Source organism: Granulicella arctica, assembly GCF_025685605.1.
Lineage (GTDB): Bacteria > Acidobacteriota > Terriglobia > Terriglobales > Acidobacteriaceae > Edaphobacter > Edaphobacter arcticus.
Map to the genome: position 1 here is coordinate 1,152,585 of NZ_JAGTUT010000001.1, position 57,671 is coordinate 1,210,255.

Annotated in this window: 42 protein-coding genes and 2 riboswitches (2 of these 44 cut by a window edge); of the genes, 26 read left to right on the forward strand and 16 right to left on the reverse strand. The window is 56.8% G+C overall.

Annotation, left to right across the window (positions count from 1 at the left end):
• The 4 genes from OHL20_RS04790 to OHL20_RS04805 all read right to left on the reverse strand — a co-directional run.
• Window positions 1-459 carry the 5' portion of a zinc-binding dehydrogenase gene (locus tag OHL20_RS04790; RefSeq protein WP_263382067.1) on the reverse strand. 615 nt of this gene lie to the left of the window's left edge, so 459 of the gene's 1,074 nt are visible here — the first part of the coding sequence; it begins with the start codon at window positions 457-459; the stop codon falls past the left edge of the window.
• Window positions 459-836 (reverse strand): VOC family protein, encoded by a 378-nt coding sequence (locus OHL20_RS04795; RefSeq protein ID WP_263382068.1) that lies wholly within the window; start codon window positions 834-836, stop codon window positions 459-461. Before OHL20_RS04795 ends, OHL20_RS04790 begins: the two co-directional genes overlap by 1 nt.
• A 103-nt stretch (window positions 837-939) precedes the next feature.
• Window positions 940-1,689 (reverse strand): SDR family oxidoreductase, encoded by a 750-nt coding sequence (locus tag OHL20_RS04800; RefSeq protein ID WP_263382069.1) that lies wholly within the window; start codon window positions 1,687-1,689, stop codon window positions 940-942.
• A gap of 101 nt (window positions 1,690-1,790) precedes the next feature.
• Complete coding sequence (locus tag OHL20_RS04805; protein ID WP_263382070.1) at window positions 1,791-2,480, reverse strand: helix-turn-helix domain-containing protein; 690 nt, start codon at window positions 2,478-2,480, stop codon at window positions 1,791-1,793.
• Window positions 2,481-3,078: 598 nt separating this feature from the next.
• Between OHL20_RS04805 and OHL20_RS04810 the strand changes: the two genes are divergently transcribed.
• Entirely contained in the window at window positions 3,079-3,417 is a 339-nt protein-coding gene (locus OHL20_RS04810; RefSeq protein WP_114205813.1) for a nuclear transport factor 2 family protein, read from the forward strand.
• A 485-nt stretch (window positions 3,418-3,902) separates the two neighbouring features.
• Window positions 3,903-4,634: an SDR family NAD(P)-dependent oxidoreductase gene (locus OHL20_RS04815; protein ID WP_114205814.1), complete on the forward strand. Its 732-nt coding sequence runs from the start codon at window positions 3,903-3,905 to the stop codon at window positions 4,632-4,634.
• A 144-nt stretch (window positions 4,635-4,778) separates the two neighbouring features.
• Here the strand turns inward: OHL20_RS04815 and OHL20_RS04820 are convergent, their stop codons facing one another.
• The 4 genes from OHL20_RS04820 to OHL20_RS04835 all read right to left on the reverse strand — a co-directional run bounded on the left by OHL20_RS04820 (window position 4,779) and on the right by OHL20_RS04835 (window position 16,096).
• On the reverse strand, window positions 4,779-5,972 hold the full coding sequence (locus OHL20_RS04820; RefSeq protein WP_201759074.1) for an ATP-binding protein: 1,194 nt from the start codon (window positions 5,970-5,972) through the stop codon (window positions 4,779-4,781).
• 875 nt (window positions 5,973-6,847) lie between these two features.
• Window positions 6,848-10,864: an NHL domain-containing protein gene (locus OHL20_RS04825; protein WP_263382071.1), complete on the reverse strand. Its 4,017-nt coding sequence runs from the start codon at window positions 10,862-10,864 to the stop codon at window positions 6,848-6,850.
• Between the two features lie 45 nt (window positions 10,865-10,909).
• Window positions 10,910-14,362 carry a TonB-dependent receptor gene (locus OHL20_RS04830; RefSeq protein ID WP_263382072.1) on the reverse strand — a complete coding sequence of 1,151 codons (3,453 nt, stop codon included), beginning with the start codon at window positions 14,360-14,362 and terminating at the stop codon, window positions 10,910-10,912.
• 399 nt (window positions 14,363-14,761) lie between these two features.
• The gene (locus tag OHL20_RS04835; protein ID WP_263382073.1) at window positions 14,762-16,096 is read right to left on the reverse strand and encodes a hypothetical protein; all 1,335 of its coding nucleotides are present in this window, start codon (window positions 16,094-16,096) and stop codon (window positions 14,762-14,764) included.
• Window positions 16,097-16,550: 454 nt separating this feature from the next.
• Here OHL20_RS04835 and OHL20_RS04840 point away from each other — a divergent pair, with 454 nt between their 5' ends.
• Both OHL20_RS04840 and OHL20_RS04845 read left to right on the forward strand, forming a co-directional pair.
• Window positions 16,551-17,363: an SGNH/GDSL hydrolase family protein gene (locus OHL20_RS04840; RefSeq protein ID WP_263382074.1), complete on the forward strand. Its 813-nt coding sequence runs from the start codon at window positions 16,551-16,553 to the stop codon at window positions 17,361-17,363.
• An 80-nt stretch (window positions 17,364-17,443) separates the two neighbouring features.
• Entirely contained in the window at window positions 17,444-18,241 is a 798-nt protein-coding gene (locus tag OHL20_RS04845; protein ID WP_263382075.1) for a S1/P1 nuclease, read from the forward strand.
• Window positions 18,242-18,318: 77 nt separating this feature from the next.
• Here OHL20_RS04845 and OHL20_RS04850 read toward each other — a convergent pair whose 3' ends face one another.
• From OHL20_RS04850 to OHL20_RS04865, 4 genes are all read right to left on the reverse strand, one after another.
• Entirely contained in the window at window positions 18,319-19,416 is a 1,098-nt protein-coding gene (locus OHL20_RS04850) for a YeiH family protein (RefSeq protein ID WP_317890934.1), read from the reverse strand.
• A 125-nt stretch (window positions 19,417-19,541) separates the two neighbouring features.
• Window positions 19,542-19,910: a sulfite exporter TauE/SafE family protein gene (locus OHL20_RS04855; RefSeq protein WP_263382076.1), complete on the reverse strand. Its 369-nt coding sequence runs from the start codon at window positions 19,908-19,910 to the stop codon at window positions 19,542-19,544.
• A 202-nt stretch (window positions 19,911-20,112) separates the two neighbouring features.
• Window positions 20,113-21,066, reverse strand: a complete 954-nt coding sequence (locus tag OHL20_RS04860) for a LysR family transcriptional regulator (RefSeq protein ID WP_263382077.1) — start codon at window positions 21,064-21,066, stop codon at window positions 20,113-20,115.
• A gap of 65 nt (window positions 21,067-21,131) precedes the next feature.
• Window positions 21,132-21,719 carry a histidine phosphatase family protein gene (locus OHL20_RS04865; RefSeq protein ID WP_263382078.1) on the reverse strand — a complete coding sequence of 196 codons (588 nt, stop codon included), beginning with the start codon at window positions 21,717-21,719 and terminating at the stop codon, window positions 21,132-21,134.
• Between the two features lie 166 nt (window positions 21,720-21,885).
• On the opposite strand from OHL20_RS04865, the gene OHL20_RS04870 reads away from it, so the two are divergent.
• From OHL20_RS04870 to OHL20_RS04940, 15 genes are all read left to right on the forward strand, one after another.
• Window positions 21,886-22,104: a CbtB-domain containing protein gene (locus OHL20_RS04870; RefSeq protein ID WP_263382079.1), complete on the forward strand. Its 219-nt coding sequence runs from the start codon at window positions 21,886-21,888 to the stop codon at window positions 22,102-22,104.
• 28 nt (window positions 22,105-22,132) lie between these two features.
• A complete protein-coding gene (locus tag OHL20_RS04875; RefSeq protein ID WP_263382080.1) occupies window positions 22,133-22,843 on the forward strand; it encodes a CbtA family protein in 711 nt (236 codons plus the stop codon).
• Window positions 22,844-22,891: 48 nt separating this feature from the next.
• A riboswitch (cobalamin riboswitch) is annotated at window positions 22,892-23,081 on the forward strand.
• A 135-nt stretch (window positions 23,082-23,216) separates the two neighbouring features.
• Entirely contained in the window at window positions 23,217-27,581 is a 4,365-nt protein-coding gene (gene cobN / locus OHL20_RS04880) for a cobaltochelatase subunit CobN (RefSeq protein WP_263382081.1), read from the forward strand.
• Window positions 27,578-29,317: an ATP-binding protein gene (locus OHL20_RS04885; RefSeq protein ID WP_263382082.1), complete on the forward strand. Its 1,740-nt coding sequence runs from the start codon at window positions 27,578-27,580 to the stop codon at window positions 29,315-29,317. Before cobN ends, OHL20_RS04885 begins: the two co-directional genes overlap by 4 nt.
• Before the next feature lie 64 nt (window positions 29,318-29,381).
• Window positions 29,382-29,554: riboswitch (cobalamin riboswitch) on the forward strand.
• Between the two features lie 127 nt (window positions 29,555-29,681).
• Window positions 29,682-30,245 carry a bifunctional adenosylcobinamide kinase/adenosylcobinamide-phosphate guanylyltransferase gene (gene cobU / locus OHL20_RS04890; protein WP_263382083.1) on the forward strand — a complete coding sequence of 188 codons (564 nt, stop codon included), beginning with the start codon at window positions 29,682-29,684 and terminating at the stop codon, window positions 30,243-30,245.
• Complete coding sequence (locus OHL20_RS04895) at window positions 30,242-31,669, forward strand: cobyrinate a,c-diamide synthase (protein WP_263382084.1); 1,428 nt, start codon at window positions 30,242-30,244, stop codon at window positions 31,667-31,669. The genes cobU and OHL20_RS04895 overlap by 4 nt, the downstream gene beginning before the upstream one ends.
• Window positions 31,666-32,757 carry a nicotinate-nucleotide--dimethylbenzimidazole phosphoribosyltransferase gene (cobT, locus tag OHL20_RS04900; protein WP_263382085.1) on the forward strand — a complete coding sequence of 364 codons (1,092 nt, stop codon included), beginning with the start codon at window positions 31,666-31,668 and terminating at the stop codon, window positions 32,755-32,757. The genes OHL20_RS04895 and cobT overlap by 4 nt, the downstream gene beginning before the upstream one ends.
• On the forward strand, window positions 32,754-33,557 hold the full coding sequence (cobS, locus tag OHL20_RS04905; protein WP_263382086.1) for an adenosylcobinamide-GDP ribazoletransferase: 804 nt from the start codon (window positions 32,754-32,756) through the stop codon (window positions 33,555-33,557). Before cobT ends, cobS begins: the two co-directional genes overlap by 4 nt.
• Complete coding sequence (locus tag OHL20_RS04910) at window positions 33,554-34,144, forward strand: histidine phosphatase family protein (protein ID WP_263382087.1); 591 nt, start codon at window positions 33,554-33,556, stop codon at window positions 34,142-34,144. Before cobS ends, OHL20_RS04910 begins: the two co-directional genes overlap by 4 nt.
• Window positions 34,141-34,944 (forward strand): hypothetical protein, encoded by an 804-nt coding sequence (locus tag OHL20_RS04915; protein WP_263382088.1) that lies wholly within the window; start codon window positions 34,141-34,143, stop codon window positions 34,942-34,944. Before OHL20_RS04910 ends, OHL20_RS04915 begins: the two co-directional genes overlap by 4 nt.
• A gap of 10 nt (window positions 34,945-34,954) precedes the next feature.
• On the forward strand, window positions 34,955-35,530 hold the full coding sequence (locus OHL20_RS04920) for a cob(I)yrinic acid a,c-diamide adenosyltransferase (RefSeq protein WP_263382089.1): 576 nt from the start codon (window positions 34,955-34,957) through the stop codon (window positions 35,528-35,530).
• Between the two features lie 7 nt (window positions 35,531-35,537).
• The gene (gene bluB / locus OHL20_RS04925; RefSeq protein WP_263382090.1) at window positions 35,538-36,206 is read left to right on the forward strand and encodes a 5,6-dimethylbenzimidazole synthase; all 669 of its coding nucleotides are present in this window, start codon (window positions 35,538-35,540) and stop codon (window positions 36,204-36,206) included.
• Window positions 36,203-37,801, forward strand: coding sequence for a cobyric acid synthase (locus OHL20_RS04930; RefSeq protein WP_263382091.1), 1,599 nt, complete (start codon window positions 36,203-36,205; stop codon window positions 37,799-37,801). The genes bluB and OHL20_RS04930 overlap by 4 nt, the downstream gene beginning before the upstream one ends.
• Window positions 37,798-38,775: an adenosylcobinamide-phosphate synthase CbiB gene (cbiB, locus tag OHL20_RS04935; protein ID WP_263382092.1), complete on the forward strand. Its 978-nt coding sequence runs from the start codon at window positions 37,798-37,800 to the stop codon at window positions 38,773-38,775. The genes OHL20_RS04930 and cbiB overlap by 4 nt, the downstream gene beginning before the upstream one ends.
• A complete protein-coding gene (locus OHL20_RS04940; protein WP_263382093.1) occupies window positions 38,772-39,857 on the forward strand; it encodes a pyridoxal phosphate-dependent aminotransferase in 1,086 nt (361 codons plus the stop codon). The genes cbiB and OHL20_RS04940 overlap by 4 nt, the downstream gene beginning before the upstream one ends.
• A 54-nt stretch (window positions 39,858-39,911) precedes the next feature.
• On the opposite strand, the gene OHL20_RS04945 is transcribed toward OHL20_RS04940, so the two are convergent.
• Together OHL20_RS04945 and OHL20_RS04950 are read right to left on the reverse strand one after the other, a co-directional pair.
• Window positions 39,912-43,256, reverse strand: a complete 3,345-nt coding sequence (locus OHL20_RS04945; RefSeq protein WP_263382094.1) for a TonB-dependent receptor — start codon at window positions 43,254-43,256, stop codon at window positions 39,912-39,914.
• Window positions 43,257-43,435: 179 nt separating this feature from the next.
• Window positions 43,436-43,864, reverse strand: coding sequence for a helix-turn-helix transcriptional regulator (locus OHL20_RS04950; RefSeq protein ID WP_263382095.1), 429 nt, complete (start codon window positions 43,862-43,864; stop codon window positions 43,436-43,438).
• Between the two features lie 148 nt (window positions 43,865-44,012).
• Between OHL20_RS04950 and OHL20_RS04955 the strand changes: the two genes are divergently transcribed.
• Window positions 44,013-45,110, forward strand: a complete 1,098-nt coding sequence (locus tag OHL20_RS04955) for a LacI family DNA-binding transcriptional regulator (protein ID WP_263382096.1) — start codon at window positions 44,013-44,015, stop codon at window positions 45,108-45,110.
• Window positions 45,111-45,122: 12 nt separating this feature from the next.
• On the opposite strand, the gene araA is transcribed toward OHL20_RS04955, so the two are convergent.
• Window positions 45,123-46,607, reverse strand: a complete 1,485-nt coding sequence (araA, locus tag OHL20_RS04960) for an L-arabinose isomerase (RefSeq protein ID WP_263382097.1) — start codon at window positions 46,605-46,607, stop codon at window positions 45,123-45,125.
• A 138-nt stretch (window positions 46,608-46,745) separates the two neighbouring features.
• On the opposite strand from araA, the gene OHL20_RS04965 reads away from it, so the two are divergent.
• From OHL20_RS04965 to eutC, 3 genes are all read left to right on the forward strand, one after another.
• Entirely contained in the window at window positions 46,746-47,201 is a 456-nt protein-coding gene (locus OHL20_RS04965) for a nucleoside deaminase (RefSeq protein WP_263382098.1), read from the forward strand.
• A 6-nt stretch (window positions 47,202-47,207) separates the two neighbouring features.
• Window positions 47,208-48,578 carry an ethanolamine ammonia-lyase subunit EutB gene (locus tag OHL20_RS04970; protein ID WP_263382099.1) on the forward strand — a complete coding sequence of 457 codons (1,371 nt, stop codon included), beginning with the start codon at window positions 47,208-47,210 and terminating at the stop codon, window positions 48,576-48,578.
• A 141-nt stretch (window positions 48,579-48,719) separates the two neighbouring features.
• Complete coding sequence (gene eutC / locus OHL20_RS04975) at window positions 48,720-49,496, forward strand: ethanolamine ammonia-lyase subunit EutC (RefSeq protein ID WP_263382100.1); 777 nt, start codon at window positions 48,720-48,722, stop codon at window positions 49,494-49,496.
• 541 nt (window positions 49,497-50,037) lie between these two features.
• Here eutC and OHL20_RS04980 read toward each other — a convergent pair.
• Entirely contained in the window at window positions 50,038-51,507 is a 1,470-nt protein-coding gene (locus OHL20_RS04980; protein ID WP_263382101.1) for an APC family permease, read from the reverse strand.
• A gap of 258 nt (window positions 51,508-51,765) precedes the next feature.
• On the opposite strand from OHL20_RS04980, the gene OHL20_RS04985 reads away from it, so the two are divergent.
• The 3 genes in view from OHL20_RS04985 to OHL20_RS04995 are tightly spaced (at most 54 nt apart) and all read left to right on the forward strand, a layout consistent with a single transcriptional unit that may run on beyond the window.
• The gene (locus OHL20_RS04985; protein ID WP_263382102.1) at window positions 51,766-55,719 is read left to right on the forward strand and encodes a carboxypeptidase regulatory-like domain-containing protein; all 3,954 of its coding nucleotides are present in this window, start codon (window positions 51,766-51,768) and stop codon (window positions 55,717-55,719) included.
• A gap of 31 nt (window positions 55,720-55,750) precedes the next feature.
• Window positions 55,751-57,265 carry a GH39 family glycosyl hydrolase gene (locus tag OHL20_RS04990; RefSeq protein WP_263382103.1) on the forward strand — a complete coding sequence of 505 codons (1,515 nt, stop codon included), beginning with the start codon at window positions 55,751-55,753 and terminating at the stop codon, window positions 57,263-57,265.
• Window positions 57,266-57,319: 54 nt separating this feature from the next.
• Window positions 57,320-57,671, forward strand: the 5' end (the start) of a protein-coding gene (locus OHL20_RS04995; protein ID WP_263382104.1) for a LacI family DNA-binding transcriptional regulator. 710 nt of this gene lie beyond the right edge of the window; the window shows 352 of its 1,062 coding nt (coding positions 1-352); the start codon lies at window positions 57,320-57,322; its stop codon lies beyond the right edge, outside the window.

A 57,671-nucleotide genomic window follows, 5' to 3' on the forward strand; every position in this document is an offset into this window, starting at 1 on the left:
GATGGCAGTCAGTTGCGGGAAGTCATAGTGATCGAGCCCGTCGATTGGCGTGACGACCTGCGCGGGCAGGAGAACGTACTCCGCAAGAGTCCCGTCCTTCCAAGAGCCTTGGAGGGCATCTCCGATACCTCCCGGAGATGTTACTCCGATCAAAATTTGTCCTGGCTCGGGTACATTCTCCCGTGCGACAAGGTGACTCGACGTCACTACTTTCTGGCCCTTCTTGAGGTGCCAGACATCCGCACCGACACACTCGACCGTTCCGATCGCGTTACCACCCGGGGTGAAATCTTCAGGCGCGCGGTAGGCCGGCAGCTTGCCCTCCACGTATGGCTTCAGATAGGACATGAGAGCTTGCGACTGAACACGAACCAGCACACTTCCAGGACGAACTTCCGGAATAGGAACGTCAACGAAACTGAGTTTGCCGCCCAAGCGGTCAATCTTCCACGACTTCATCAGGCGTTCTCCTTCTTCCTGGCTGGTTCGAAATATTCGACAACCAGCCCGTCGGAATGACGGGCCGTGAAATTTCTTCCGCCCGTTACGGTCTCCGGTTCGTGAAGAATCTCCGCCCCGTTCGTTTTGAGCCAACTAAAGCTTTCATCGAGCGAATCGACGTAGTAGACAGCGTTCACAAGGCGGAGCTCGTCGAGCATCTTTTGATCGGCAGCAAGGATAAGAACGCCCCCGACCTTTGCCGCCTCTACGTTCGTCTCGGCGATGTGCACTCGTCGTTCGCATTGAACTCCTAGAAGGACTTCATAAAACTGAATCGCTGTCTCCCACTGGTTTCGCTCGGTGTAGATACGTATCGCTTGCTGCAGAACCCGCATTACATGCTCCTATGCTGATGACCGGTCTAGAGTGGCTGCGTCTCATTGAGACCACTTCGTTGATAATGGTGCCCAGCAACGAGGCACCGTTCAGAACGCTTCACTAGACCAGCGAGAAACCGCCGTCGACAGTGAGGTTCTCTGCGTTCACAAAACTGCTATCGTCGGATGCCAAGAACAGCACGGCTTTGGCGATCTCCTCGGGCTGTCCTGTACGTCCTGCCGGCGTCTTCGCGGAGGATTGCGCGGCATACTCTTTGAGCTGATCGTCGTTCATGCCCAGTCCGTTGTAACCAGGGGTGATCACGACACCCGGGCTGATCGCGTTGACCCGTATCTTTCGGGGCTTGAGATCGTTAGCCCATCCTCGAGCAAAATTCCGCACAGCGGCCTTCGATGCGGAATACATGCTGAAGGCTTCCATGCCTTTGCTCTCGGTAATGGATGAGTTCAGGATGATCGAACCGCCGTCGTTCATGACTGGCAACAGCTTTTGAACTGTGAAGACGACTCCCTTCACGTTTGTGTCGAAGATCTGGTAGTAGTGTTCTTCTGTCACATCCGTAATGGGAAGAACGGTTCCTGCACCCGCATTCGCAAAGAGAATGTCCAGCTTGACCTTCTGCGCCGTCAGTTCAGCAGCGAGGCGGGTGAGGTCGGCAATCTTAGATACGTCCCCTTGAATGCCAACACCAAGTGGGCCGATCTCATTGAGAGCACTGGTGAGAGCTTCCTGCCGACGTCCCGTAATGAAGACCTTCGCACCCTCTTGCGCCATCAGCTTGGCCGTTGCGAGTCCGATTCCGCTATTGCCGCCTGTAATCAAAGCCGTTTTACCACTGAGTCGTCCCATGTTCATTCCTTTCGATCGTCCGAAGTCCTAACCGTGCCTCTCTATGGATGAACGGGGCTCCCCGGTAGCGTGTCCAAACTTCCGCTTTTCAGCGGCCCGCTTCAAACAGGCGTTCGGTAGACCTGGGAAAGGATGTGACGGCGATCAAGAAGGGTAGGAGCCACCGAAGCGTAGTCGGACCGCTGGCGCTGACGCCGGTATTCGGTAGGGGTAGTGCGCGTGAGCCGCCTGAAGATCCTAGCGAAGTGTTGCTGCGTTTGAAATCCGCATTCGGCAGCGATATCGATAATGGGAGACTCTGATTCTTCGAGGAGAGTCTTCGCCTTGCAGATTCGGAGCCGCAACAAGTACTGGTGAGGTGACGTACCGGTCGAACATTTGAATCTCTGCGAGAAGTACGCGGCACTCAAGCCTGCCTCGCGGGCTAATTCGGACAGTGTGAGGTTGCGGCTCAGGCGATCGCCTATGAAGGCGAGTACACGGCGAAATTGCGATGGAGAGAGGCCGTCTTCTGCTAGCTGAGCGGGAGGAACGCAAGCTGGAGCGACCGTTGCTTCTTCACTGGTCTCGTCGGTAATGAATGATTCGGCGCCGGGGTCGAGAAGGCGAATGCGTACACGTTTTCCATCCTGCTCGACCCAAGCCGGTCCTGGAAGCAAAGCGTTCGCGCCGGCGCGATGCACCATCGCAAGCCGCGACGGTCTGCGCGAGGCGTCGTGTATCAGGAAGAGCTTTCTCTTCTGGGCCGGCACAATGGAATTGGCGACCTGGTGATGTCTGCATTCGGCCATGCCTACCTCACTTCTGAGCTCACCGTTCCCCGTGGGAATCAATGGCTCTTATGTGAAGGTAGGCTTCACGCGGTTTGTCTAAAACCACACAAACTTGAGGTTTTGCCTATAGATTTCTATAGGTTTGACCAGGTCAGTCTCACTCTGCGCGGATGAGTCGAGCGAAACGGACCCAGATCGAAGGTCGTGCATTCTCCAAGAGACTCGAACGGGGCACGCGAAGCAGCACTTCAGTGCCATTTCCAGGTGAAGCCGTGAATGCCAGATCAGCATTCAGGAAACGCGTTCGTTCTCGCATTCCAGCTAAACCATAGTGTCCGAGACGCCCCTCTCTGACGAACTCTGAGTTCATGCCGGTGCCATCACCCTTCACTTGGACACTTGGAGTCCAAATGCTTCCCCATATGTCAGAACGACGTCGAGGCGTGTCCCCTCGGAATGTAAGCAAGCGTTGGTAATGGCCTCGTCCCTACATCTTCGGACACGCGAGGTGCGTAGACTGCGCCATCTTATAGGGCACTCATGGGTTCTTGTCTCGCAAAGGACTTTGTCGAGCATCTTCAGTAAGCCAAGCACAGCGAGGAGTTGATCATGCCGGATAGACTATAGTGCCGCAGGCGGAACGAAGGGTTCCTACCATGACCTCGCCAAGTGGATACGCGGAGACGGGACAATACCTAGCAGCATGAGCGGATTTTCGAATTGGCAACATATGTTGAGACTGCCAATCGTGACTCTCACAGGGGATCCCGCGAGGGCGCGGACCGACTTTTTTGCGACGCACCGCGGCAAGAAGGAGAACGATTTTAACGTTCACTACAACGCCTCCGGCGCCTTCCACGACCAACTCATTCGCACTTCAGAAGGCTGGCGCATCCAGGTCCGCCGCCTTCAAATCTACTTCGGCGATCCTTTGCAGATTGCAAAGATTGGCTAGTGTCACAATTTGGTGCTCCGGCTCCTCAACAAGAGGGGCCGAAGTACTCCCTGATGGCTGCGAGTGCCTTGAATACTCGGAAGGTTCGTCCTATGAGGGCGGAGAGCGGCATCCTGCCGACCGCACAGAGCGAATGCTGAATCCCGGGGATTCTTGCAGACCTATGGACACGGGACAGCCGCATTGAGCACGCGGTCTGCTTCGTGCGGCGTTCAAATGAACGGTAGCAGCAGATGATCTGAAGGCAGACAGATTTGTGTTGGCTGGCTTACAGGACCATAGGATCTGCGAATGTGTGAGATCGTCGTCATCGCCGTGGCAGTGGCTAATATGCTGCCAGGTGAAGCACAAGATCGCTGGCTCGGTATAGGGCCTGCCCGAAAGAAGTATGGGAACTCGCGGAAGCCGATGCCTGCCCTCGCAGAACATCTTATCGATACGGTTTTGACGGGGTCATTTACAGAAGGAACGGTGCGTAACAAGGTATGGGAAAACTTGAAGGAAAAGTGGCAGTCATCACTGCAGCGACTTCCGGTATGGCACTCGCTACGGCGAAGCTCTTCGTCGAGGAGGGAGCTTACGTCTTCGTGACAGGTCGGCGGCAGGCGAAGCTAGATGAGGCCGTACAGGAAATTGGAAAGAACGTCACGGGCGTACAAGGTGATGCCGCCAATCTGAGCGACCTTGATCGGCTCTACACGACTGTAGCGCGAGAGAAGGGGAAGATCGATATTCTCTTCGCCAGCGCCGGTGTAGGCGAGTTAGCGAAACTGGAGGATGTGACCGAGGAACATTTTGATAAAACGTTCAATCTGAATGTGCGAGGAACTCTTTTCACGGTTCAAAAGGCCCTACCGCTATTCAACGACAAGGGATCAGTCATTATGAATGGATCGATCGCCAGCATCAAGAGTTCGCCCGCCCTCGGTACGTACGGTGCCAGCAAGGCGGCCATTCGCGCGTTTGCCCGTACTTGGCTAGTCGAGCTAAAAGACCGGGGTATTCGAGTAAATGTTCTCAGCCCCGGCACCATCGACACTCCTGTGCTCGATCCTTTCGGGCCGGACGTCAAAGAGCGTTTCAGATCAAGGGTGCCGCGCGGTGAACTGGGGCGCCCGGAAGAGATTGCGTCCGTCGCACTCTTTCTGGCGTCTGCCGACTCGAGCTTTGTCAACGGCGTCGAACTATTTGTGGATGGTGGAGCCGCGCAGATTTAAGCCCCTCCATGCAAGTGGAGTTGCTTGGTGACTAGCAGGCTCTGACTAGACGCAGGAAATAAAGGCGTCAGTGCCGGTTTTGCCAGTTTCTAACTGCTTTCCCGTCAATAACTTAGGATTTGGCAGTTCCATTGCATGGAGGCGTCAAACCCACAGGCAAGATATAGGAGCGGCGAATAGGCGATCCCCGAAAGGGACCACCTTCGTTCCGTCGTACATTACGATTCCAAGTTTCAGGTCATCACCACAAATGTCCAACAGCTTTTTGATCCCTTTGAAGTCGCTCGCGTGGACGGTTGCGCTTGCTTTGACCTCAACACCGACTAGTGCGCCGTGTTCATCCTCTACGACGATGTCAATCTCATCCTGATCCTTATCCCGATAGTGATGGAGCGTATAGCCTTCGTCGGACCATGTGATCTGCTTCATGACTTCGGCAAATACAAATGTTTCCAGCAACGCACCAAACGTTGAGCGGTCCTTTGCTATCTGCTCAGTAGTCAATGCCAGCAAGGTGGCAAGCAACCCAGAGTCGACAAAATGCAATTTTGGGGTCTTGATCAGTCTCTTCAGTTCATTGCGGAACCACGGGGAGACCCGCTGCACGAGAAAGAGCTGTTCAAGGATGCCGGTGTATTTTCTCGTCGTCTTGTCGTCCATCCCGATCTGTCCGCCGATTTGAGTGAAGTTGGTAAGCTGCCCGGACTGGTGGGCAAGTACCTGGAGCAGGCGCGGCAACTGATCCAGCTTCTCTACTTCCGCAATATCCCGCACATCCCTCTGTACGATCGCCTTCACATAGTCGCGAGCCCAAGCCTGACGTCGCCGAAAGTCTTCTCTTCGCAGCATCTCCGGGTAGCCGCCTACTAGCACCGCATGGACAAGCTGATCGCCTTCGATATCCGGCCCTGGCTTCACCAACTTGCCATTGAATGCCATCTTCAGGAAGCTGGGCTCTTTGCCGAGTGTTTCGGCTCTGGAAATCGGCATCAGGTTTACGATTTCCATGCGGCCTGCAAGGCTCTCGGACACTTGAGGAAGAGTGAGAATGTTGGCAGATCCCGTCAGCAGGAAACGGCCTGCTCTGCGGTCGTTATCAACGGATCTCTTGATGGCTCTCAGAAGTTCCGGGGCTCTTTGCACTTCGTCGATGGTGACCAGATCGAATCCACGGACAAAGCCAGCGGGATCGTTGCGAGCGGCTTCAAGCACCGTGTCGTCATCCAAGGTCACATACTCGCGGTCCTTATCGGCGAACTGTTGGACAAGCGTCGTCTTGCCGCACTGTCGTGGTCCTATCAGCATAACCACGGGAGTGTCAGTGAGGGCAGTGGCCACACGGCGTGCTGCGAATCTCTGAACGAATTGGAAATTGGCGTCGACCATCTCGGATTATTGTAGCGTCTAATCCGGATTAGCAGTCCGTCCGATTCGGATTAGGAGCCCGGCCAAATCGGAGAGGTTGAAAGCCTATCGCCCCAGTCCCGGCAACCAATCACCACCGAAATCCAAGGGGGATTCGCCTTGGCCCAGAACTACGGAACGCCTCCTAAACACTGGGTCGACGTACAAATAGCGTACACAGAGGAAGCGAAATGAGCCCAAATGGTCCCATCCAGGCCCAAAACAATTTCCTGTAACACCCATCCCATCAACAACTTCCATTGATCCTAAACCGCTTAGCATACTTGGAAGGCAGCCCTGAAAAGGCCGGCGTCGGCGGTTCGATCCCGTCTCTGGCCACCACATTAGAATGAACGACTTAGATACCTTTTGAGAACTTGCAAGTGGATTGCAACTGCCAAGTATGCTGTGATGAATGCTGGACACTCGGGTCTTCTCGTTACGCAAGCAAACAGTCAGCGTCTACACACGGCACATTTCGACTTGTCCGCGCAGTGGACAGCCTTCATTACAGAGGCTGTAGGTGCAACAGGTATCTCTATCTACTCCGAGATGGCAAGAGCAAAACGATATCCGCGAAGACACAATCCTAAAGACACCCCAAGCCAGGCTGTTGACGTCGCTTTTTACCTAAATAAACAAAGCTGCGGTGCGATCTTGAATCTGGCGACATCAGCGCTCTCCTAAGTGCTCACGCGGCAGCTGCTCGTCAATCGGCCTCCAAGCCGTTGCGCCGGAACCGCATCGTTCTGTGGCCCTCCGAAGCAAAGGATCCGTCGGTTTATTGAGGATGATGCCAAGCTTATTGCTTACTGGATCGTGAGGCCAAGCGCAGCGCTACGTGCGACTCTTGACGTCAGATCTGTTGCGGTAATTGTGATGCTTCCGGTTGACGAGGATGCCTTCTGCGAAGGCGGAGCACAGCCGGTAATTGAAGCGAACAACGCGGCGAACAGCATCAGGGAGGTGATCCCGCTCAGCACTCCCCGCCGCTTTGCCGCCCAGGGCAGCGCGAAGAGGGAAAGCACGCCCAAGACGATTTCAACCGGACCACCATGGGGCATCGCTCCAATCGATGCGACCTCGGAACGATTGTTTGTGGAGATTGTGAGCTGAGTGGTCTGGGCGCCACTGGGATCTACTGCGATTGTCGATGCATTGAATGTGCAGATCACGTCGGAGGGTAGAGTGCCGCAGCTCAGGGTGACGGTTCCTGTGTAGCCGGGCGAGGGAGTCAGCGTAATTGTGGTGGAGCCCACCTGGCCGGAGGCGATGCTGAGTGACGCAGGAGAGGCGCTGAGCGAGAACATAGGAGGAAGCAATGTGAGCACGCCGCTGACGGTGCTGAAGCTGTAGTTGGTGGCTGCGAGCGTTCCCTGAGTGACTGTGATTGGATACGACCCTGCCAACGATGCGGTCGTCTCGGTGGTCGAAAGTATCGGAGTACCGGTGACGGTCGTGGCTACCGTATCATTGCTCACGAAGCCCGTAATTGCGTAGGTCAGTGCCGGGAGCGCTTGCGTTGGGTAGATGGATTGGTTGGCTGCGGTGACGGTGAGCACAGCCGGCGCGACCATGAAACTTACCGAACCCGTGCTGCTGGCGTTCTTCATATCGCCGAGGTAGTTCGCTGTGATCGTCGCTGCGCCCGTACTGGGAGCGATCTGCAGACTTGCCTGTCCGTTGGCATTGAGCGTCACAGCAGTCGCCGATCTGCCGTTCACTACAAAACTCACCGTGCCGGTTGGCGTGGTTGGTCCCGTCACGGTTGCGGTCAACGTGATGGTCTGCCCGTAGACCGGGGCGATAGGGCTGTAGGTTACAACGGTGGTCGTCGTGTTGAGATGAGCGACACCCGTGCCGCTGAGCGCGACTGTCTGCGTGGAGCCTGGGTCGTTGAGTGCGTTGTCGGTGAGCGTAATCTGTCCCGTGGAGTTCGCAAGCGACGATGGGGTGAAGGTGACAGTCAGCACGCACGAGGCACCTGCCGCAAGCATTGTCGTTGTGCTGCAAGCCGCTGCACCACTACCCGAGAGCGCATAGCCGGTGGATGCACTCATGCTCGAGAGCGCCAATGTCTGGTTGCCTGGGTTATACAGGGTCACGCTCTGCGGACTACTCGCGGTGTTTATCACCTGGTAGCCGAAGGGGATGGCCGCGGCGGCGGAGCCCGCGATGGAGAGGATGCGATTCCCGGCAGTGTCGGACAGGTATACATTTCCAATCGGGTCCACCGCCAACGACTGCGCCGGTCCAGGGATTAGAGCTGCCACCGCACTCGCTCCCTCGCCGCTATAGCTGCCGGGCCCATTTCTACCTGCGATCGTGGTGATCGTGCCACTCGGCGCGACCATCCGCACCTGGTTACCGGCAGCGATATAAAGATCGCCGGCTGCATCGGTCGCGACACCCGTAGGCGTCAGCAGGTCCGCTGAGATGGCTGGTCCGCCGTCTCCACTGTTGGAGGAGCCGCCGGTCACGCCCGCGTAGGTCGAGATGGAGCCCTGGAAGTTGATAATGCCTGCAAGGATCGGTGTGACTTTGCGGATCACTGCATTGCCTGTGTCCGCAACGAATATGTTGCCGTTTAGATCGATGGCGACTGCACTCGGCGCATTGAGCAAGGCAAGCTGCGGGACGCTGCCGTCGCCTGCGTAGCCCTGTCTTCCGGTGCCTGCCAACGTCACCACTATGCCGTTATGGGTGCTGAAGGCCCGCAAGGCATGGTTGCCTGTGTCGGCCACATAGAGGACGCCGGTGTTGTCCAGTGCGATGCCGGTTGGATTGTTCAACGTAGCGGAGGCCGCATAGCCGTTATCGCCTGCGTAACCCGAGGCGCCTGTACCTGCGATGGTGGAGAGCAGAGTCGTCGCGGCGGAGACTTCGCGAATGCGATTGTTCTTCGAGTCAGAGATGAAGAGATTACCGGCGGCGTCAACCGCTACGCCGGTGGGTCCATTCAGTTGGCCGGCGGTCGCGGCAGAGCCGTCGCCACCGTAGCCTGCGCTGCCGTTGCCAGCGACAACCGAAATGTTTCCTGTAGACGTGGTTATCTCGCGCACCACGTTGTTGCCGGTGTCCGCGAAGAAGTAGTTGCCCTGTCCATCGAACGTGCCTCCCTGCGGTGCATTGACCGTCGCTGACGCAGGTGCGGAACCATTGCCGCTGTTGCCTGGGTTCCCGTTTCCGGCAATCGTCGTGATGGGAGCGCCGTAAAAAGCTGCCGCCGGTGCGCGGCCGATGCCCTGCACCGGATCGAGATACACGCTGTTGTTGGAGTCAATTACCGCGAGTTGCGCGGTACGCAGGCCGGGTCCCTTGGGCGTGAAGGTGAGCGGAATCGTGCAGTAGGCGTTAGCCGAAAGCGCCGCACCCAGGCTGCAGCCTGAAAGTGTACCGAGGGTGAACTCTTTACCGGTGACTCTCACGGTCGAGGGCGTAAACGCTGCAACCGCCTGCAACTCGGCATTTTGCGAAGCCGAAGTCCCAACCATAACGGGTTCAAAGAATGGCGTCGGATAGATATTGCGGACGCGATTGTTTGACGTGTCGAAGACGGTCAGGCGTCCGCCGATGTTGGCCTTGATCCCTGTGGGAGTGAAGAAGGTTGCAGTTGCCGCCGGTCCACCGTCGCCCGTTTCACTCGCGGCACCGGTGCCTGCGAAGGCATTGACCACGCCGGTCAGGATGTTGAAGTTACGGATGTAGTCGTTTCCGCTGCTGTACTGCTCGATGTAGAGCGTACCCGCGTTATCGAAGCCTAGTCCTTGCGGTGAGGCAGTCTCGGCGCTGGTTCCAATGCCACCGTCGCCGGTTGTGCCCACTGTGCCTGTGCCCACCAGATTCGTGATCAGGCCCGCATTGATGTTTGCTAGCGTGAACTGCCCGTTGGCACCGGGTGAGGTCACCTGCCGCACCTGCTCGTCGCCGTAGTCGCCGATGTAGACGTTTTCAGCAGAGTCGAGGGCCAGACCACGCGGCGTGAGGAGCTTGGACGAGGTGGCAAGTCCACCGTTGCCGTCTGCTGCAGGGCTTGCCGCGGCTGCTCCCGTACCTGCTACGCCGTACACCTCGCTGTTATTCGGGTCAATCACACCGTTGATTGCTGCCGCCATCAGCACGGTGTCGCCAGTGGAGTTCGAGACGAACATGTTACCTGCCGGATCGAACATGAAGATGTACGGGTTATCGAGAGAGGTAGTCAGCGGAGTGGTGGGTTTAGCGTTGTTTGGAACGATCCGTTTGGCCGTGCCTGGCTGACCCATCAGCACTGTGATGATGCCAGTCGTGTGGTCGACACGTCGGATGACCTGGTTGACCACGTCTGCGATGACCATGTCTCCGTCACGATCGAAGCGTACACATCGTGGCGCATTGAAGACCGCCTGCGTCGCCAGGCAGCCATCGCCCAGCGAGTCGGTCGCGGTGGCGCATACAGAGGGCGCGGTAGCTCCCGTTGCATAGAGTTGGCCGGCGACGACTGTCATCACGCCCGTGTTGATGTCCATGCGGTGGATGACGTTATCGCCGAAGTCCGCAAAGTACAGGTTGCCAGCCGCGTCAGCTTCACCGGTCGTGGGGCCGTTGAGAATGGTCTGAGTCGATACGCACCCATCTCCATACGTATCGGTCGCACCGCTACAAAGTGGCACAACTGCGCCGCCTGCATAAGTCGTCACCATCGGCACATACTGTGCCGCAGGTGTTGACTGCGCCGAGACAGTTGGCGCCAGCAAAGCGAGCAGCATGACAGACAAAGTTGCCTGCACAGGAACGAGGATAGAGCCGCTGTATTGCGCAAGACGGCGAAGAATCGTGAGTCTCATCGGAGTATGACCTTTGGCAGAAAAAGTAGAGAGTGATGCGAAGCTTTAGAAGTCGAGACGAACCGCGAGCTGGATCTGCCGAGAGGGATAAACACTGCTATAACCCGGAACAAAGTCACCATACGTGCTGCTGGACAGATCGCTGTTCGGCGTCTTGAAGTTGGTGTGATTTGTAACGTTGAAAGCCTCGCACCGGAACTGCAGCCGCAGCGACTCTTGCAGGGGGAAGCTCTTCTGCAAGCCCAGATCCGCATTGAGGTAGCGGGGTCCGCGGATTACATTGCGTGCAATGTTCCCATAGGGAGTGGTGCCGCCGGCGGAAGCTGCTGTTGGTACCGTGACCGAGGTTCCGTCAGGATTACCTGAAGTTCCGGCGAGCACATTCCCATAGCCCGATGCCGGGTTGTAGGTCCACTGGCGACGAGGATTTATAACATTCTTTACGGAGCCGTTCAGGTTGGGCCGATAGGTCACCAGGTCGCTGGTGAGATCGTTGTCGGCCGGGGTGTAGTAGATGTTGATCGGAAGGCCCGCGTTGAGGCGCGTAATCGTGGTAAGCGTCCAGTTCGAGAGCGTCTGGCGCACCATACGATTGTGCAGCCTGCTCTTGTAGGGGATCTTCCAGACTGCACCCAACGAGTCGTTCCAGCGCTGGTCGTAACCGGAGGTTCCATCGTTGTAGTGTGGATTGCGCAAAGAGATAAATTCGTTGTCGCCGTTCGCTTCTTCAAGCGATGCTGATGCGTTATCGAACGCATGCGACCAGGTAAAGGAGTTTGTGAAAAAAAGGCCGCCATTAGAGCGATGCGTTAGGTTGGCCTGCAGCGAGTTGTATCGCAGGAAGCCTGCCGAGTCACTCTCATGAATGTCTGTGAAGTTCTGCAGTGGACGGCGCGTTATAGGACTGGCCGCCGTGTAATTGAGCGGAACCGAACTTCCTGCAAGCTGCGGTGTCCCCTCGTTATAGTCGGCAAGTACGCGGAGATGGACACCATGCGTTCCGACGTAGGAGACGTTGAGGAGCGTGTCTTTATCCAACTCTACCTGCGCTCCCAGCGAATAGCTCTGCACGTAACCCGGTGCACTATGGCGTGGGATGTAGTAGACCGCGCTGGTGGCCGTTGAGAAATTCTGCGAGGAGAGAGCGCTACTTGGATAACCCTGCATCGTCGTCCGAAAGCAGGCGAGCGACTCGCTGCCGTTTGGGCACGCCGCCTCTGGAGACGTGGCTGCGAAGGGCGCCGACTGGGTGACGGTTGTCTCGATCGTCGTGGGAGGATTGCTCAACAGATCCGACTCGGACCCATAGCGGTTGAACTGGATGAAGCTTAGTCCGTAGCCTCCGCGCAGCACGATCTTCGGGCGCAGTGAATACGCAAAGCCGAACCGAGGCGCGAAGTCATCCAACTTTGGATTGACCAACGCCTCGTTGTAGATCGAGCCGCCGCTGCTGAGTTCGAGGGCGTTTGTGGTGGGATCGAAGTTCACCAGCGGCTGGCCCTTCGCGCGTTCCGGGGTAGAAAACTCGTACCGCAGTCCGTAGTTCAGTACCAGACGCGGAAAGATCTTCCACGTGTCTTCAGCGTAGGCGTAATCGTAGTCGAAATACTCCTTGTCGACGCTGTAGTTACTCAACTCATAAGTATCTCGGGCTCCGAAGATAAAGTCGGCCATTGCGTACGACTGCCGCCTTCCGATTGAACTGGCGGGCTTGCCACAGCAGTTCAGATAACTGAACTCTCCACTGTAGGTATCCACCCCCAGCAACGGCGAGCCGGGATCGACAACCTCGCTTACATGTTCCCACTCGTACCCGAAGCTGAAGCTGTGCTTGCCCTTGGCTACCGTATAGCTGCCCTTCAGGTCATCGGTGGTGGGGCTTGAGAATTGGTTCTCAGTGGCCTCGACGCCAAATCCGCTGAAGTCAAGGAGGTCCTGGGTGTTCAATCCGGAGGGGCGCAGGAGTGGAGAGACCGGATAGGGGATGCCATAGGGAGAATAGAAGTTGGCCATGCCCTGGTTGTATGGAACCTTGCCACTACTGGTTGTCGTCACGCCGAAGCGGAGATCCAGTACTGAGTTAGCCGTTAGAACGTACGTCGCGCCGGCCACGCCACTGGAGGTCAATACGCTTACGTGGCCGAAACCGTTGCCGCCCGCAGATCCCGTAATACTTTCGGGCGCGAGGATGTGTTGCGACTGTTTCGAGACGCGTACGAAGGTCTGCAGCTTGTTGCCGAAGTACTTGTCCAGCCGGATGTCACCAATGTCGCTGAAGTTATGTCCTGGCTGCAGCGAGACGAAGTTAGCACCCAGCCCGGGATTCTGCGTGACGCTCGGGTCCGGTAGCGCTGCCAGTACAGCCGCGGCAAACGGCGTGAAGTCCGCCTTTGGAATGATGCCGGTTGTGTACTCTTTGCTGGTCATCGGATTCTGGACGGGTACCGGCGTGCCGGTCTCGTTATAGAGAATGCCGTTGCGTTGATCCATCGTGGGCAGAGTCGCTGATTCGATGGTGCGCGTCGACTGACGCAGTCCTTGATAGTCAATGAAAAAGAACATGTCCCGCACCTTCGGGATCCTCCAACCGAAGGTCCCTCCGAACTGGTTTTGCACCAGCGTGGGCTTCTTGCCAGTGCCATAGAACGGACCATAAGCATTCAGCGCAGTATTGCGCAGATAGTCGAAGGCACCGCCATGCGGCCGATCGCTGCCGCTCTTGGTCTTCACGTTCACGATCGCTCCGCCGGCGCGGCCGTACTCAGCCGGAAAGTTGCTCGTGATGATCGTGTATTCCTGCACCGCGTCGGCCTGCTCAGCAACGGCCTGGTTATTGAAGCCCTGGTTGGCCTCCTGATATGAGTTATTGTCCAGACCATCCAACTGAAAATTGTTCACTGACGAGCGATTACCGTTGACCACGATCGACCCGCGCCGTTGCTGAACCGAGGTATTTTGCAATGATCCCACCTGAACCCCGGGGGCCAGCAGCGCGAGATCCGTGTACTCGCGACCGTTCAGCGGCAGGCTCACGATATGCTTGCCCTCGATTGTCGTGCTCTGCTCTCCGGATTCGGTCTGCAATCCAAGATTGTCGACCATCACCGTAACGGTCGAGTTCGTCTTGCCGATTGAAAGCGGTACGTCGATCTGCTTTTTCGCCGAGACCACCACATCGAACTGCCTGGTAACCGATGGCGCAAAGCCGGCTGCGTCGACGGTCATCGTATAACTTCCCGCCTGCACATCCGGGAATACATACTGCCCCTGGGAGTTGGTTGTGCGCGTAAGATCGGTCTTCAACTCCACATTGTGCAATATGACGGTGGCTCCCGCGACGGTGGCTCCGCCGGGATCGCTTATCGTTCCGTTCACTGTGCCGCTGTCGAACTGAGCGCAAGCCGAGGGAACAGCAAGCGCTACTGTTATAGCTATGACCAATAAGCCAAGTATGCGAAACCATGCAGGCTGTGAAGGGGAGGTAGAGATGAGTTGCATAACGAGCGTTCTCCATGCATTCAAAGCCTAGGTGCAATTAAGCTTGGATTTGGGCTGACAGTTCGACACTAGACAGCCTTCACGCAGCGGACAACGGTGGCCAAGGTGAATCACGGTGCGTACACTCCTGATTCAGCCTTCTCCGCAACACTTATTAATTCCCTAACAAAGCCGCAATATAGTAGTGCTATATTTTGTTGTTTGATTTTCTCGGCGATCGAGACTGGTTCTTGGGATACGCCCTCAGACCTTGGATCTCTACCAGATTTTCTAGATATAAGCGGTGCGCAACCGCCACGCTTTGACGAGTGTTCCTGCAGACCGATCTGTCTGGATAACGGGCTTGCATGTTGAAGGCTTGCCCGAGATATCAACGTGGCACGGCTGTAGAGACAGGCGCTAGCGGATATGCGCGGCCAGCACGTGGAGGTTGCTGACACCTTCTCGAATCAGATCGCTTTGCAGGAGCACGTCGAAGTTGCGGAGTGAGCCGTCCTTCTGACGCGCTCGGTCGAGGACCGGTTGAAGGAGCTTATCGTTCTGCAGAAAGTCTGCCCCCGCAAAGACTGCAACCATCGTGGTGCCCTGAATCAGCAACACTCGGCCGCTCCCCTGCGTGTTCTCAGTAAGCGAGAGAAGTGTGAGACCACCCTGCACGCCATTCTTCACCGTCCATTGATAGCGTGCCTTTTCGCCCGGCTGAGGGGTGAGGTTGTCGACGGTGAACAGATCCTGGTCGACATCCCAGTGCATCTTCAGGGTGGGACCCGTCTGGAAGAGTTGCGCCCAGGGATTGTAGCTTTGGGTGCCAATCAAAATGAGATTACTATCGCGCAGATCTCCAGGGGAGACATCGCGGGCGAAGCGGACTTCTACATGCGTGTTGCTCGCCTGGGGGAGGCGCTCGATGCGTGAGACGAAGTGCAAATCGGACATGGGAGTGTAGAAGCGCGTTCCCAGCGAGCTGACCATCGTGTCCCGCGAGGACGCATCATCCTGATAGTTCTGCTGAGTGTAGGCGTTGAGGTCCACGATCCGTTTGCTGAGCACCTCGTACATGTTCAGACCCGCGTCGCCAGTGACGATCAGAGTAGGGCGATCTGCGGTGAAGAGTGTATTCCAAAGTGGTGCGCCAAGGTTGTGGGTTGTCAGCCAGTGCTGGTGAACGACAGGCCATGCAACCTCTGCTGCAAGCACCAGCCCTGCAACGATGGCAAGAACAAGTGCCCAGTGTGACTGTTTTGAGCGGAGCGCTTGCGTCGAGATAAATGCGGCCAAGGCAGATGACCTCACGGAGGGTGCGATGCCAAGTAAGGCGGGTAACTCTTCGACGTTGGCCGATGGAATCTCTATGGGTAGCAAGTTCAGCTGAGGTTGGGCGATGAACTGCGCGATGTAGGCCCCCTTCGGGATCTCGATGCGCATCGTGTCAGCGGAACCTTCGGTGAGGTAATAGGTCAGGAGCCGTTGACGCAGCGAGCGAGCAGTGCCGCGCACGATGTTATCGTCGCTCGAGTTGTAGCCGGGGGAGCGGTTGAAGACATGTATGCCGATCTGTTGTTCAGTCAGGCTCTCATAGTCGCCTTCGATCGACCGCCCCACAGTATAAGACAAGAAAGAACACAGCCGCGGCGACTTGGCAAAGCTCTCGCTGGATATGATCCGGGCAAGGCCTTCCAACCATGGGCTGCTCTCGTCCGATGTGATTTCCTGCTCCTGCAAGGTGCTCGGCACGCGTGTGTTCCTTCGTCCTGGTGGGAGACCGTCTCTGTAGCTTTCAGTAGAAGGGTCGATCCGCTGTAGTCGCGCTTCGATCAGTCTAGCCCGGCATTCAGCGGCTCATTGTGACAGCCCCGTCAATATAGCGATAGAGCCGTCTCCTTACACCGTGATTCACGCTGGCAGAAGTTGTCAGACTATATAGAATTCGAGGGCCTGCTGGACTTAGAGGTCCAAGTGCAAGCCTTTGTACGGCCGAGGTGTTGGGTCCGATTCTCAGATGTCAACGAATAAATGATCGCTACAGTCGAGCTGCTCTTGTGGCATTGCCGCGATCAGCGTAAGTGCTCCATGAGAATCACCGTGTTTCACCTGCCGCTCACGTAGTAGCACGAGTCGAGAGCAGACTAGCCTGGCAGAAGTGACGATCGCCGCTCCCCAAGGAATTGGAGTTGCAAACAGGAGAGCTATGACAGTGTTTCTTCGTGGGACGCTTGCCTTTGCGGGCACCGTTGCTTTATCTCTCTGCCTGCACACGCATGCACAGTCCGCCCCCGCACCTGAAGCGGTCGCCTCGCAGCCCGACTCTGTGGCTGATCAAACCGTGACACTGACCGCCAAGCAGGCCCATTCCTATCGGCGGATGATGAAAGACTGGGCCGATCTCGAACGGTATCGTGCGGAGGATGCCGTCTATCCTCCGCCTGTCCTGGATGAGCACCGCGTGGTCTTTTTGGGCGATTCCATTACAGATCGGTGGGGACGCAAGGATGGTGCCTTTTTTCCTGGCAAGCCATACCTCAATCGCGGCATCAGTGGCCAGACGACACCGCAGATGCTGGTGCGCTTTCAGCAGGACGTCGTGTCCCTGCATCCAGAGGCTGTTCTTATTCTGGCAGGAATCAACGACATCGCAGGAAACACGGGCGACGAATCGATGGCCGATATACAAAACAATTTCCGTTCCATGGTCGAGATCGCAAAGGCGAGTCACATCCGCGTGATCCTCGCATCCACGCTGCCTGCCTCGACGCTGCCGTGGCGGCCCACGGTCCAGCCAGCGGAAGCGGTACGCACGCTCAACGCATGGCTCCAGCAACTTGCAGAGCGGGAGCATCTCGTCTACTGCAACTACTATCCCGCACTGGCCAATGCGCAAGGCGGCATGCGGGAGGAACTGGCTTTCGACAGGGCAGTGCATCCGAACTCAGAAGGCTACCAACTGATGACGCCGATCGCTGAAGATGCGATACGTAGATCGTTGGCCATGCCCAAGCCCTGACAGAGCCGGAAGATCGTCGGCTAGTCGCAGAGAAAACACTATCTTGTTCTCATCGTCTTTGGCGAAAGGAATCTCCTTATATGCGCACCTCCCGTCACCATGGATTCAGACTCACCACCGCCGCTGTCTTACTTGTGTTTACCGCCACACCCCACGGAGCGTGGGGATGGGGCAAGACCGGTCATGCGGTCGTCGCCGATATTGCCGAGGCGCATCTGACACCCAAGGCTGAGGTAGAGATCCGTCGTTTGCTAGCCGTAGAGGGTGCTCATCACATGGCTGATATCGCGAGTTGGGCGGACGATGCAAAACGCGACCAACTGCCAGGAAGCCCGAGCCATACCATCCGCCTGCCAATCGACGGGAGTGCGGCCGGACCGCATCCTTGTCCCGGTCACTTTTGTGCCGATGACGCTTTGACTCGCTATGGGGCAGAATTGGCAGATACGAGTCTCCCCGACGCTCAGCGCGAGATAGCACTCAAGTACATTGTGCATCTCGTGGGCGATTTGCATCAGCCACTGCATGGCACCAATGCCACGGGGCAGATGCCGGTGGTGTTTCGCGGAAAAACGATGAGCCTGCATGCGATGTGGGACAACGGCATCATCGATGTTCATGGGGGAAGCGCAGAGAAGATCGCAAGCGCGGTCATGAAGACCGAACATGTGATGCCGCCGCAGGGCGCTCCTATCGATTGGGCACTCGAGGATCTCTATATCGCACAACACAATATTTACAATGAGGTGCCGCTGAATCCCACGACGCCTGTGATCTTAGGGTTGGACTACGCTACGGAGAAGTGGCCTATCGTGGAACTGCGGTTAAACGAGGGCGGGCTACGGCTAGCCGATCTACTCAACCGCCTCATAGGCTGACCCGAATATATCTGACCAACAGCAAGCAGTATTTATCTTGAGGCTTTCGCTACGCGGAAGCCGTTGTTGTTTTATCTCTAGATAGAAATGAGGCCGGTGTAGATTGCTGCGAGTGAGAGGGAGCCGACGATGATCCAGAGAATGACTCCCTGAAGAAAAGGCCTGATGCCGACTGCCTGGAGCGTCTTCTTCGAGAGCGAGGTGCCGATCAGGAAGAGGGTGGCGGTGAGTCCCGCCTTACCAAGCTTGTTGAGATCGAGATAGGTGCCCATGAAGCGGGGTACATAGGTACTTAGGATCGAGGCTCCGATAAAGAGGAAGATGAACCAGGGAATCTTTATCTTCGCCTTCTGCTCGACGGTGCCGTTGGCTTTGGCTGCCCTGCCCATGTAGGCCGCCGTGATCAGGGATACGGGTACGATCCAAAGGGCGCGAGCAAGCTTTACGGTGGTGCCGATGGCCAGAGCCTGCGGACCATACTTTGCGGCTGCTCCGACTACAGAAGAGGTGTCGTGGATGGCGAGGGCAGCCCAAAGACCGAACTGGTTCTGACTAAGGTGCAGCCACCAGCCGATTGCGGGAAAGAGAAGTAACGCGACTGAGTTGAGGAGAAATACCGTGCCCATGGAGACCGAGATCTCTTCCTCATTTGCGTCAGTGATTGGGGCGATGGCCGCGATGGCCGATCCTCCGCAGATGGCGGTGCCGAGGGTGATGAGATAGCTGGCCTTGCCGCCGACTTTGAAGATCGTACCGAGCAGCAGCCCGAGTACGACTGCTGAGCAGATGCTGATCGCGGTGTAGAGAAATCCTGACTTGCCGGCGTGAATGACCTGATTGAGGTTCATCCCGAAGCCGAGAAAGATGACAGATATTTGCAGAAGGAGTTTGGCGAGCGAGCTTGATTCTTTGCGGTAGGGGTGCTCCACGGTGAAGCCGAAGGCGATGCCGCCGACCAGGGCTACCGGAGGCGAGACCAGCCCGCTGCCTGCCAGGAGCAGGCCTAGAAAGAAGATGGATTTGCTGTCGAAGGTGCTCTTTGGGGTTCCGGGGCCGGTCTGTCCGAGATCGTCTGCGGCGTGCACGGCTGGTAGGATCTCCGCCGCTGTCTCGGTGATGAAGAAGTCTACTGCTGTCGTGTTACCGGTGTACTCTTGCGCGATTGTCGCAGCCACGTTGTAGTTCCTCTAACGAAACTATCGGCTCGCCCGAACGGCACGTCCAAGTAAAACTTCTAATCACCCATAAGCTTTCCTTTGGTCGGGTTCGGCTTAGGTCCAACGCGTTAGGTTGTTACTCCTTATCGCGTAAAGACCAGTCTGGCTGCAAGCAGAACGAGGAGAACGGCAAAGCCACGGCGAAGCACAATCGCGGATAGATGCTGCGCCCACATGCCACCAAGCCATCCTCCTACCGTGAAGCCGACCGCGACCAGCATGGCGAGTTTCAGGTCGACATGACCTGCTTTGTAGTAGGTCCAGAACGCGAAGGCACCTATCGGCAGGAGAAGGGTGGCGAGCGATGTGCCTTGCGCACGAATCTGCGACATGCCATAGAAGTAGATGAGAGCGGGAATGAGGAAGGCACCACCGCCGATGCCGATGAGACCGGAGATGCCTCCGATAACGATGCCGAGAGCTAGTCCACCTGCGATGGCGATCGGTGTCATACGTATGCCTGATGTGCGCTTGCTGCTGGCGCCTGGAAGCTTCCTGCGGTGACTTGTCGGGCGCTCTCGAAGCAATCAGCGTCGACCGGACAGCGGGCGCGTTTGAAGTGCTCGCGGAAGTTGATTCGTTCAGCAGTCATCCTCACCTCACCGCTTACTATATGCAGTCCGCGGGCTGTTGGACAGTCAAGCAAGACGTTCCCTATTTTGGAGAAGGTTTCCGTGTTCGAGGCCGGGTCAGATTTCCTGTCGGCCTTGGCGTGGCGTCGTAGGCGCTGGACCGCAGAAAGCGATGGAACGCTCCCGCGCTGCCCTGCGGTGCGGCCCCCAGGCGATAGGCCACAGTGAAGACACGGGAGAGCTTCAGCCCCTTGACGCGCGCGAGCTTCAGAGTGCCCAAGCTTAGCTGATTGCGGACCGCCCAGCGAGAGACGAAGGCTATGCCGAGGCCGGCTTCGACAGCGCTCAAGATCCCCTCGGTCGTATCAAGCGTCATGGTGGTGCGAAGGCTCCTGAGCTGAAGCCCAGCCTGCTCCAGGGCTTCCTCGACGACACGACGCGATCCTGAGCCATGTTCGCGGGTGACGAATGCGGCTGACTGCAGATCGTTGACATCGATATCCTGATCAGCCCACTCGTGATCGTGCGGGACGACAAGGACCATGTGGTCTTCCATGAACGGCTCCGCCTTTACGTCTGAGCGCAGAGCCGGTCCCTCGACAAGAGCGAGGTCGATACGATGCTCCGCAAGGGAGGTCAGCACCTCGTCCGTATTACCGCTCATGCCGGAAAGAGAGACGCCGGGATAATCCTTTCGAAAGGCCGCTAAGAGATTTGGCAGCAGATACTGCCCGATAGTTTGCGAGGCGCCGACGCGCAACTCATCGACACGGGTACCAGAGACCTCGGCGATGGCCTGTACAGCTTCGTCAACGATTGCCTTAAGGCTTAGCGCGTACTTGTGCAGCACCATGCCGCTCTCGGTGAGGGTTACCTTGCCCTTGGTGCGATCAAAGAGGGATACTCCCAACTCTTCTTCAAGAGCCCTGATCTGCTGCGTGACCGCTGGCTGAGTGATGAATAACTCTTCGGATGCCTTCCGAAAGTTGAGGCTATGCGCTGCAGCCCGAAACACCTTGAGTCTAAAGTTTTCCATAAAGCGGGCCCCCCGGTCCGACTGTCCACTCTTGTGTCTAACTTTAGCGCAGAGCTCTGCGGTGTTTAATCGCCGCTTGCGTCTTGCGGGGTAAGCAGAGATGCTGTCGAACGCACGGTCCAGACACGTCCGTTATAGCGGAGATCCGTCAGCGACAGCGGTGCAATGTCGAGTCGCCAAAAGGCTTGCGCTGGAGCGCCAAGAACATGAATGACAGCAGCGCGGATGACTGCCGGATGGGTGATGGCGACGGTGTGCCCGAGAAGGCTCTGAAGCTCCAGCCACGCTGCCACGCGTGCAAGAAGATCGTTGATGGACTCGCCGCCGTGCGGGTGCGCATCCGGGTCCGTCAACCAGGCGACGAGAGCGGATGGGTCTTCCCGCTCCAACTCGCCAAGATCCCGCCCGCTCCACAGGCCGCAGTCGAGGTCACGCAGTTCGGCCGACGAAATTGCGGTGAGCCCAAGGGCGGAAGCTGTTTCGAGCGTCCTCTTCTCAGGACCGGCGAGCACCTGCTGTGCCCGGGGACTCTGCCATTGAAGCAATGCAATTCGTGCAAGCTGGAAATCTTCCAGTGACTCGTTCGCGGGGAAGGAAGACTTGCGTATGGCGGAGGTGACCGCGTGACTGATAAAGCTGATTCTTGAGGTCATAGGTTCGTCGATTGTCTTCCAGATTAGTTAACCAGAGCTTCGGAATCTTGACATCGATCATGGTGGCACATAGGGTGGAATAAGCTTTGAAGATGGTGAACGAGCAGGAAGCAAATTATCGGACTGCTCCTCGCGCGTTTGAATGCATGATCTCAGGAGACTCCACATGGCTCAATCTGCAGTTGGTTCGATTACACAACCTGTCTCTCTCCCTGTGATCCCGTTGAGCGAACTGTTGCCATGGTTGCTCTTCGGCGGCCTGCTGATGCTGCTGGCGATCTATTTTGTCGGCGCAGAACAGGGCGCCACCTCCATCATCGATGGCCGTACGGTGCATGAATTCCTGCACGACGGACGTCATCTGCTCGGCTTTCCCTGCCACTAAACTCAACTGTATTGTCTCGTGAAAGCTCATGGTTCGTAAGCTGCTCGTTCGTGGGATTGTGTCTGGGCTGCTTGCTGGCCTGCTGGTCTTTCTTGCGGCACGCCTAATCGGTGAGCCACAGGTCGACAGGGCGATCGCCTTTGAAGCCAATGCCGACAAGCTGAAGAATGAGGCTCCTGAGCCAGAGATGGTAAGCCGTAAGATCCAGAAAACAGCGGGGCTTTTGACCGGCGTTCTTGTCTATGGTGCTGCTCTCGGCGGCATCTTTGGTCTGGTGTTCGCCTTGTGCAGCGGACGGGTCGGACCGCAGGCGCCCCGAGCGCTGGCTGCCTTCCTTGGCGGCGCTGGGTTCATCGTGATCGGGCTGGTGCCAAGCCTGAAGTATCCAGCCAATCCTCCTGCCGTGGGGAGTCCAGAGACCATCGGGGTGAGGACGGCGACATTTTTCTTTATGATCCTCATCTCCGTGGCCGCAGCTGTTCTCTCGCTCCAGCTATCTCGACCGTTGATGCGCCGATTTGGCGGATGGAATGGTTCACTGCTCGCTGCAACTGCTTTTCTCCTGCTAGTGGGTGTTTTCTCCTTTGTGCTTCCGGTGATTAACGAAGTTCCAGCGGGCTTTCCTGCCGACGTACTGTGGCGCTTCCGCATCGCTGCGCTCGGGCTGCAGGCGATCCTGTGGGCGGCGATCGGGCTGTCGTTTGGATGGCTCACGGAGCGCGAAACTCGCCGGGTTTGAAGGGCGTGCGGGTTAGCTTGTCGGACATTTGATAACGAGCAACGTGATACAACTTGATTAACCTACGGTGCCCGATTGGGCTTAAAAGGGAAGTCCGGAGAGATACCGGCGCGGTCCCGCCACTGTAAACAAAGAGACGCTGCCAGCAAAAACCACTTGGTTGAACGATCAGGGAAGGTGGCAGCCGACAGATACCTTGTCGCTTTGAGCCAGGAGACCTGCCAGGGTTATGTTGCAACGTTCTGCGGAGAACAGAGACCTTGCGCCTGATCGCTCGACCTTTCGAAGAAAACCCGTGCTTCCCCGTCATCCTGACATCTGTGTTCACGACCTTAGTCGCAGGTTCTAATCGACCGTGTGAGGAGGTCTAGCTATGGCAACGACGAACCGACAGCGCGTGGTGCGGGCAGACGGACGAGCCTTCAATATCATTCAGCACCGTGCTCATCTGAGCTACTGCTCTCTTGGCTGCTGCTGCGGCATTACGGAGCGGGGCTACGCTGCCGTTCCTGTGGACGTCTACAAGGCGGAGTGGCTGAGACGTAAGATTCGTCACGACGTCCATCTCACCCAGGGCGGGTGTCTCGGGCCATGTGCACTTGCGAACGTAGTCAGCCTTGTCTTCGATAGCAAAAGCATCTGGTTTCATTCGGTCAATAGCGAATGGCAGGTACGCCAGATCTACGACTACATTGACGCAATGCTCGCGGCGGATCGCTTTATACAGCCACCTGCGGAGTTGAGCGAGTATGTCTTCAATTATTACGATTGGGATATTCGGAAGCCCGCTACGTCGGAAGGTCTCGTCACACTGGAAAAGGTACAGCCTAACGGCGCGATCATGCTGTTGTCGCATGCCGATACGGACTTACTGACCCTGGTGAAGACGTCTGAGTTTCTGCCTGAAGAGTTGCGCGTCGGCGCGTTTTCGTTGAACGCTCTCCGCAACGAAGATCAGATGGACGTTTTGATCAGCGGAGAGATGAGCAAAGCGCGCGTCATCATCGTCCGCTGCCACGGGCCGCTCAGTTGTATTCCGGGATTTGCGAAGCTCAAGAGCACCTGCATCGAACGCGGCCAATCCCTTGTTCTGGTAAGCGGGTGCGGGGAGAACACGTCAGAGTTTTCGGAGACGATCAATGTACCGGCCGATGTGCTGCAGACGGCTGCAGACTATCTGGGGCTTGGCGGCACCGGCAACTTTGGGGAGCTGTTTCGCTTCCTCTCGGACCGCCTGATGTTGACGGGATACGGATACGCCGCGCCCGCTGCCATGCCGGAGCATGGGATCTACCTGCCGGATGTGGAGGTTGCAACGCTCGAAGACTGGGAGCGGCAGGCGGATCTGGAGAAGCCTACGGTTGCCGTGCTCTTCTACCGGGCTCATCTGATGAGCGGGAACACCGGCTTTATCGATGCGATTGCCAATGCGTTACGCAGCAAACAAGTCAATGCGCTTTGCGTGTTTACCTCGAGCCTCAAGGCGAAGGTTGAGGGTCGTCCTGCAGCATTTCAATTTATTGGTGGGCGGGCTGACGTTCTCATCTCGACTTTGTCGTTTGCCCTCGGCGAGGTAAATACCGGGTCGGTAACGGTGCCTGGGGAAGCGGTGGACTCGCTCGAACATCTTGGGATTCCAGTCCTTCAGGCGATTGCAAGTGGTATGCCGCGTGGCGCGTGGGAGGGGTCCCGCCGAGGCCTGAACGCACTCGACACTGCCGTGAATGTGGCTATACCCGAGTTTGACGGCCGCATCATTACCGTCCCGATCTCCTTTAAGGAAAGGGGAGCGGCCGGTTCAGAGAGCCTGTATGTTGCGCACGAGGAGCGAGCCTTGCGAGTTGCTGGTATTGCGGCACGCCTGACAAAGCTGCGCCGCACAGAAAACCGCGAAAAGCGAATCGCCTTTGTTCTCACAAACTCTGCAGCGAAGGCCTCGCAGGTAGGAGGCGCCGTTGGTCTTGATTCACCGGCAAGTCTTTTAACGACGCTTCATGCGATGCGCGCGCGGCGGTACAGTGTCTCTGCGTTACCAGAAACGTCTGATGAACTCATGCAAACGCTTCTGCAGCATGGGACGTACGATGATCGCTATCCCCTTGATCCTGACCGCGCGATGCGCTTCTCGCGATCAATCTATCGCAAAATCTTTGCAGAGTTTCCGGAGCGCCCCAATCGCAGGATGCAGGACTTCTGGGGACAGCCGCAGGACCGCGGCCCAAGTATCCTGCCGGCTAAAAAAACCGATAAGAAGCTGCTGCCGACTATCGGCGGCAAGATCGTTTCAATCGATCAGGAAGAGCCCTGGGGAGACGAGAGCGACTACCTGTTTGCGGCGATGGACCTAGGGAATGCCTTGATTGCGTTGCAGCCTCCGCGCGGCTACGGCATCGATCCCGATGCGATTTATCACACGCCGGACCTGCCTCCAACGCATCACTACACGGCGTTCTACCGTTGGCTGGGAACCTCGCAGGAAGAGGGTGGCTGGGGAGCGGATGCCATCGTCCATATGGGAAAACACGGCACCCTGGAGTGGTTGCCAGGCAAGGGTGTTGGTCTCTCGGGAGAGTGCTATCCCGATCTGCTGCTTGGCGACCTGCCACTGGTCTATCCGTTCATCATCAACGACCCGGGCGAGGGTAGTCAGTCGAAGCGACGCGCTCATGCTGTGATCGTCGATCACCTGACGCCACCGATGACCTCTGCAGAAACCTATGGTGCCTTGGCTGAGTTGAACCAGCTGGTGAACGAGTACTATGCCGTCGAAAAGCTCGACCCGACCAAGCTGCCGTACCTGCAACAGCAGATCTGGGAGTTAGTTGCACAGACTAACCTGAAGGCAGACCTCGACCTCAAGACGATGCTGACGCGGGAGCGTGGCGATCACAGCCACGAGTGGGATGACTCACTTACTCCCGAAGGAATCCCTACCACGCTTGCATCGATGAATGGCAACGAGGTCGCCCACCTTATCGAGGATCTTGACGGCTACCTGTGCGAGCTTGGCATGGCACAGATTCGGAGTGGGCTGCATATTCTTGGGCAGATGCCACCGCTGCCGGAGATGCTTCGGTCGCTGACACGGCTTTCGAACACCGGCGCGCCGAGCCTACAGGCAAGTCTGTTGAGCGCCTTCGATTTTGACCTGACTGAGCTGCTGGCCAAACCCGGCGAGCGGCTACAGGAGACACGAGACGTTCTCGGTCGCACCTGCTATACCCATGCTGATGTACTCGAGGCGGTCGATCAGGCTTCGCTTGATCTGTACACCATGCTCGAGACACTCGGCTTTCGCGAGGAAGTCATTCTGAAGGTTCAGCAGGCGGTCCTTGGACTGACGAACGAGCAGGTCACCACGGTCCTTACATTCGCATGTGCCGACCTTATGCCGAAGCTCGAAGAGACAGGCGACGAGGTGGAGCATCTTCTCGATGCGCTTGAAGGCAAGTACATTCCTGCGGGACCCGCTGGCGCTCCGACACGAGGAATGGCCCACATTCTTCCCACGGGACGGAACTTCTATGCGGTCGATCCTCGCGCACTTCCCTCGCAGGCCGCGTGGCGTGTAGGACAGCAACTTGCGCATGAGGCGATTGAGCGGTTCCGCAAAGAAGAAGGACAGTATCCCGAGATGATGGGCTTGAGCGTCTGGGGGACTTCGCAGATGCGCACGCACGGCGATGACATTGCCGAAGCGTTTGCGCTGCTCGGCGTAGAGCCTCTGTGGAATGCGCAGTCGCGACGACTGGAAGGGATCTCTGCGATCTCACTTGATCAATTGGGCCGGCCGCGAGTTGACGTCACGCTTCGCATCAGCGGATTCTTCCGCGATGCCTTTCCTCACTTGATTGAGATGTTTGATCAGGCTGTGTCGCTGGTCGTCGAACTTGATGAACCACTGGATCAGAACTATCCCAAAAAACACTATCTGGCCGATCTGCAAGCACACCAGGAACTGCCCGCGCACGAGGCTGAGGCGCAGGCCCGATATCGTATCTTCGGGTCCAAACCAGGCTCTTATGGCGCGGGTATCCTGCCGCTGATTGAGAGTGGGAACTGGCAGGGCGATCAGGACTTTGCGCGCGCATTTCTTGCATGGGGCGGATACGCCTATGGCAAGGGTGCGGACGGCGTAGACGCTCAACCTGTCTTTGCGGAGCGTCTGAAATCCATCCAGGTTGCGCTTCATAACCAAGACAACCGTGAACACGACATCTTCGATTCCGATGACTACTTCCAGTTTCACGGTGGAATGATTGCCTCGATCCGCGCGTTGACGGGTAATCAACCCAAGGCCTACTTCGGTGACAGCTCACGCCCGGAGTCTGCCCAGATTCGGGACTTGAAGGAAGAGGCTTTGCGCGTCTATCGATCGCGAGTCATCAATCCGAAGTGGATCGAAAGCATCAAGCAGCATGGCTATAAGGGAGGTCTTGAACTAGCTGCCACCGTGGACTACATCTTTGGTTTCGATGCCACGGCGCAGATCGCTCCAGACTTCATCTACGAAGGACTCGCAGAGCACTATGCGCTTTCTCAAGAGATGCGCGAGTTTCTCGGCGCTTCCAATCCATGGGCTCTGAACGCAATCGCGGAACGTCTACTGGAGGCGGCAAAACGCGAACTCTGGGAAAATCCTGCTCCAGAGACTCTCGATGCTCTTCGGCAGGTCTTGCTGGAGGCTGAAACGCTGCTTGAGGCGCGGGGCGAACACAAGCGGGAGGCAGTCTCTTGAAGGGGGGCACCTATCCATTCTCGGCGATCGTCGGCCAGGAGCAGATGAAGCTGGCTCTTCTACTCGCGGCAGTGGATTGGAGGCTTGGCGTGCTCTTGCGCGGCGATAAAGGTGCCGGTAAAACAACGACTGCGCGCGCTCTGGCTGCACTGCTTCCCTCCCCTGCTCCGTTTATCAATCTGCCGATCGGCGCTACGGAGGACCGGCTGCTTGGCGGCCTGCACCTCGAGAGCACACTCGCGGGCAAGCCCATGCTAAAGCCGGGTCTGCTCTCAGAGGCGCATGGAGGCGTACTCTACGTCGACGAGATCAATCTCCTTCCTGCTCACCTTGGCGACTCTCTCCTTGATACCGCTGCGAGCGGCGTCAACGTAGTCGAACGCGACGGCCTCAGTGCGAGCCACCCGGCGGAGTTTGTCCTGCTTGGCAGCATGAACCCCGAAGAAGGGTCACTTCGTCCACAGCTTCTCGACCGGTTTGCGCTCTCTGTCGACATTGCCGCGTCGCTCGACCCGTTAGAGCGCAGCGAAGTACTCGCGCGTCGCATGAGCTTCGATCGTGACCTTGAGGCATTTGGACGAGACTGGTCTCGCGATCAGGAGATCCTTCAAATGAGGATCGCTACAGCGCGAAAGTCTCTGCCTCATGTGATCTGCTCAACCGAAATACTTGCCGAGATTAGTGCAATGGTTTGTGAACACGGTGTTCGGTCCCTTCGAGCTGACCTGGCAATCATGCGAGCTTCCATGTCATTGGCTGCCCTAGATGGCGATGCTTCCGTTGAGTCGCACCATCTGGTGACCGTGCTTCCTCTTGTACTTGCCCATCGGTCGCGAGACAGGGGTCCGCAGCGACCGCCTCCACCTCCGTCAAAAGCCGATACCAAGCCGCCGGAGACGGCATCTCAGTCACAAAATCAAGAATCAGCAATAGAGGAGCGGATCTTCAAACCGAAGGAGGTTGAAGCGCCTGCTCTCCTTGTCACCTCTTCTGATCCACGGAAGTCTGCGGTTATCTCCTCTACAGGTACCGCAAACCGTGGGGCCGTAATAGGTGCTCGTCAAGCGGATACTCCCATAGAACTCAATCTCCACGCCACGCTCAAGCATGCGCTTCGCGAGACAGGTACTCTGAAACCCCGCAGCTCTGATCTGCACGAACAGGTGCGTGCTTCGAGGCCCGGCACCCGCTACTTATTCGTGATCGATTCGAGCGGTTCCCACGCGGCACAGGAGCGGATGCGCTCTGTAAAGGGGGCAGTCGCCAGTCTGCTTACACGCTCCTTCAGGCGCGGAGATGAGGTTGCGATCATCATCTTTCGAGGTGTCACCGCAGAGGTGTTACTCGAGCCTACAGAGTTGCTTGCCGACGCATTGAGAGCTCTCGAATATCTGCCTACGGGCGGCCGCACTCCGCTTGCACACGCGCTAAGCCTCGCGCAAGAGTTTGTAGATCCTTCGACGTTGCTTTTGTTGTTGACTGACGGTCGTGCCAACGTCTCCATCAACAAGGGCGATCCTTGGCAAGAGGCTCTGGAAGCCGCGCGGCAACTGTCATGCGCCGCCTTGGTCATCGATACAGAAGATGCGTCTAACGCGCTCGGGCAGACCGGCAAGATTGCAGATGCAATGCGAGCACGCTTTCTTCGGTTTCAGGAGTTACCAGCCATACAGGACTTGCATATCGAAATGACAACGACTACTACGGCAATGTCAGGGAGCCAACACGGCTTGTGAGTTCAGAGAAAGCTTGGAACGCATCTTCGCAAGCGCTTACCGGTTGACCCCCCTCACTGTTCAGGATATAAATCGAACATCTGGTGTTCGGGAAGACGGTGCAAATCCGTCGCTACCCCGTAGCTGTAAGCGTTGAGAGCTTGAACATCTAAAGCCACTGGGGAAATCTTCCTGGGAAGGCCGTTCAAAGTTCAATGAAGCGCAAGTCAGAAGACCGGCCAGATGCGATTGGGCTACATTCAACTTCGCTGGGAGAGTTGAAGAGCATATCCACATGGTCCCATTGGGGGCGATGTGGCAGCTGCCTTTCTATAGTTCCCGCTCTGCTTTCTGCACGTCCGCGTGCAAATGCAAGGAGCGTCACATGCACGACCTACCTTCGAGATACGTAACGCTTGTTCTCGGCGGTGTGCGTAGCGGCAAGAGCCGGTATGCACAGCAGCTTGCTGAGCGATCGGACCGTGTCACCTTCGTCGCGACGGCCGAAGCGCGCAATGATGACGAGATGCGTAGCAAGATCCAACGCCATCGGAACGATCGTCCTGCACACTGGACGACGATAGAAGAGCCTTTGGATCTGGGTGGCGCTCTGGAATCTGCATCGTCCCATTGCGACTTGATCCTCGTCGATTGCCTGACGCTCTTTGCGGCAAACCTGCTTGAAGAAGAAGCAGACCACAACTCGAAACTTGAGGCTCGTCTAGGCGCGTTCTCCGCTGCTCTTAGCTCTGTTTCCTGTTCAGTGGTGATTGTCTCAAATGAGGTTGGGAGCGGCATCGTTCCTGAGTACCCGCTCGGAAGGCGTTATCGTGACCTGGTGGGGGAGATCAATCAACGTATCGCAGCACAGTCAGATAACGTGTTGCTGATGATTGCAGGTCTTCCACTCGTTCTCAAAGGAAGCTTGCAACCCGGGTTCACGTCTTGAAGGGCCTGCTCATCGCAGGCACTGCGAGTGGAGTGGGGAAGACTACGGTCGTTCTCGCGCTTCTCGCGGCAATCGTCAAACGAGGTCAAGTGGTGCAGGCGTTTAAAGGAGGCCCCGACTTCCTCGACACTGGTCATCACGCGCGCATCTCGGGCCGTGCAGCACGAAATTTAGACACGTGGATGCTCACTGAGGAGGCCAATCGAACGCTCTTTCGTGAAGCGACAAGCGATGTCGATGCAGTGGTCGTCGAGGGAATGATGGGCCTCTTCGATGGGAAGAGTGGAATCAGTGAAACGGGCAGCAGCGCAGAGATCGCCAAACTGCTGAAGCTACCAGTGGTGCTCGTTCTCGATGCGGCAAAGAGCGCGCGAAGCATTGCTGCGGTCGTGCTCGGCTTTGAGTTATTTGACCCGCAGCTGGTAATCTCCGGGGTCATCCTTAATCGTTGCGCCAGTGAGCGTCACTTCAAAATGCTGCAAACTGCCATCGACGCCTCATGCAAGACTCCTGTCCTTGGCTGGCTTCCACGAAATCCTGAGATCACCATCCCCGAACGTCACCTCGGCTTGCAGACGGTGGAGGAAGCAGTCAGCGATGAATGCGCCACAAAGGAACTCACTCATGTTCTTGCGGCGCTAGCTGAAAAGCACTTTGATCTGGAGCGAATCCTCGCCCTCGAGTATGTCGAGGAAGTAACACCTCTTCACACTGCGACATGGGAGCCCGAACTGTCGGCCGTCAGAATAGGAGTGGCTCGTGATCGAGCTTTCTCTTTTTACTATGAAAATAATTTTGACTTGCTCCGCAAACAGGGTGCCGTACTCATTTCATTTAGCCCTCTGAATGATGCGCAGCTTCCGTCAAACCTCGATGCCTTGTACTTTGGTGGAGGCTACCCAGAGTTGTACGCGGAGCAACTTAGCAAGAATCTAAGCTTGCTACAAGACATCCGGACGTTCTCTGCATTAGGAGGATTGATCTACGCCGAATGCGGAGGAATGATCTATCTCTCACGGCAGCTTACGACGAGCGATGGCAAAGACCATGAGATGGTGGGTGTTTTGCCCTTCGCGATGGAAATGACAAATAAGCTGGTGCGGTTCGGCTATGTCACTGTCGAATTTACTCAGAACTGCCTGCTTGGACCAAGTGGGACCACGATCCGGGGCCACAGCTTCCACTACTCGCATATCACAAAGGTGAGTCCGACTGAGACTAGTTATCGTGTTCACTACTCTCTCTCTGATCGTGAAGAGCTTGAGGGCTACGGAGTTGGTAACACTCTAGCAAGCTACGTGCATCTCCATTTTATGGCCAATCCTCTCGTAGCCATGCATTTAGTCGAAGCAGCGCGTCGAACGCAAGTCCGCTACGACGGAGCGTCTCTTCACCCAATGAATGCTCCCGAGATTACTTCATGAATTCCCTAAGTAACACGCTTGTTAGCCGGGTCATTCAATCGATTGCACCTGTGAGTGAGCCTGCTCGACTTCGAGCTCAAAGACATCTTGATACCCTGACCAAACCTCTAGGCAGTCTCGGGCGCCTGGAGCCCCTTGCCGCGCAGATAGTAGCTATTCATGATGGACCCTTCAATGAACCAATGAGCAAGGGCGTCTACATCTTTGCAGCAGATCATGGTGTAGCTGAGGAAGGTGTAAGTGCTTATCCTCGTGAGGTCACCCACCAGATGGTGCTCAACTTTGTCTCGGGAGGCGCAGCGATTAATGTTCTCGCTCGACTTCACAACGCCACTCTTACGGTTGTCGATGTGGGAGTCGATGCGGACTTTGGTGCGCTCCCTGGGTTAGTCCACTGCAAGGTCTGCAGAGGAACAAAAAACATGTTGCACGAAGCTGCGATGACTGACGAAGAACTTGCGGCCGCCTTGTCTGTCGGCATAAGCATGGCCGATAGAGCCGCTGCAGCAGGTCATGCCGTCGTCGCGATCGGGGAGATGGGGATCGGCAACACCACTGCCGCCAGTGTCATTACCTGCCAACTCACAGGATCGACACCCGAATTGGCTACAGGTTTAGGTACGGGCGTCGAACCTGCAGCCTATGCGCGGAAACTTAGCGCGGTTCGTGCAGCTCAGCATAAATATTTTGACTCGCCGATCAGCATTGCCTCCACGCATTCTGCTCTGGAGATCCTTCGCTGCGTTGGCGGGCTTGAGATTGCTGCGATGACAGGAATGATTCTAGCCGCTGCTCAGAGGAAACTAGTTGTTGTAGTCGACGGCTTTATCTCTGCTGTTGCAGCAGCCCTCGCAGTCGCGATGGAGCCCCATGTTGCTGGATATTTGATTGCCGGTCATTGCTCTAAAGAGCCGGGACATAAGCTTCTACTTAATTTCTTAGGACTTACTCCTGTACTTGATCTAGGCATGCGTCTCGGCGAAGGAACGGGAGCTGTTCTCGCATTTTCGGTTCTGGAGTCTGCTATTCGGCTGTATACAGAGATGGCAACCTTCGCTTCAGCCCAGGTGAGCGAGGCTTCACAATGAACGGCCTTGGGGTTCTACAAAAGTACTACGAGGATCTTCTCACCGCGATCCACTTTCTAACCCGCATCCCGGTGCCACTGCCTTCGTATCGGCCTGACTCGCTCGCGTGCAGTGTCAAATTTTTCCCGCTCGTAGGTCTACTTGTAGGAACACTCGCTGGAGCTACTAATTTACTTGTGGCGCCACATCTACCGAGACTAACTACGTCTCTGATGGTAGTGATCTTCCTTATGCTCCTCACCGGATGCCTCCATGAGGATGGCCTCGCTGATGCGGCAGACGGCTTTGGGGGCGGATGGGATCGTGCTCAAATCATGCGCATCATGCGCGATAGCCGCATCGGAACCTATGGGGCTGCTACTCTCACAACCAGCCTGCTAGCCAGGATAGTCTTGCTCTCCTCTATAACAATGCAGGAGGTATTGGCTTACCTCATCACGGCGCATGTACTTTCGCGTTGGACGGCGCTTCCGCTGGGCTTTTATCTTCAGGCTGCAAGCAGTCTTGATTCCCCCACAGGCCATCCATCCTCAGATAAGCCATCGGGTCATCAGGGGGCTCGCATCGCCGGAACCATAACACGCAGCACCCTGGTCTCGGGAACGCTCTATAGCTTCGCAATTGCTTTCATAGCACTGCGGTCTCACGCCTTCGCACCGATCGTCGCAGCAGTCGTAGTGACCCTTCTAAGCGGGTTCCTCTATAGACGTAAGCTCGGCGGCGCTACCGGTGATTGCTTCGGCGCAACGAACCAACTTACAGAGATCGGTGTTTATCTTGCTGGTGCGTGGACCGTATGATTCATTACGGCGGCCTTTTAGTGATTCGACATGCAGAGACACGCATGGCTGGCACATTTTGTGGTCATTCGGATCCGCCGATCAACTCTGCGGGACATGGACAACTGCTAGAGCTTCTTAAATCTCTGGAGAACGAGCCTATCGATTCCGTCTATACCAGCGACCTCCAGCGGGCAAAGATGACGGCTGAAGCAGTCGCCAAGAGTTCCAATGCTCCGGTCATAGAACGTAAAAACTTGCGAGAAATAGGTTTTGGAGACTGGGAGGGATTGACCTGGCTAGAGATAGAGCAACGAGACCCCGCGTATTCAAAGCTATGGCTAGAGGCCTTCCCCGATGCATCTGCTCCTGGCGGAGAACAATATGGGACCTTCAAGAAACGAATCTTGACAGAGATAGCTCAGCTTCAAGAACTCACAATCAACCAAAGATGCGCTGTGGTCACCCACGCTGGAGCCATGCAAGTTATCTTGACGGAACTATGCGGTCTTAACAGCGGTTCATCGTGGGAATTAACCAAACCATACTGTAGCTTTTTCGATTATCCACTATCGGCATCAACACGCAAAAGCGAGCGTCAGCGATGAGCCACCAGAACGTTCACGTTCGAGAGTTGGCAGGCTGGGGCTTCGACACGAGTGAGTATCGTCCAGCCTGTGAATCAGGAAAAGTAGAAAGAGCGTGCGAGCAGGTGGCTCTAAGAAAGGCCTACCAACTCTTAGACATTATCGTCCCCGATGTAAACGAAAGGTTTATTCCTCTTCTCGATCACCATTCTTCGCGTTTAGATCTCAGGGAGGAGATGGCTGGGCTTGATTGGACACTAGGCGTTGTTGATATTCGGTCGCTTCTTGCCTTTCAGCGCCGCATTTTTTTCAGCTCAAAACGAGTCCTCGATGCTGTGCCGAAACATGACGACGAGAGCGCATTAGTGCAGTTCTCTTTCGCTGACCCCAGGCCTGTCACTTACGATCTGAAACGCGAGAAGGACAACACGCGCTATCTCTTGCAGACAGATGATCCCAACGTTCATTTCCGCCCGTCGAGCAACAAGCTGTCTCCCTTGGTTGTACACGGGGGAAGTCCATTCTTTGAAGTCGCTCAGTATCGAGAGCGCTGGTTCCTGCGCGATGGTTATCATCGTGCTTTTGCTCTGATGCAGGCCGGCGTTTATATACTTCCAGCCGTTATAGTGCGAGCAAGAACACTGGAAGAGCTAGGAGCCACGCAGCCATGGTTTTTTCCGGAAGCGATTCTTCTCTCTCAGTCTCCACCGTTAGTAGCCGATTTTTTAGATAATTCTCTTGTCTTGGAATATGATCGGCCGCGGCTCATCAAGAAGCTATGTGTCACGATAGAAGAGACCTTCGTACCTTTCACACTGTGAGGAGATATTTATGAGTATTGCAACTACACGCGGAGATGGTGGCCAGACCGGCCTTGCTGGAGGCATTCGCATTTCGAAGGCAGACCTGCGAGTTGAATCGTACGGCTCGGTGGACGAACTCAACACGGTTTTGGGTTTTGCACGAAGCATCTGCCAAGACAAAAGCATTAAGGATTGGACGGAAGAGATACAGCGGACCCTCTTTCGGGTTGGCTCAGCTCTTGCGACGCCGCCTGAGAGTGCCAAGAAGCCGCCGGTCATTACAGCCGAGGACGTCGAAATGCTGACGAACCTGGTGCATACCATCGAAGCAACTGAAGGCATTCTTTCAGACTGGTCCTTGCCTGGTGCCCACACAGAATCTGCCGCTTATGAGGTCGCTCGCACTGTATGTCGTCGTGCCGAGCGGGCTGCAGTTCGCTTCGTAGAACAGGGTGGCATCGTCCAGCCCTTCGTAATTCCCTATCTCAATCGACTGTCGGACGCCATCTGGCTGTTCGGCAGACTTATTGAACTTAAAGCAGGCATCGACGCTCGATTGCGTGACGAGAGTAAGACCGGCCCGAAATGGTCTCGAGCATGGTAGTTCGACGATGAGTGGACCACAATCATTCAGTGATCACGAACGTGACGCGGTCTATAAAACCATCGCAGCGAGGCGCGACGTGCGACAGGGATTTTCGGAGCGCCCACTCCCTGAGAATGTTCTGAACCGTATTCTCGAAGCCGCTCATCAAGCACCGTCTGTTGGATTGATGCAACCTACACGCTTCATCGTGATCCGCGATCTCTCGACAAGAATGGCCATTCACAATAACTTCAAGGAGGCCAGCGCCATTGCTGCATCGAGCTATGCGGGAGATCGGCGGGATCTATATAAAACCCTGAAGCTGGAGGGCATTCTAGAAGCACCACAGAATCTCTGCGTTGTCTGCGATCACAGGAGCGAGCGCGGCCATAAATTGGGACGCCAAACCATGCAGCAGACTGCCGTCTATTCGACGGTGTGCGCTATTCAGAATTTGTGGTTAGCTGCGAGGGCGGAAGGTGTCGGTGTCGGCTGGGTCAGTATTCTTGACCCTGACACTCTTCGGCTTACCCTTGGCATTCCCGATCATCTTCTAACGGTTGCATATCTTTGCATTGGTTATGTGGATAGCTTTGATGATTTTCCAGAGCTTGAACGTCACGGTTGGGAAAAGCGCTTGCCGCTTGAGGCAGTCATCTCCTACGATTCATACTCTGAAAGCTCTCTTCCATGAAGGCGCGTGCAATCATGGTACTTGGGACCAGCTCTCATGTTGGTAAATCTTTACTCACCGCGGCACTTTGCCGTATCTTTGCGCAGCAAGGATACCGTGTAGCACCATTCAAATCACAAAATATGTCCCTCAATTCTGCCGCCACCATAGAGGGTCTGGAGATAGGTCGTGCCCAGGCGTTACAAGCGGAGGCTGCGAGTATTCCACCCTCCGTAGATATGAATCCAATTCTGCTCAAACCATCGGGTGCCATGTCTTCCCAGGTGGTAGTTCGCGGAAAGATCTGGGGTCAGCTTTCTGCCTCTGATTATCATCTTCGCCGTGTTGAAGAACTGATGCCGGTCGTCCGCGAAAGCTATGAGAATCTTGCAGCGAAGAATGATGTCATCATCCTTGAAGGAGCCGGTTCACCAGCTGAAATCAACCTGAAGGAGCATGACATCGTCAACATGCGCATCGCCGAGATGGCCGATGCTCAATGCCTCTTAGTGGGGGACATCGATCGCGGTGGTGTCTTTGCTGCACTCTTAGGCACAGTGCAGTTACTCGAAGAAAAAGAGCAAGCCCGCATCGCAGGTTTTATCATCAACAAATTTCGTGGTGATCTAGCGTTGCTCCGACCGGGAACCCGCATGATTGCGGACCGCCTACAAAAACCGTGTCTAGGTGTAGTTCCTTATATCTCTGATCTTTTGCTCGAAGAAGAAGATAGTTTGGGCCTTCCGGCAATAAACTCAGACAGTAAGTCATTCTGGGAGCCCGAAGCTAGCTCAAATCGCCTTCTGCGCATAGCGGTAATCTCCTTCCCATCTTTCTCCAACTTCACAGACTTCGATGCGCTTCGTGCAGAGCCATCCGTAGACCTTCATTTTTGTAAGAGGGCAGAACAGATTTCATACGCTGATGTTGTAATCATTCCAGGCAGCAAGCAGACGGTGGATGACCTCGTATGGTTGCGTGCCAAAGGCTTTGAGCACAAGCTACTTCAACATGCAAAGATGGGGTTGATTGTCGGTATTTGCGGAGGCATGCAGATGCTTGGGGAGCAGATTCTAGACCCCGAGGCAATGGAGTCTGCCGGAACCACGTATGGTCTCGGACTACTCCCGATCCACACCACCATGAAGCCTCAGAAAGTAACAAGCCTGACGACAGGCCGACTTGTTTCCGGCAAACTGTTTGGACATCCTTGCTTGGACATTCGGATTTCAGGATATGAGATTCACATCGGAGAGACAACTTATCTTGAATCAGCGGACCAATTCGCGAAATTAATCCGTGCAGAAAAATCTAGCCAGATCAGTGACAGCTTTGGTGATGGATGTGTTGCTCAAGAAGGCCGTGTCATTGGCACCTACTTACATGGACTATTTGATGAAGACGCGTTTCGTCATACCTTCCTCGCGGCAGCTCGAGCTTTTTACCGGCTTTCTCCGGTTGAAGTCTTTGACAACTGGCAGCAGAAACGGATCAACTCCCTCGATCGCTTAGCAGAAGAAGTTCAACGGTCTCTTGACATGCAGGAAATCTTCTCTTGGGTTGGTCTCCATTATGAGAAGCCAGTAGCCTCAACTGCGCGGGAGTCGCTCACTTGAAACGACATCTGCTCCTACCCGCCGTGTATCTCATAGACGTCTTGGCCGGGGACCCCGAATCACTTCCCCACCCAGTCCGTTTGATAGGAAAAGCTGTCACAAACGGAGAGTCTCTTCTTCGCTCCCCAGGTCAAAGCGACGGGTTGGAATTTGTTAGTGGTATGGTGCTGACAATTGCACTAGTTAGCTCTGCATATTGCGTCACCGACGGACTTATAGAGTTCATATACCGCAGGTCGAAGACCTCTGGGATAATTGCGGAACTATGTCTAGGCTGGACTTGCCTTGCGGCACGGAGTCTCGATCAAGAGGCAGGTAGAGTGCTTGGATCGCTCACCGATGATGATCTTAAGTCGGCGCGTCTTAACCTTGCGAGAATTGTTGGCCGCGACACTGGCGACCTGAACGAGCGAGAGATCAGCCGCGCGGTCATCGAGACACTTGCTGAGAGTGCCTCTGACGGAGTCATCGCACCGATCTTTTACATGAGCCTCGGTGGCGTGCCGCTTGCCATGGCCTACAAGGCAATTAATACACTCGATTCAATGATCGGTCATGCAGACGAACGCTATGTATACTTCGGAAAGTTCGCGGCTCGTCTGGACGACGTTGCGAATTTCGTACCCTCGCGGCTCACAGCTTTAGGAATCATCGCTGCCTCTACTATGAGTGCGTCAGCCGATGCAAACGCAGCCTTACGAACATGGAGACGCGACGGGTCGAGGCATAAGAGCCCGAATGCAGGCCAACCAGAAAGCGCTATGTCGGGTGCACTTCAGGTTCAACTGGGCGGCAACAATACCTATACAGGCGAACTCATTCCAGCACCAATCATAGGGTTCGAATTTTCAGGTGCGACTCCCGCAAAGGCGATGCAGGCCCGCCATCTGGTTTCTCTTGTCTGTGCTCTTGGAATAGCTGCGGGCGCGCTCGTTGCGTTAATCCAAGGTAAGCCACGAGTATCAACACTATGACTCCGCTCCCTTCCCACGGTGGCCAGCTTCGCGGGCTAAGCGCACAATTCGGAGTTGCTGCTACAGAATTGCTTGACTTCAGCGCGAACATAAACCCGGACGGTCCACCACTGTCGGTTCTGTCATCCCTGCGCGTGGCCCTTGAGGATGTTTCGGTTCTTACCAACTACCCTGATCTGGATCACACAGACCTAAAACTTTCCATCGCAAAGAACATAGCCGTTCAACCTGGACAAATCTCCATAGCTAACGGCTTCGTCCCGTTACTCGACGCGGCCCTCAAAGCGCTCTTAATCCGCCATTGTCTCCTGCCAGTCCCCGCCTTCAACGAATACCGGATAGCCTTGGAACGAGCACAGATGCGTGTGACACCCTGTCACCTGTCGTCACAGCATGGATTTATATATGAGATTGAAAAGCTGACTACAGGCGATCATGATGCGATACTGTTGGCCAATCCCCAAAACCCTTCAGGGGTCTTGTGCAATCTTGTTTCGATCGTTGCTCTCGTAGCACAAGCCGAGCAACGAGGCATGTATGTTTTGCTCGATGAAGCCTTTATCGATTACGAGCCTGCCCAATCTGCAGCTGCCTACATCGATCGCTTTCCCAACCTGATCATCTTTCGCTCAGTTACTAAATTTCACGCGATACCAGGGTTGCGAGTGGCTTATGCTATCGCTTCTTCAGAGAAGTCCGCGGCACTTCAGGCGAACCTACCGCCGTGGCCAATCACTAATCTCGCTGCTGTGGCTGTTATTGCAGCTCTTGCGGATGAGACCTATCCAGCCCATACAAGGCGTCTCAACGAGCAACGAAGGCAAGTCCTCGAGATTTCTCTAAATGAGCTTGGAGTCATTACTTATCCATCATCCGCTAATTTTCTGCTACTCCGCCTTCCACAAGAAATCAACGAGCTGACATTTTGGCAGCGAATGTTGATCGAGCACCATATCGTGCTCCGATCATGCCGCGACTATGAGGCTTTATCGCCTGGTCATCTAAGAGTGGCCGTTCGGACGTCAGAACAAAATAGTCTGTTAGTAGGAGCTATCGCCACACTACTTAGTAGCATGGGCTAGAACGATAGTGAGGAACTTATAGCGGGCCGTTGGCGATGCAGTCTGCCATCAACCTTATCTACTTAGCCGCAGAGCGAACTGAACGACCCGCTGTTCTGTCGATGTGGCAGTGATGCTGCCGAAGGCTGCTGAGCCAAAACCCCCGTTGGGCTGAGCGAAAGCAGGAGTGTTCGTAACATTGAAGACCTCCGCGCGGAACTCTGCATCCGTTTTTTCTGTAAATCGAGTGTGCTTGACGAGGGCCACGTCAAGATCCCGAAACGCAGGGCCGCGTACTGGATTTCTAGATGCGTTGCCCAGGATGAATTGCGGAGCGGTCGCAAAAGCAGCCGTATTGAAATAGTGTGCTGGCGTACGCAGCTCTGGAGCCAGGCTTGGATTGGCACCGAGCATTGGCCGTTGCAACGCAAAGCCCGCGAACGCGTTATTGTTCGTAGCCTGCGTTACAGTGACGGGCATGCCTGATTGAATCGAAGCTATCGTATTGAGAGCCCACCCGCCAATCACCAGGTTGCTAACTCCGCCTGATGCCAATCGATGACCTCGCCCCGCAGGAAGGTCGTAGGTCGCGGCTATTGAAGTGACATTCGGCATATCTCCGCTTGAAGAGTCGCGTTCCAGGTAAGGACGGAAGGTGTCAGCGGCGATGAGGCTACTCGAGTTCGGCGAGGATAATACCGTGGATGAAAAGACCGAAGAGGCGTCATCGATCAACTTCGAATGCGTATAGGCGAACAGGAAGAAGAGTCCATGCGAGATACGCTCTTCTATCTTGGCTTCGAAAGCGTTGTAGTTTGCGGTCCCACTGTTGTTTCGATAGGTGGCTACATTCTGAAAGCGCGGATACGGCTTTAGAAGTTGTGCCGCTGCAACTGTCTTACCTCCGATGGTGCTGGAGATGGGAATCTGTCCAAAGTAAGGGTTTGTAACCTGTGCCGTAAGTGACGCTGGATTCGTAAGGCCTTGTGCAAGCTGCGATGCGGTCAACTGGTTGAGATTCGAATCAGGTATGCCAACATGAACAATGTGAGAGCCGACATAAGCGAGGTCGACAGATAGACTGTTGGTCACCTGGTGTTCAAATGCCAGGTTCCATTGTTCAACATACCCGGAGCCTGCGGTGCGGTTCGCCGTGTAGACGCTTTGTCCCAGGCCTGCATTTGCAGTGAGCGCAATTGGCGCCACAGTAGGACCATTCGCAAGTTTGAAAGCCGAGTTGATGCTGTCCTGAGTTCTCTGTTGCACGTTCTGAATGAAGGGGAACTGCGGCAACGTAAATGGTGTCGTGATGCCTGATTGATCGATGAAGACGATGCCGAATCCCGAACGAACCACGGTCCTCGGACTGATCAAATAAGTGAAACCCGTTCGCGGTGCAACATTCGTATAGTGAAGTTCACGGGCGCTCTTGGAATTCCCATTCACTCCGGCGTAGTCAAGTTGTTGCGTACCTAAGTTGAAGACAGCACCTTGATTGTTCTTTTCTGTAGACGGAGAATGCAACGTCCAGCGAGCACCGAGATTGAGCGTGAGGCGATCAGACACCCGCCAATCATCCTGGAGAAAATACTCTTGAATATGATCGCGCGGGCGGATAGTGCTCTGCTGCAGATCGATTGAGAAAGTATCCACCTGGCCAAGTAGAAAGCTCGCTACCGAGTTACCAGTGTTCGTTACACCCTGCTGGTTTGTTCCAGTCGTCGTGAAGGCGAAAGAACCCGTGGGGTTCGGTGGAGAGATCGCATTCAATTGATAAAAGCGAAGGTCTGCCCCCATCTTGAGAGCGTGTCGGCCTCGCGTGTAGACGAGCATCTCTTCTGCCTGCCAGACCGCGGTCTGGTATTGCGAGAAGGTGCTCGCTGAAGGACCAAGCTGCTGGAAGCCCGTGAACGTAAATAGCGGAAGAGCGTCGTTGAATGCCGCGTTCGTCGGGATGCCGGGAATCCCCAGTGCTGCGGACGCTGTGCTGCCGAGAGAAGGACCCGCGATCGTATTTCCACGTCGGGTATATCCCAGATGGAAGTCGTTGAGCAGATGTTGAGAGAAGGTATGGGTCTCATCAAACACCGCCTGCTGACCAAGGACGTGAGAAAGCCCTACGACACCGCCCGTACCGATGACTGACCCGGTAACCGCACCGCTCCCGTCTGGCAGAGGGGTAACAGGAAGCTCAACATCACTAAAGTAGGAGTAGCGACCGAACGCTCGATCCTTACCCCGCAGTGCTCCATCCACTCGAAAATCAAACTGATTCTGGTGGTCGGCATCGTTGGCCGTTCGTGTGTAGTTATTGGCTGCAGCAGAGGTCGTAGGCGTTGGGAAACGGGCGAGCAGAGCTTTCGCTGCAGAGTCGATCGGCGTGTTGATCACGTCGTTTGTGAACTCCTTACGAACAAACTTCCCACCAGTTGTCGTTGTCGTAGCAGGATCGTAGATGTGGGACACGCTTGTGAAGATTCCCTGGCGTTCCGCGAGGGTCGGTATGGTCGAGATGACTGTTCGGCCGATAAGGGCTTTAATCCCCTGGTAATCGCCGAAGAAGAAAAGGTGGTCGTGGAGAACGGGACCGCCGAGCGTCGCTCCATAGAGATTGCGACGATACTCCGGCTTTGCTCCGGTGCTGGAGAAGTAGTTGCGCGCATTCAGGTCTTCGTTGCGAAAGAACTCGAAGAGGCTGCCATGCAGTGCATTGGAACCGGAACGAGTGGCCACATTGACCACACCTCCGTTGAAGCGTCCAAACTCTGCCGGCACGTTATCTGCCTCGACGGTGAACTCCTGAATGTCATCGATGATCGGGAAAAAAGCGACTTGACCCGGTTCGGGCTGTAGAGCGGAGATGCCGTCGTAGAGATACTCGTTGGTGCGGGGACGCCCACCATTGATACGAGGAAGAAGCGTTCCTGGAGGAAGCGACACGCCCGGAGCAAGCGTTGCTAGATTGATAAAATTACGGCTATTCAGCGGAATCGCCACGACCGTAGTACCGGCGATATGCGTCTCGATGTCGCTTTCAGCCGCCTGGAATACAGGCGCGTCGCTGCTTATCGATACCGTCTGCTGATCTGAGCCTACGGTCAGAACGAGGTTCACACTCACCGTCTGTCCAACGGTCGCTGTTACGCCGGTTCGGTTCAGACGTTCGAAGCCGGAAGCCATCACATCGATCCGGTACCCTCCCGGATTGAGATGGCTGAAGAGGTAGGTGCCCGAGGCGGACGTAGTCGTCTGCTGACGCATGTTGGTGGACACCTCGGTCAACGCAACCACTGCGCGTGGGACAGCCGCACCCGAAGCATCCACAACATTACCCTCGAGATTAGAGGCGATCTGTGTAAAAGCGACAGGGGTAGCCAGAACAGCAAAGAACAGAATGGACAGAAAGTGCTTCATTTTCATGCAGGAAACTCCTCAGGACGCAACAGTTCTTCGCATCGGGTTAGAACCAATGAACTCGCGAACAGATTGATGGAGTTAGAACGGATCGTACTTCGACGAACACGCATCGCGTCGCATCATGAATCTATACGACTCGAAACGTGCGGTCAATCTATTAGAGATGCAGGCGCGAGGGCTCGTTACACATCGTCGAAGCGTTCGATCATCACGTCGGTCGACTTGATGAGGGCGGCTGCCGTATCGCCCTTCTTCAGTTGAAGCTCCCGCACAGCGTCCGCCGTAATGATGGCGGTGACATGCGTATCACCTACCGCCAGAACTACCTCCGCAAGAAGTCCCTCGACCCGAATGCTGACCACCTTGCCTCGCAGCTGGTTTCTCCCGCTGATGCGTCGGTAGCGTTCCCGCGAAAGTTCCGCCGGCCTCTCTCTATCTTGATCAAGGAAAGGCCGTAGTGCCTCTTCCGCAATACGATGATGTCCCCCCGGCGTGGTCACCGTCGTCAGTTTGCCGTTCAATATCCACTGCTTGATCGTCGGATAACTTATGCCGAGCATGCGAGCTGCTTCACGAGGTGTAAGCATTGTGTCTGTATTTCGCAGTGTCATTCGAAGCAACCACTTTCCTCATCACAAGCTCTCGGCAGTGTACATCCGAGTGGCGTCAAGCTTAGGCTTTCCAACCTGAGTGTGAAAAGAGCCCTGGCTCCGCAAGATCAGAATCCCAAGTATTGCGTTATTTAGTAGATTGAATGGAATGAAAGAGATCCCACCTACTCCTCGTGTCAGGAAACAGAGAACGAATCTCCCGGCACGGATGGACATCCGCACCATTGCACGTCTTGCCAACGTCTCGATCGCTACCGTGTCACGCACCATCAATCGAGTCGCGACGGTCAATCCCAAGATCTCGAAGCGCGTGTGGAAGGTTATTGAAGAGGTCAACTACTTCCCGAACACCCAGGCTCGTGCCCTCGTCTCGGGCCGCAGTTGGATCTTGGGTCTTATCGTCTCAGAAATCACCAACCCGTTCTTTCCGGAGCTGATCCAGGGCTTTGAGGATGTAGCCGTAGAGCATGGCTACGAGATTCTGGTAAGTTCCACGAACTACGACTCCAAGCGCATGTCGCAATGTATCCGCAGGATGCTCGAGCGGAACGTCGACGGCGTCGCCATCATGACCTTCGGCATCGAAGAGCCCCTGCTCGAACAGCTTGCCCTGCGCAACGTCCCCCTCGTCTTTATCGATGTCGGTCCGGAACGCCCGGGCGTAAGTCTCCTCAAGGTCGACTATCACCATGGAATCCGGCAGGGGGTTCAACATCTCGCTGCCCTCGGCCACAAGAGCATCGCCTTTATCTCCGGACCAGCCCGGCTCCACTCCGCGCAATCGCGTCTCAAGGCTTTTCAAACCTCACTCGAAGAGTCTGGGATCAGCCCCGACCCCTCGCTCATCTTCGAAGGCGACCACACGCTTGAAGGAGGTTTGACCGCCGCAAAGCAGTTACTCGCTGCCAAAGACATTCCCACCGCCGTCATGTGCTCGAACGACATGACAGCCATCGGCGTCCTGCACACGATCTACCGCGCTGGACTCCGTGTACCCGATGACCTCTCCGTGATCGGCTTCGACAACATCCACTTTGCCGAGGTCACCATTCCGCCCCTCACCACCGTGCAGATGTCGCGCCTGGACATTGCGAGCGCAGCCGTTTCAGCACTGCGCGCACAGGTGGAGACGAGCGAAGGTGCCCCGCCCAGGCAGGATTATGAGATCACCACAGAGCTGGTCGTCCGGGAATCAACCGGTTCTCCCCGCGGTACGACGAAGCAGCCTAAGAACAAAAAGAAGTAGCGTCCTCTATATCTACAGGTTGCGAGAGTACGCCGCTTCCTCCCAGCGAAGCTGACGCCGGAAGGTATGGATTCGCGTGTCAGCGTCGATGCGGATCAGTTCCACACCGGCCATCTCCGCGAAGTCTTCCAGATGGTCGATCGTCAGAGCCTGACTCATGCCGGTATGGTGAGCGCCGCCAGCGTAGATCCACGCGGCCGCAGCCACCTTGAGGCTTGGCTTCGGCAGCCAGACCGCACGCGCAACCGGCAGCTTGGGCAGTGGCTGTTCAGGCTGGATAACATCGACTTCATTCACGATCATGCGGAAGCGGTTCCCCATATCGACCAATGACGCGACCACAGCCGCACCACTCGGTGCCGTAAACACCAGCCTTACCGGATCGGCCTTGCCACCAATCCCAAGCGGATGAACCTCCAGCGAGGGCTTCGCCGCAGCAAGCGTAGGACAAACCTCAAGCATGTGCGATCCAAGGATCTTCGGCGTTCCGCTGAAGTCGTAGGTGTAGTCCTCCATGAACGAGGTTCCACCGGGGAGTCCGTGTGCCATCACCTTCATGGTTCGGACCAGCGCCGCTGTCTTCCAGTCCCCCTCGCCGCCAAAGCCGTAGCCATCGGCCATCAACCGTTGCGTAGCGATGCCCGGAAGCTGTTCGAGCCCGTGCAGGTCCTGAAACGTATCTGTAAAGGCTCCGAAGTTTCCTTCCTCCAGAAACGCACGCAAGCCAAGCTCGATCTTCGCAGCCACCTTCAGCGAAGCTGGCTGGTCATGCTCCTTCGCAATCGAATACGCCTCACGATATTCGCCGACGAGCCTGTCGACCTCAGCATCGCTCACCTGGTTCATGCGTGCCACAAGGTCACCAACGCCATATCCATCGACGGTGTAGCCAAGCTGTGCCTGCGCGGCGACCTTGTCGCCCTCCGTCACCGCGACATCGCGCATATTGTCACCGAAGCGAGCCACCTTCAGGTTCTGCGACTCATGCCATCCCGCCGCAGCACGCGCCCATGTTGCCACCTCGGCAACTGTCTCCGGGTCCTGCCAGAAGCCGACAACAACCTTGCGGGCCAGCCGCAAGCGAGCCGTGATAAACCCAAACTCGCGGTCGCCATGTGCAGCCTGGTTCAGGTTCATGAAGTCCATATCGATCGACGACCACAGCAGTTCGCGGTTGAACTGTGTATGGAGATGAAGGAAGGGCTTGGTGAGCGAGGTCAGGCCGGCAATCCACATCTTCGCCGGCGAAAAGGTATGCATCCACAACACCAGCCCAATGCATTTCGTGAAGTTGTTTGCCTCGCGACAGAGCCCGCGAACCTCCTCTGCCGTCGTGAGAATCGGCTTGAAGACGATGCGGAATGGCAGAGACTTCTCGGAATCGAGCGACGTGGCAATCGTCTGCGAGTGGTTCGCGACCTGCGTCAATGCTTCCGGGCCATAAAGATGCTGGCTGCCAGTGACAAACCAAATTTCGAGATCTTCGAGCTTCGTCATGTTCTGCTCTCCTGTACCGGGCCTCGCATCGGAGCAAAGGAACCCGTTTCGATGCTCTACGATATGCAGCTGATGGTCAAGTAACCGTTTCCCCGAATCGCTCCGGCACTCTCGCAAACCATCTTGTAAGCTGCTCACATGGATGAAGTTGCTCAGTTCCTGTCGATGTTGGATGTAGCGATAGGCGAGGCACGGACAGGTCTCGCAGAAGGCGGTATCCCGATCGGCGCAGCGCTCTTTGCCTCGGACGGCAAGCTGATCAGCTCGGGCCACAACCGCCGCGTACAGGAGGGTGACCCTTCGGCACATGGCGAGACCGACGCCTTCCGGCGCGCAGGTCGGCAACGAAGCTATCGGGATCTAATCATGGTTACCACCCTCGCCCCCTGCTGGTATTGCAGCGGGCTCATCCGCCAGTTCGGCTTCCGGACCGTCATCGTCGGCGAAAGCCAAAACTTCGCAGGCGGCCTCGACTGGCTGCGAGAAGACGGCGTGCGCATCGTCGACCTTAACTCTGAAGAGTGCGTGACGATGCTCGGCGACTACATCGCGGCCAATCCAACCGTGTGGAACGAGGACATCGGAGAGGACTAAGCACCGATGCCGTTCTCCCACACATCCCGCGGCGTCACCTACAGCTTTGCCGACCTGCGCACGCTGCTGGCCAGGGCCACCCCAGCGCGGTCAGGAGACGAGTTAGCCGGAGTCGCAGCCGACTCCGCAAAGGAGCGCGCAGCAGCTCAGATCGCGCTGGCTGATGTGCCATTGGCAACCTTCCTCAATCAGGTCGTGGTTCCGTATGAGTCGGATGAAGTCACACGGCTCATCATCGACCACCATGATGCCGAAGCCTTCCAGCCGGTCGCAGGGTTGACCGTCGGCGAGTTCCGCGACTGGCTGCTCAGCGACGGCGCAACCGGCGAACAGCTTACGTCCCTTGCCCCGGGAATCATGCCCGAAATGGCTGCTGCCGTGGCAAAGCTGATGCGGTTGCAGGACATGATCGCCGTCGCCCGAAAGATTCACGTCGTGACGCGCTTCCGCACCACGGTAGGCCTGCCCGGAAGGCTGTCGACCCGACTACAGCCAAACCATCCAACGGACGATCCCATGGGCATCGCCGTGTCCATGCTGGATGGTCTACGTCTCGGCTCGGGCGACGCCGTCATCGGGATCAATCCCGTAAGTGACGATCCCGAAACAGTAACGCATCTGCTGCGCATGATCGACCACGTTCGCCAGACCTTCCAGATCCCTACGCAGAGTTGCGTACTCGCCCACATCACGACCCAGATGCGCGCGATCGAAACTGGTGCACCGCTCGACCTGCTCTTCCAGTCGATCGCCGGAACAGAGGGCACCAACACCTCGTTCGGCGTGTCGTTGAGCCTGCTGGCCGAGGCGGAGGCAATGGCGCGGTCCCTGCAGCGCGGCGGAATCGGCGAGGAGACCGGCGGCCAGAACGTAATGTACTTCGAGACCGGTCAGGGTTCGGCGCTCTCAGCCAATGCGCATCATGGAGTCGACCAGCAGACCCTTGAGGCTCGCGCCTATGCGGTTGCGCGTCAGTTCAAGCCGATGCTGGTCAATACCGTCGTCGGGTTCATCGGGCCAGAGTACCTCTACAACGGCAAGCAGATCATCCGCGCCGGGCTCGAGGACCACTTCGCCGGTAAGCTGCTCGGCCTTCCCATGGGCTGCGACGTCTGCTACACGAACCACACCGACGCGGATCAGGATGATATGGACGCGCTGCTGACGCTCCTCGGAACCGCAGGCGTGAACTACATCATGGGCGTTCCCGGAGCCGACGACGTCATGCTCCACTACCAGAGCACGTCGTTCCAGGACGCACTCTACGTGCGGCGCGTGCTCGGACTGCGACCTGCACCAGAGTTCGCAGCATGGCTGGAACGCGACCTGCTGCGCGCCGCAAACGTAGCCGGAATGCTGCTCGGTGCTGCCGTATGACCAACGCCCGAGTGCCCATGTCCCAATCTCATCCAGACTCTCTTTGTATGTCATCCCGCAGCAAAGCGGAGGGATTTGCTTCCCTTCTCCCCACCAACGCCCTGGTGTTCTTAAGCGGTCCCGACGTGCGGAGGCTCGCTGATGGATGAGCTTCGACACTTACGCCAAGGCGAATCCACTCCTGCCCGCGTCGGGCTTGGTATCACTGGCGTCAGCCTGCCGACACGTTCGCTGCTAACGTTCCAGATGGATCAGGCGTTCGCGCGGGACGCAATACAGGATGAGTTGGCGACAGTCTCTTTGGTGCAGGAGATAGCTGCTCTTCGGTCTGGCTCGGCTCTGCAGTGGACCTCGGAAGAGACACCTGTCCTTCACTCGGCCGCGCGTGATCGCAATGTCTACCTGCGTCGACCAGACCTTGGACGAAGATTGGCGGAGGCCGAGCTTGCGGCCGCACCTTGCGATCTGGCGATCGTGCTGGCTGATGGACTTTCAGCGCTCGCGGTCAATCGCCATGCCGTTCCGCTGCTCACCGAGCTTCTACCGCTATTGGCAGCTGGAACGACGCTCGGTCCCATTAGCCTCGTGGTTCAGGGACGGGTAGCGATCGGCGACGAGATCGGCGAACGTCTCGGAGCGCGGATGCTGCTCATGCTGATCGGTGAGCGACCCGGGCTAAGCGCACCCGATTCCCTCGGAGCCTACCTGACCTGGAATCCCCGGATCGGACGAACGGATGCCGAGCGGAACTGCGTCTCGAACATCCGGCCCGAAGGGTTGAGCTACGAGAAGGCGGCTCAACTCATCCATCAAAGTATGGCAACCGCAGTGCAGCAACAGCTTACTGGCGTGGCATTGAACCGTCGGATCGGACAGCACCAGCCTGTAGCTCAGCTACTCAACCCCATGGAACCATAGCCTGGAGCGACCTTTCCATCGCGATAGCGAACAGCTTCCTCCTCTAAGCCCAACCTGGTTTTCTAATCCATCACTCCCAACGCCATCGCCAACGCTCGTCATCTCGACCGAAGCGCAGCGAAGTGGAGAGACCCCCTCATCTCGTTCTCGCTTCTTCTATCTATGCGTCCTCATCCTGAAAAGTGCAGTTTCTTGACAAATTCAGAGTTCCAGAAGGACCTTTTGAGGCCAAACCCCGAGCAGGCACCAAGACCTGAGCGTCAAGGGTCCGGACTTAGGTCCATTGTTTTGAACACTTTGGACTTGCAGAAAAAACTTTTACGACAACCCGGACAGCCGGAAACGCCAATAGTCCGCAGCCGAAACGCAGTCTCAGGAGACACGGAATTATTTCTGCATCAACTTGACAAATTCGCCACCCAAACAGGGCTCAAAGCGATCGCAAGCGCCTGTACAGCCTTGGACCTGCCCGACTAAGTCCAGACTTAGGTGCCTTGTTATGAACACTTTGGACCTCAGGAAGAAATTTTCAGACTGTCCGTCAGCCCAACTTTGACGAGCGGTGACGAGTCGCCAGGAACCAGGCCGACGTAACAGCGAGGTAGGCCAGGTAGAGGTAAGGAAGCCAGGAGTAAGGGCGCGGCGGAATGGGGTAGAGGCTGCCCTCGAGAGCAAGGAGCATTGCTGCAGTCGCCGCTACCGACAGCGCTACGTAGCCAGGGTTGAGTTTGTGGCGTCGGTGCAGCGCAATCGGCAGGGCAATAGCAACGAGGCCATAGACCGTGATGAAACCATACGTGGCAAACGACCCCATCCAGCCGTAGATATCCGAGCCACTCGCGCCATGGCCAGCCAGCCACGCAGCAGGCAGTCCGGCGAGGGTACCGACGACGAGGACAGCGGCTCCGGGAGTCTGGTTGCGCGGGTGGATGCGACGCAGGGACTGGTGGCAAAGACGGTTGTGCGACATCAGCAGCAGGACGCGGGCCGCCGCCGTGATGCAACCCAGCGTGGCAGCGAACATGCTGATCAATACGCCAATATCGACCAGCGGCCCAAAGACCGGCATCCCGACGAGGCCCGAGAGGAGATGAAACGGCGCTGTCGTCTCACCCAGATTGTTGCCCGTCGGACGGTAGCCGAGGGTTTCGCCGTAGGCAGCGAGGATGAAGAAGAGACCACAGAGGATCGCAGATTGCAGGACAGCGCGAGGGATGGTGCGGAGGGGTTGGTGCGCTTCGTGTCCGAGGGTGGTGGCGCTCTCGAAGCCGACAAAGCTGAAGAGGGCGAGCACCATGCCGAGACGGATTCCCTGCACCGATGCGCCCTGCAGCCGAAGCTGCTGAAGGTCGACGTGGAAGCCGTGACGACCGAGGATGGCGGCAAGCACGATGGCAATGAGGAGTGCGGAGCTACCCTCGATCCAGAGCATGAGGCGGGCGGAGATACGGACGTCACGCCAGGCGATCCAGACGGAGAGCGCCGTGACGGAGACGGCGAGGAGCACCGGCGTAAGGAGCGAGGTGCTGCGGAAGGGCGTCAGCGTCTGGAGGACGACCATGCCGTAGTTGACGAAGCCGCCGATGACGGACGAGCCGGTGGCGATATAGGCGAGCAGAAGCGCCCAGGCGGTGAGGGCTCCGACGGCTGGTGGAAGCGTCGAGGTCGCGTAGACGTAGAGCGAGCCGGGCGAGGCGGAGTCGCGGGCGAAGCTGCGGATGCAGAGGGCGATGAGCAGGACGGACAGGGTGGCGAGCAGGTAAGCGAGCCATGTCCCGTTACCCGCCACGGCAAAGACGAGCGGGATCGTCATAGTCGGCGAGGTGCTGGGGGCGATGGTCGAGATGGACTGGCCGAGCGTCTCCATGGGCGAGAGCACTTGGTGGCGCAGGCCGTGGCGGCCAGCTTCGACGCTCGTCGCTTCAAGCACTCCGGAGGGGTTAGGCAAGGTTAGCGACGCTCCCTGGTACGCGGATGATGGCTGAATATCTGGAGAGATTAGGGAGAGCATAGCACTCCAGCACTCCTTCCAAGGCACCCAGCGAACAGGGCGCGATCGTGACGTTTGGAAGCTGATTAATCTCTCGCCATTCAGATGAGGATGGGTTATCTTGCAAGTAAGCCATCTCAAGATTGGGTTCCACCCTTTGCAAGTTGTTGCAACCGCAACGATTTCTGCCAAGCTATTCGTCGCAGGCGTGCCTGTTTTCACGTCTTGATTCGAGCCGTTTTTGTTGCTGTTCTGAACCTATTTTTTGGAGTCCTTTTCATGTCCCTGCACACCCGCTCTCTCCTTTGTCGCTCCCTCCTCGTGCTGATCTTTGTAGCTTCCTCAGTGATGGGTAGAGCGCAGCAGACGCTCGGCGGCCTAACGGGAGCCGTCTCCGATGCGCAGGGCGCGACCCTGCCGGGCACGACGGTGACGGTGACGAGCGAGCAGACCGGGCTGAAGCGGGTGCAGACCGCAAGCAAGACCGGCTTCTACGACTTCCCGAACCTGCCGATCGGCGCGTATACGCTGACGTTCACGCAGGACGGCTTCCAGACGGCGAAGTTTCCGGGCGTCGTCGTGCAGGCGGACCGCACCGGGACGGTGAACGCAACGATGACGGTTGGCTCGGTCAACACGTCAGTGACGGTCGAAGCAGTGCCGCTGATGAACGCGGTCGATACGACGAACGGCTACATCATGGACCGCGCACAGATCGAGGCGATTCCCCTGCCGACGGGCAGTTTCACTGGCCTGGCGATCCTTTCGCCGGGCGTGAACGCGGAGTTGCCGGGCGGAACTGGCTCGAACAGCGGACTGGGCAATGCGGCGATCTGGGCCAACGGCCAGCGGGATACGTCGAATAGCTTCCAGCTGAACGGTGTGGATGGCAGCAACCTGTTCAATGGCAAGAGCACCAGCCAGGTGTCCTCGTCGCGCGTGGTGAACAACACGGGCGAGGGCAATGCAGGCGGCGGCGGAACGATCCAGAGTGCGTCGTCGGTCTACCTGGCGATTGGCAATGCAATTCCAACTCCTGCGCCGGAGACGATCGAAGAGGTTCGGGTGAACGCCTCGATGTACGACGCGCAGCAGGGCTCGTCAAGCGGTGCGCATATCGACCTAAGCACGAAGTCGGGTGGCAATGCCATCCACGGCGAGTTGTACGGTCACCGCGGAACGAACTTCATGAACGCTGCTCCCTTCTTCTTCAAAAAGGACTCGGGCATTCCGGAGAGTGACAAGAATCCGCAGCTACACCGGTACACGCTGGGCGGCACGTTCTCAGGACCACTCATCAAGGACAAGCTTTTCGGCTTTGTCGGCTACCAGCACCTGCATGTATCCGACCAGGAGACGGGCGACACGGAGCTTGCGGTGCCGAATGGGCTGAGCGACACCAACCGCACACCAAGCGGGCTGGCGGACCTGGTGAACTCAGCCAACAACTCGCAGGGCTCGCTCGCAGGGAACTTCCTGGACCCGATCACGGCCAACAACTGGACCAACAACGCAGTGGGGCTCGCGATGTTTCAGGCAAAGCTGCCAAATGGCAACTGGCTGATCCCGAACGATAACGGTCATGCGCCGGACTTCTTCTCGCCATTCAATGCGTTTGAGACGGGCACGTCGACGTTCATCTCGGATCAGCTTGCGTCGAGCCTTGACTGGAACGCTTCGTCGAAGGACCTGCTGGCGATCAAGTACTACTATCAGCACGATCCAAACAGCGTGCCATACGCGCTCTCGAGCGTGCCCGGATTTACGGAGCACATGGACGTCGGCTCGCAGGTGATCTCGATCAACAACATCCAGTCGCTGCGCTCGAACTTCAGCATTACAGAGACGCTGGGCTTTATTCGGGAGAAGGCGTACAGCACCAACGATCAGCCATGGGCGCCGGGTGAGGCGGGTACCCCGGCTGCGGGGATGACGACGGCGTTCGGCTCCTATTTCCCGGGAATCACGATCGTCGACACGCTCGGGGCACGCGGATCGGCAGCGGGCCTGGGAGCGCAGTCACTGAATATCGGGCCGAGCGCACAGTCGCAGAGTGCGTATACGGGCGTGTTCCAGAACCGCATCCAGCCATCTGCGAATGCGATCTGGACGAAGGGTAAGCACTCGGTGACCTTTGGCGGCAGCTTCGCCTATACGCAGTTGAATGTTCGCGATCAGCGCACCGGCAAAGGCAGTGTAGCGACCCCAGATTTTGCGACCTTCGCGGAGAACTGGGTGACGCCATACAGCACGAACGGCTTTGTGGCGACTACCTTTCTGCAGGGCGACGCGAATCGCTATTACCGGGCAAACCAGACCGGGCTGTACCTGCAGGACAAGTTTCAGGTGTTGCCGAATCTCGTGCTGACGGCGGGTATCCGCTATGACTGGAATGGCGGGTTGACGGAGAAGAATGGCCGTATCTTCAACTTCGACCCAACGCAGTATGCCTATAGCGCACCGGGGGATCAGATCACGGGGTCCGGCCTGATTATCGCGGGGAACAACGTCAATGGGACCTCAGGTGTTAGTGATACGACGCTGACCGGTCGGCAGTGGGGCATTGCGCCGCGGCTTGGTGCAGCGTGGCAGCCGAAGTGGGGCGACAACAAGGTGGTGGTTCGCGCGGGCATGGGGATGTACTACGATCGCGGCGAACTGTATACATACCTGTCGCCGGGCTACGCAGCGGGTGAGGTCTCGGGCGGCCCATTCGGTATCAGCCAGACGCCACCGTTTGTGACGCAGCAGACCTGCCCGTACAGCGCGTCGCCGTATGGGCAGACGAGCTTCCTGTACGACTTCTACATTCCGATCTGCGGGGCGAATCCGGCTGGCGGCGATACGAGCGGCTACTCGCTGGCGTCGCCGTGGGGGACGGTACGGACGGCTCCGCCATCGAACCCGAAGGCATCCGATCTGGTCAACTATCTGCCGAATGCTGCGGGGATCATTGCGGGCGGTCAGCCGTTTACGCTCGGTGATTACGCTCGCGGAAACAAGCTGCCGTACAGCATCAACTTCACGCTGGATGTGCAGTGGCAGCCGCGCAACGACCTGATGGTGGATATCGGCTACGTCGGCAATCTCGGGCGACACCAGGTAATTCCGCTACCGTTCAACCAGGCCCACCTTGCGTCGACAGCCGCGCCTACGCACCCAGGCGGCTACAAGGCGACGCAGAGCTTCAGCTATGGCTATACGGTGCTCGATCCGGATACGTTTGCGCCGATCTGCGTGAACCAGGATGCAACCTGCAAGTACGGGCAGATGCAGCAGAACTATGAAGGCGGCAACGTCGATCTGCGCGTGCCCTATCTTGGCTATTCGTCGGAGTCGGAGACGTACACGGCGGCGGGTATCTCGGCGTATCACGCGCTGCAGATCCATGTGGAGAAGCGCCGCAGCCACGGCTTCCAGACGGGTGTCTCGTACACCTACTCGCATACGACGGATGAGCAGAGCGGGCTTGGACTGTTCTATAACGGCAACGATCCGACGAACCTTCGGAGCGGCTATGGCTCGGCGGACTTCGACCGGAAGCATGTGCTGAACTTTACCTACAGCTACACGGTGCCGACCTTCTACAGCAATGGGACGTTTGCGGGTAAGGTGCTGAACAACTGGTCGGTGAACGGGATCGGGATCATCCAGAGCGGGCAGCCGTACAGTGTGATCGACTACTCGGGTGCAGTGGGCAGCATTTACTACAGCACCTTCGATGGCATCACGAATCCGATTGTGCCGCTTGCGCCGGGGTGTTCGGCGAAGAGCGCGCTGACCGGAGACAATGGAGCGTTCTACGACCCGAACTCGGGAACGAAATACAAAGGTGCGGCACTGAAAGCGGACTGCTTTACGATTCCGCTGATCCAGCAGGGCACGATGGGCGTGCCGCAGGGCGACGTCTTCGAGACCGGTTTCACCCAAGGGCAGAGGAACATCTTCCGGCAGTCGTACCAGAAGCGGACGGACGCTTCGCTGGTGAAGACGGTCAACCTGCGAGACCACTACACACTCCGGTACACCTTTGATATGTACAACGTGACGAATACGAGCAGCTTCGATATTCCTACGGATAACGTCTCGCAGAACCAGGGATACAACAACGCGCCGGAGCTCAATACTGACCCGTACAGTCTCTATACGAAGACGCCGGGAGGACTTGGCGTGACCAAGCATACGATTGGCAGCCCGCGTCAGATCCAGATGTCGTTGCACCTCGCGTTTTAGGGATGGTGTGCTGAAGGGCTAAGATGGATTCGTGAAAACGAGTCTGTACCGAGTTTCCTCCGCTGTGTGCCGCGTCCTGCTCCTCTGCCTGATGGTGGCGTTTGTGGGCCATCGGGCCGAAGCGCAGGAGCATGTCGAGATCGATGCGAAGGCGGCGACGACACCCTTCCCCCATTTCTGGGAGGAGATGTTCGGCTCCGGTCGAGCGATCCTGACGCTGCGTGAGAGCTACCGTGACGACCTGCGGGCAGTGAAGCAGGTGACCGGATTTCGATACGTCAGGTTCCACGCAATCCTTCACGATGAGGTGGGCGTCTACACCGAGGATGAGCATGGGAACCCCGTCTACAATTTCAGCTACGTCGACCAGATCTACGATGGGCTGCTGAAGAATGGGGTGCGGCCGGTGGTCGAGATCAGCTTCATGCCGAAGAAGCTGGCGTTCAATCCCGATGACCTGCATCCCTTCTGGTATAAGCAGAACGTCTCGCCACCTAAGAGTTGGGAGAAGTGGGATGGCCTGATGACACACTTCGCGCAGCACCTGGTTGATCGATATGGAATCGATGAGGTGAGCCAGTGGTACTTCGAGGTGTGGAATGAACCCAACATCGACTTCTGGAATGGAGTGCCCAAGCAGCGCTCCTACTTCGAACTGTATGACCATACGGCGCATGATTTGAAAGCCGTCAGTCCGAAGATCAGGGTGGGTGGACCGGCGACGGCTGCGGCGGCGTGGGTGGATGACTTCCTGAAGCATGCGGCGAAGAATCATGTGCCGGTCGACTTCGTGACGTCGCACGGCTACGCGGATGACACCGTAGAGGACCTCTTCGGCACTGATGAGACGATCTCGATGGATGACCGGGTCTGCCGGGCTATCGACAAGGTGCGTAAGCAGATCGATGCCTCGCCAACGCCGCACATTCCTCTCTTCTGGACGGAATGGAATGTGCAGGGCAATCACGAGTCGCGCGATACGACCTTTGTCGGGCCGGGGCTTGCGAACACCGTGCGGCAGTGCGACGGCAAGGTGCAGGAGATGTCTTTCTGGACCTTCTCGGATGTGTTTGAAGAGGGCGGCCCGGTGCCACAGCCCTTCGCAGGTCAGTTTGGCCTGCGTGCCAAGGGTGGAATCAACAAGCCGAGCTACTACGACTTTGCCCTGCTGCATCACCTCGGCGATCAGCGGATCGCGTCTGCGTCGCCCAATGTGATCGCGACGAAGACGGCGCACGGTTTGGCAATCGCGGCATGGAACCTGGTCGACCCGGGCGAGAGCGGCAGCGCTCACCCGATGGAACTTGAGGTTCACGGGGTTGCAGCCAACGCGAAGGTGGCGGTCCAACGGGTAGACGATACGCATGGCAATGTGTTGCCGCGCTATGCAGCCATGGGCAAGCCGCTCGATCCGACCGCTGCGCAGGTTGAGCAGTTGAATCATGAGACGGCGTTCGGCGAGCCAGAGCATACGACGCTGCACGGTGGACGGTTGACACTGGAGCTTGGCCCGAATGCGCTGGTGCTCGTGACCATCGCACAGTGATACGGTTGCTGGGTGTGAAGGGTCTGCCAATAAAGATTGGATCAACGTAAGGTCATGCCCTCGAAGTCTCCTGAGTTAGAGAAGGTGCCCACGCGCGGCGGCCTGAGCCTGAAGGAACTCGCCGCCCACGTCGGGCTGTCGCAGGCTACGGTGTCGCGCGTCATCAACCAGTCGGCAACAACGCATCGGATTGCGGCGGGTACGCAGAAGCGTGTTCTCGAGGCAGCCGCAACGCTCAACTATCAGCCGAATGTCTTTGCGCGCGGGCTTCGGAATAAGCGAAGTTTTACCGTTGGCGTGATCGTGCCTGAGATCAGTGAAGGGTACGCGACGGCGGTGCTGGGCGGCATCGAGGACGTGCTTCTGCTGGCGGGCTTCTTCTACTTCGTCGTCAGCCATCGCCACC

Bases quoted from the DNA above. Each gene is read 5' to 3' on its own strand.
- OHL20_RS04920 (WP_263382089.1), top strand. From the start codon at position 34,955: ATGAGTATTGCAACTACACGCGGAGATGGTGGCCAGACCGGCCTTGCT.
- OHL20_RS04795 (WP_263382068.1), bottom strand. From the start codon at position 836: ATGCGGGTTCTGCAGCAAGCGATACGTATCTACACCGAGCGAAACCAG.
- OHL20_RS04965 (WP_263382098.1), top strand. From the start codon at position 46,746: ATGGATGAAGTTGCTCAGTTCCTGTCGATGTTGGATGTAGCGATAGGC.
- bluB (WP_263382090.1), top strand. From the start codon at position 35,538: ATGAGTGGACCACAATCATTCAGTGATCACGAACGTGACGCGGTCTAT.
- cobT (WP_263382085.1), top strand. From the start codon at position 31,666: ATGAATTCCCTAAGTAACACGCTTGTTAGCCGGGTCATTCAATCGATT.
- araA (WP_263382097.1), bottom strand. From the start codon at position 46,607: ATGACGAAGCTCGAAGATCTCGAAATTTGGTTTGTCACTGGCAGCCAG.
- OHL20_RS04915 (WP_263382088.1), top strand. From the start codon at position 34,141: ATGAGCCACCAGAACGTTCACGTTCGAGAGTTGGCAGGCTGGGGCTTC.
- OHL20_RS04910 (WP_263382087.1), top strand. From the start codon at position 33,554: ATGATTCATTACGGCGGCCTTTTAGTGATTCGACATGCAGAGACACGC.
- OHL20_RS04825 (WP_263382071.1), bottom strand. From the start codon at position 10,864: ATGAGACTCACGATTCTTCGCCGTCTTGCGCAATACAGCGGCTCTATC.
- OHL20_RS04945 (WP_263382094.1), bottom strand. From the start codon at position 43,256: ATGAAAATGAAGCACTTTCTGTCCATTCTGTTCTTTGCTGTTCTGGCT.
- eutC (WP_263382100.1), top strand. From the start codon at position 48,720: ATGGATGAGCTTCGACACTTACGCCAAGGCGAATCCACTCCTGCCCGC.
- OHL20_RS04860 (WP_263382077.1), bottom strand. From the start codon at position 21,066: ATGGAAAACTTTAGACTCAAGGTGTTTCGGGCTGCAGCGCATAGCCTC.
- OHL20_RS04875 (WP_263382080.1), top strand. From the start codon at position 22,133: ATGGTTCGTAAGCTGCTCGTTCGTGGGATTGTGTCTGGGCTGCTTGCT.
- OHL20_RS04805 (WP_263382070.1), bottom strand. From the start codon at position 2,480: ATGGCCGAATGCAGACATCACCAGGTCGCCAATTCCATTGTGCCGGCC.
- OHL20_RS04980 (WP_263382101.1), bottom strand. From the start codon at position 51,507: ATGCTCTCCCTAATCTCTCCAGATATTCAGCCATCATCCGCGTACCAG.
- cobN (WP_263382081.1), top strand. From the start codon at position 23,217: ATGGCAACGACGAACCGACAGCGCGTGGTGCGGGCAGACGGACGAGCC.
- OHL20_RS04840 (WP_263382074.1), top strand. From the start codon at position 16,551: ATGACAGTGTTTCTTCGTGGGACGCTTGCCTTTGCGGGCACCGTTGCT.
- cobS (WP_263382086.1), top strand. From the start codon at position 32,754: ATGAACGGCCTTGGGGTTCTACAAAAGTACTACGAGGATCTTCTCACC.
- OHL20_RS04855 (WP_263382076.1), bottom strand. From the start codon at position 19,910: ATGACACCGATCGCCATCGCAGGTGGACTAGCTCTCGGCATCGTTATC.
- OHL20_RS04940 (WP_263382093.1), top strand. From the start codon at position 38,772: ATGACTCCGCTCCCTTCCCACGGTGGCCAGCTTCGCGGGCTAAGCGCA.
- OHL20_RS04870 (WP_263382079.1), top strand. From the start codon at position 21,886: ATGGCTCAATCTGCAGTTGGTTCGATTACACAACCTGTCTCTCTCCCT.
- OHL20_RS04830 (WP_263382072.1), bottom strand. From the start codon at position 14,362: ATGCAACTCATCTCTACCTCCCCTTCACAGCCTGCATGGTTTCGCATA.
- OHL20_RS04865 (WP_263382078.1), bottom strand. From the start codon at position 21,719: ATGACCTCAAGAATCAGCTTTATCAGTCACGCGGTCACCTCCGCCATA.
- OHL20_RS04985 (WP_263382102.1), top strand. From the start codon at position 51,766: ATGTCCCTGCACACCCGCTCTCTCCTTTGTCGCTCCCTCCTCGTGCTG.
- OHL20_RS04955 (WP_263382096.1), top strand. From the start codon at position 44,013: ATGAAAGAGATCCCACCTACTCCTCGTGTCAGGAAACAGAGAACGAAT.
- OHL20_RS04800 (WP_263382069.1), bottom strand. From the start codon at position 1,689: ATGGGACGACTCAGTGGTAAAACGGCTTTGATTACAGGCGGCAATAGC.
- OHL20_RS04950 (WP_263382095.1), bottom strand. From the start codon at position 43,864: ATGACACTGCGAAATACAGACACAATGCTTACACCTCGTGAAGCAGCT.
- cobU (WP_263382083.1), top strand. From the start codon at position 29,682: ATGCACGACCTACCTTCGAGATACGTAACGCTTGTTCTCGGCGGTGTG.
- OHL20_RS04845 (WP_263382075.1), top strand. From the start codon at position 17,444: ATGCGCACCTCCCGTCACCATGGATTCAGACTCACCACCGCCGCTGTC.
- OHL20_RS04970 (WP_263382099.1), top strand. From the start codon at position 47,208: ATGCCGTTCTCCCACACATCCCGCGGCGTCACCTACAGCTTTGCCGAC.
- OHL20_RS04930 (WP_263382091.1), top strand. From the start codon at position 36,203: ATGAAGGCGCGTGCAATCATGGTACTTGGGACCAGCTCTCATGTTGGT.
- OHL20_RS04815 (WP_114205814.1), top strand. From the start codon at position 3,903: ATGGGAAAACTTGAAGGAAAAGTGGCAGTCATCACTGCAGCGACTTCC.